Below are 56,598 nucleotides of genomic sequence, written 5' to 3'. Positions count from 1 at the left end.
CCACGGCGCCGAGCAGGATCGCGTCTTGCTGCCGGAGCTCCCCTAGGACCGATTCGGGAAGCAGTTCTCCCGTCGAGTGCCAACGCGCGGCTCCGAGGTCGTATCGAGTGATCTCGGAATCCGGTACGACTTCACCCAGGACCTTGAGTGCCTCGGCAATCACTTCCGGCCCGATCCCGTCACCGGGGATCACAGCGAGCCGCATCTACACACCTCCCGAGAACCACCCCGAACTGCGGGGCTCGAACTGTTGAGCCGAAGGCTACCGGCACGAACATGGCCAGCGGCATGCCGGGCCCACCAAGTGGATGAACCTTCCCGAACCGTGGGACACCCGAAAGAGTGAAACGATCTTGGGTTCCTGGTACGACGCTGAGAACTCCCACAACGCGGAACGCCCCCACGTCCCCCAACCGTGCAGTAACAGCCAGAACCGCACGCCGCCCAACGCAGACGTGGGGTGCGCCGGAACCGGCACACCCCACGTCTGGAACTGCAACGACTTACTCGAACGTCACCGCGCGGACGATGCGGGCGCCGACTGCGGCACCGATCGGCTCCAGGACACCCGCCTCGACCGGACGGTCCACGCGCAGCAGCATGACCGCGTCGGAGCGCTCGGTGGTCTGGCTGACGGTGGCAGCCTCGATGTTCACGCTGACCTCGCCGAGCAGCGTGCCGACCTTGCCCATCACACCCGGGCGGTCCGGGTACTCCAGCAGCAGCACGTTGCCCTCGGCCCGCAGGTCGAAGTGGCGGCCGTTGACCTCCACCAGCTTCTCGACCAGGTTCGAGCCCGACAGCGCACCCGAAACGCGCGCAGTGCGGCCGTCGGCGAGCCCGGCGCGCACGGTCACCACGCTGCGGTGGTTCGGGCTCTCCGGCGAGGTCACGACCTCGACCTGCACGCCCAGGTCCTCGGCCAGCTGCGGGGCGTTGACGAAGGTGACCTGGTTCTCCACCGCACCGGCGAACACGCCGCGCAGCGCCGCGAGCTGCAGCACCGAGACGTCCTCGTCGGCGAGCTCACCGCGCGCCTCGATGGTCACCGAGCTCGGCGTGGTGCCCAGCAGCGCGGACAGCAGCTGGCCGAGCTTCTGGGTCAGCGACAGGTACGGGCGGACCTCTTCGCCGACCGCACCGCCCTGCACGTTGACCGCGTCCGGCACGAAGTCGCCGCGCAGCGCCAGCCGCACCGAGCGGGCCACGTCGGTGCCCGCGCGGTCCTGCGCTTCTGCGGTGGAGGCGCCCAGGTGCGGGGTGACGACCACGTTGTCCAGCTCGAACAGCGGGCTCTCGGTGGTCGGCTCGGTCTTGAACACGTCGATGCCGGCGCCGCCGATCTGGCCGCTGCGCAGCGCGTCGACCAGCGCGTCCTCGTCGATCAGGCCACCGCGGGCGGCGTTGACGACCAGCAGCCCGGGCTTGGCCTTCTTCAGCTCCTCGGCGCCGATCAGCCCCAGCGTCTCAGCGGTCTTGGGCAGGTGGATGGAGAGCGCGTCAGCGCGGGACAGCAGCTCTTCCAGCGAGACCAGCTCGATGCCCAGCTGGGCGGCGCGAGCGGCCGAGACGTAGGGGTCGTAGGCGATCAGCTTGGTGCCGAATGCGGCCACCCGCTGCGCGAACAGCTGGCCGATCTTGCCCAGGCCCACCACGCCGACGGTCTTGCCGTTGAGCTCGACACCGGTGTAGGAGCTGCGCTTCCACGCGCCGCCCTTGAGGCTCGCATCGGCCTGCGGGACGTTGCGGGCCAGCGACAGCAGCAGCGCCATCGCGTGCTCGGCGGCCGAGACGATGTTGGAGGTGGGGGCGTTGACCACCATGACGCCGCGCTCGGTGGCGGCCGGTACCTCGACGTTGTCGAGGCCGACGCCGGCGCGGGCGACGACCTTGAGCTTCTGCGCCGCGGACAGCACCTCGGCGTCGACCTTGGTGGCGGAACGGACCAGCAGCGCGTCGGCCTCGGCGATGGCGTCGAGCAGCGCGGGCCGGTCGGTACCGTCCACGTTGCGGATCTCGACACCGTCTCCCAGCGCGTCGATCACGGACGGAGCCAGCTTCTCGGCGATCAGGACGACAGGACGGCTTGCGTTGGTCACGGGCGAACTCCAGTTGGAAGATCACGGTCGGCACGACGATGTGCCCGGACGAATGGCGAGTTTAACGGGAGATTGAGAAAGAGTTCACAAGGGTGTAGCCCGGATCACCGGTTCTCCAACCACCCATCCGAAAACCCGCCTGACCAGCATTGTCGCAGATCAACCCGGGTGCGAAAAAAGGAGGGCGCGCGTCGGCCGGGGCTAATTGCCACCAAATCGGACCAGTGGTTCTGGAAGCGACGTCTCGCTGCGTTCGCACTCGAGTGCAGTGCGCAACGATGGCGGAGTTACTGCGGGTTCTCAGACGTCTTCCCGAGACGAGAAGGCGTCTGAGGCTTCCGCGGATCGTTCACGGCTCGTCGAACTCGCCGTCCTTGGCGCCGGCGACGAAGGCGTCCCACTCCTCCGGCGTGAAGACCAGGACCGGCCCTTCCGGGTCCGCACCGTTGCGCATGCCGATGTAGCCGTCGACGAACGCGATCTCCACGCCGGGTTCGTCGGGGTCGTCGGTGCTGGTGATCCACTCGGCGGTGGAGAAGTCCAGGTCCTCGCGGATGTGCGCCTTGTCGTCGACGATCTCGTTCTCACTCACGATCCGCACTGTATCCCTCACCCATAGCTGCCAAACGCCCCCCAGCAGAGGGAATTTCCGCAGGTCCGGAACAGCGCGAGGCCCGGTGTCCCTTGTGGGGCGCACCGGGCCGCACACATCGGCAGAACACGCGGATGAGCGCACTGCCGAAGCATTCGTCCGCCAGCCGCTCATGAGAACGGGTTCCCGCAGCCAGGCGGCGTCTGAGGTTCCGCTACCCGCCCCGCAAAGCAGGACGAGTCTGGAACTTACTTAGAGGTCCACGACATCAGGGCGCGGAGCTTCTTGCCGACCTCTTCGATCTGGTGGGCGTTGCCCTCGTCCTGCAGCTTCGTGAAGTTCGGGCGGCCGGCCTCGTCCTCGGCCACCCACTCCCGCGCGAAGGTGCCGTCCTGGATCTCGCCCAGGACCTTGCGCATCGAGTCCTTGACGTGGGCGTCGATGACGCGCGGGCCGCGGGTCAGGTCGCCGTACTCCGCGGTGTCGCTGCAGGAGTAGCGCTGGCCGGCGATGCCGCCCTCCCACATCAGGTCGACGATCAGCTTGAGTTCGTGCAGCACCTCGAAGTAGGCGATCTCCGGCTGGTAGCCCGCCTCGACCAGGGTCTCGAAACCGGCCTGGACCAGCGCGGAAGCACCACCGCAGAGGACGGCCTGCTCACCGAACAGGTCGGTCTCGGTCTCCTCCTTGAAGGTGGTCTTGATGACGCCGGCGCGGGCACCACCGATGGCCGCGGCGTAGGACAGCGCCAGCGCCTGGGCGTTGCCGGAGGCGTCCTGCTCGACGGCGATCAGGCACGGAACGCCCTTGCCGTCGACGAACTGGCGGCGGACCAGGTGGCCTGGGCCCTTCGGGGCGACCATGGCGACGTCCACGTCCGCCGGCGGCTGGATCAGGCCGTAGCGGATGTTGAAGCCGTGGCCGAAGAACAGCGCGTCGCCCTGCTTGAGGTTCGGCGCGATGTCGTTGGCGTAGATCTCGCGCTGCTTGGTGTCGGGTGCCAGGATCATGATCAGGTCGGCCTCGGCGGCGGCCTCGGCCGGGGTGGCGACCTTCAGGCCCTCTTCCTCGGCCTTGGCGCGGGACTTGGAGCCCTCCGGCAGACCGATCCGCACGTCGACGCCCGAGTCCCGCAGGCTCAGCGCGTGGGCGTGGCCCTGGCTGCCGTAGCCGATGACGGCGACCTTGCGCCCCTGCACGATGCCCAGGTCGGCGTCCGCGTCGTAGAAGATTTCAACTGCCATGGGAATTCAGCGTTTCCTTTCGAACTTCTTCGGTTCTCGGCCCGTGGCGGGGTTAGCGCACTGCTGTGGCCGTGATGGAGCGCGGGCCACGTCCTATCGCGATCGTTCCCGACTGCACCATCTCGCGGACGCCGTACGGTTCCAGCATTCGCAGCAATGCGTCGAGCTTATCGGCGGTCCCCGTCGCTTCGATGGTCAGCGCCTCAGGCGAGACATCAACCACCTTCGCGCGGAACAGCTGCACCGTCTCCAGGACCTGGCTGCGCACCGACGCGTCGCCTCGGACCTTGACCAGCAGCAGTTCCCGCTGCACCGCCACTTCCGGTTCCAGCTCCACGACCTTGATCACGTTGACCAGCTTGTTGAGCTGCTTGGTGACCTGTTCCAGCGGCTGCTCGTTGACCGCGACCACGATCGTCATCCGGGAGATCTCCGGGTGCTCGGTCGGGCCGACGGCGAGAGACTCGATGTTGAAGCTGCGGCGGGAGAACAGCCCGGCCACGCGCGCCAAGGCGCCCGGAACGTTCTCCACCAGCACGCTGAGCGTGTGTCGACTCATCGCCCGCTCACTCCTCGTCCTCGAAATGCGGGCGGCTGTCGCGCGCCGCCATGATCTCGTCGTTGCTGGTCCCGGCGGCCACCATCGGCCAGACCTGGGCGTCCGCGCCCACCACGAAGTCGATCACGACGGGGCGGTCATTGATCTCCATCGCCCGCTGGATGACGCTGTCGACGTCCTCTTTGGACTCGCAGCGCAGGCCGACGCAGCCGTAGGCCTCGGCGAGCAGCTTGAAGTCCGGGATGCGGTGCTTGTGGGTGCCGAGGTCGCTGTGCGAGTAGCGCTCGGCGTAGAACAGGTTCTGCCACTGGCGGACCATGCCGAGGTTGCCGTTGTTGATGATGGCGACCTTGATCGGCAGATCTTCGATGGCGCAGGTGGCCAGTTCCTGGTTGGTCATCTGGAAGCAGCCGTCGCCGTCGATGGCCCACACGACCTTGTCCGGCTCGCCGGCTTTGGCGCCCATCGCGGCCGGAACCGCGTAGCCCATGGTGCCCAGACCACCGGAGTTCAGCCAGGTGCGCGGGTTCTCGTAGCTGACGAACTGCGCGGCCCACATCTGGTGCTGGCCGACGCCGGCCGTGTAGACGGCCTCCGGCCCGGCGATCTTGCCCAGCCGCTCGATGACGTACTCCGGCGACAGGCTGCCGTTGCTGGGCCACTCGTAGCCCAGCGGGAACCGGGCGGTCCAGTCGTTGAGCTGTTCCCACCAGGTGGTCAGGTCCGCCGTGCCGTGCTCGGTGGTGGCGGTGGCGACCGCGTCGATCAGCTCGGTGAGCACGTCCTTGCAGTCGCCGACGATCGGCACGTCCGCGTGGCGGTTCTTGGAGATCTCCGCCGGGTCGATGTCGGCGTGCACGACCTTCGCTTCCGGCGCGAACGACGACAGCTGGCCGGTGACCCGGTCGTCGAAGCGGGTGCCCATCGCGATCAGCAGGTCGGCGCGCTGCATCGCGGTGACCGCGGCGACCGTGCCGTGCATGCCGGGCATGCCCAGGTGCTGGGGATGCGAGTCGGGGAACGCGCCGCGCGCCATCAGCGTGGTGACGACCGGAATCCCGGTGCGCTCGGCCAGTTCGCGCAGCTCGGCGTGCGCGTCGGCCTTGATCACGCCACCGCCGACGTAGAGCACCGGGCGCTCCGCCTCGATGATCATCTTGGCTGCCTCGCGGACCTGCTTGCTGTGCGGCTTGCTGGTCGGTTTGTAGCCGGGGAGCTTCATCTCCGGCGGCCAGGAGAACGAGGTGACGGCCTGCTGGACGTCCTTGGGGATGTCGACCAGCACCGGGCCCGGGCGACCGCTGGAGGCGATGTAGAACGCCTCGGCGATGGTGCGCGGGATGTCCTCGGCGTTGGTGACCAGGAAGTTGTGCTTGGTGATCGGCAGCGTGATGCCGCAGATGTCGGCTTCCTGGAAGGCGTCGGTGCCGATCATCGTGGTGCTCTGCTGACCGGTGATGGCCACGACCGGAACCGAGTCCATGTGCGCGTCGGCCAGCGGGGTGACGAGGTTGGTCGCACCGGGGCCGGAGGTGGCCATGCAGACCCCGACCTTGCCGGTGGCCTGGGCGTATCCGGTCGCCGCGTGCCCCGCGCCCTGCTCGTGGCGGACCAGCACGTGCCGGACCTTCTGCGAGTCGAGCAGCGGGTCGTAGGCCGGGAGGATGGTGCCGCCCGGAATGCCGAAAACGATCTCGCAGCCCACGGATTCCAGGGAACGCACCAGTGCCTGCGCACCGGTGACCTTCACTGGGGCACCGCTGGGCGGTGCGGGCTTCGGGCGGCGTCCAGGCGGGGGCGCCGGGACCGGATTCTGCCTGGTGTTGGCGCTGGTCATCGGGTCTGCCTCAAGGTCGGTAGGTTGGGCTGGACACGAAAAAACCCCCGCGGACCACAAATGGCCCCACGAGGGTTGGCGCGTCGACGCTGCGAACTTCCTAGGCGTCGACGCGCCGGGGAAGTACGAGAATGTCGTGCAGTCGCAGCATGGCTTGGACGTTAATGGGCGTGACCCGTTCCGTCAAACAATGCGAGACAGATTTCCCGCATGCTGGACGCCCAAATTCTGCCCGGAACGCCATAACCGCAGATCAGAAGCGCTTTAGCTGCCAGCAGTGTGACACACAACGCGCCCGGTCGGGGTACAACCCGTCCACCGCGCAGGACCTTGGCGGGGCTTGGACCGCAGGTGAGACCATCAACGACGTGAGCGAGACCCCCCAGCAGCAGCCCGAACAGCCCGAGGACGACCAGGTCGCCGAGACTCCGGCGAGCTCCGAGCAGCCGAAGCAGCCCGAGCTCCCGAAGTCGCTAACCTTCCGGATCACCCCGGTGTCGCAGCTCGCCGTGCTCTCCATCCTCGTCTGCGCCACCCCGCTGGCCTGGGCGGCGTACCCGTGGGGCCTGCTGGTCTACCTGATCCCGCTCGGCCTGTCCTGGTGGATCGCGCGTACCCGCACCACGGTGAGCCCGGAACGAGTCGCGGTGCGCACCGCGTTGAGCGGCACCCGGTTCGACTGGGACGAGGTCGCCTCGCTGCACCTGGACGAGAAGCGCTGGCTCAAGGCGGTCCTGACCTCCGGCAAGGAGATCACCCTTCCCGCGGTGCGGGTGCGCGACCTGCCCCGTTTGTCCGTGATGAGCGGTGGGCGCCTCCCCAACCCGGAATCGCAGGAGTAACCTCGGCAGCACCGCCACTCCCCGTGCCCACAAGGTGCGTCCCTTCGGCGACGGGTGTTTCCAGCGGAAGTCGCTGCGCGCGTTCCCGTTGAGACCGCCGAACACCCGTGCCGGGTGAAATGCGTTGCTCTTCCCGAACGAGAAGGTGGATATGCCTCAGCTGCGCTCTCGTACTACTACCCATGGACGCAATGCCGCGGGCGCCCGATCGCTTTGGCGTGCCACCGGCATGACCGACGACGACTTCGGCAAGCCGATCGTCGCGATCGCCAACTCCTACACCCAGTTCGTGCCCGGGCACGTGCACCTGCGCGACCTCGGCGACGTGGTGGCCGAGACGATCCGCGAAGCGGGCGGCGTGCCCCGGGAGTTCCACACCATCGCGGTGGACGACGGCATCGCCATGGGCCACAGCGGCATGCTCTACTCCTTGCCGTCGCGCGAGCTGATCGCCGACTCGGTGGAGTACATGGTCAACGCGCACCAGGCGGACGCGTTGGTGTGCATCTCCAACTGCGACAAGATCACCCCGGGCATGCTCAACGCCGCGATGCGGCTGAACATCCCGACGGTGTTCGTCTCCGGCGGACCGATGGAGGCGGGCAAGGCCGTCGTGGTCGAAGGTGTCGCGCAGGCGCCGACCGACCTGATCACCACCATCGCCGCGTCGGCGAACTCCGCGGTGGACGAGGACGGGCTCAGCGAGGTGGAGCGCTCCGCCTGCCCGACCTGCGGCTCCTGCTCGGGCATGTTCACCGCGAACTCCATGAACTGCCTGACCGAGGCCCTCGGCCTGGCGCTGCCCGGTAACGGCTCGACGCTGGCCACGCACGCCGCGCGCCGCGAGCTGTTCCAGGAGGCCGGCCGGACCGTCGTGCGCATCTCCAAGCGCTACTACGGCGAGGACGACGAATCGGTGCTGCCGCGGTCGGTCGCGAACAGGAAGGCCTTCGAGAACGCCATGGCGCTGGACATGGCGATGGGCGGCTCGACCAACACGGTGCTGCACACGCTGGCCGCCGCACTCGAGGGCGAGATCGACTTCGACCTGGACGACATCGCCGAGACCAGCCGCCGGGTGCCATGCCTGTCGAAGGTCAGCCCGAACTCCGACTACCACATGGAGGACGTGCACCGGGCCGGCGGAATCTCCGCGATCATGGGCGAGCTGGACCGCGCGGGCCTGCTGCACCGCGACGTCTCCTCGGTGCACAGCTCGAGCCTGACCGAGTGGCTGTCCAAGTGGGACATCCGTGGTGAATCCCCGTCGCCGGAGGCCATCGAGCTGTTCCACGCCGCGCCGGGCGGGGTGCGCACCACGAAGGCGTTCTCCACCGAGAACCGCTGGTCCTCTTTGGACACCGACGCGGCGAACGGCTGCATCCGCGACGTCGAGCACGCCTACACCGCCGACGGCGGACTGGCCGTGCTCAAGGGCAACCTCGCCGAAGAGGGCGCGGTGGTCAAGACCGCGGGTGTCGAGGAGGACCTCTGGCACTTCCAGGGCCCGGCGCGCGTGCTGGAGAGCCAGGAGCAGGCCGTGTCGGCGATCCTGAAGAAGGAGATCCAGCCCGGCGAGGTGCTGGTGATCCGCTACGAAGGCCCCGCGGGCGGCCCGGGCATGCAGGAGATGCTGCACCCGACGGCGTTCCTGAAGGGCTCCGGCCTGGGCAAGAAGTGCGCGCTGATCACCGACGGCCGCTTCTCCGGTGGTTCCTCGGGCCTGTCGATCGGCCACATCTCCCCGGAGGCGGCCAGCGGCGGCACGATCGGTCTGGTGGAGGACGGCGACCAGATCCTCATCGACGTCCGCGAGCGCAAGCTGGAACTGCTGGTCTCCGACGAGGTCCTGGCCGAGCGCCGCGCCAAGGTGGAAGCCAGCGAGCGACCGTGGGCCCCGGCCAACCGGGACCGCAAGGTCACGGCGGCCCTCCGCGCCTACGCCCGCCTCGCCACCTCCGCCTCCTACGGCGCAGTCCGAGACGTCAACAAGTGACGAACTTTTCCGTCCGAGTGAGAACGGGTCCGGCTGGTGCCGGGCCCGTTTTCGTTTTCCGGACCGTTCAACAAGACGAAACATCGGACTGCGGCGGCGAATTGGCGTCAGCGAAAACGAAGCGGGGGCGTGCACTTCGCGTGCGCGCCCCCGCTTCGGAAAGCCGATCAGGCGTGGTGGAACAGGAGCAGCACCGCTGCCGCCGCTCCGCCGGCGATGATCAGGCTGATGAAGCCGAACGCCAGCGGACGGCGGAACCACACCCGCCCGTAGTCCAGCGCCACCCGGCCCGGGCCGGTGAACATCAGGCCCACGCCCAGCACGCCGAGCGTCGCCTCGAACTCGAAACCACCGGTGGCGGCGAAGAATCCGCTGCCGAGCTTGAGGAAGACGACGTTGGCCATCACGCCGACCACACCGGCCGCGGCCAGCGGGGTGAACAGGCCCAGCACCAGCAGCGCGCCAGCGCCCAGCTCGGTACCTCCGGTGACCAGCGCCAGCACACTGCTGTTCTGGAAACCCATGTCGGCCAACATCCTGGCCGTGCCTTCCGGCCCGGGTCCGCCGAGCACGCCGAACAGCTTCTGCGCGCCGTGCACGAGGAAGATGCCGCCCAGCGCAAGCCGCAGGATCAGCAGACCGAGGTCGGTGCTGCCGCTCCAGGCGAACGGCTTGCGGCCGTCGCGGACGTCGTCGTAGTACAGGTCGTCGTCACGCCCGCTGGTGTCGACCAACGACGTGGCTTCAGCGTCGCTGTAGCCGTCGTCATCGTCGTAGTAGTCGTGTTTCTGCGCACCGAGGCGCTGCGTGCTCCGTGCACCTGGCGCACCCGCACCTGGCTGCTGGGCGTGCGCGCCGTAGTTGCGGTCGTCGGGGGAGCCGCCCGCACCGCCGGGGCGATCGTCGTGAGTGCTCACGCCGGACGAGGCTAGGGCATGTTCACCCCAACGTGCGACCCCCTCAGGTAAAACGTTCCGACACATGACTGCCTCGAGACCGCCCGCGCGCAGCTGCGGCAGAATGGTCCGATGACGCGCCAGGTGTTCCGTGACTACGATGTTTCCGCAGGTCACAGCATGTGATTCCGGGAGTGGGCGGAGGCCGGTGCGGCCGCCCGGCCGATGGTGTTGCGATGCCCGGAACCCGAACTGCTGCGGGTCGATTCCGCCGCCCGGCCGCTCACCTGGACGCCTCGACGCAGTCGTACGGCCACACCGCGTGATCATGCGGAGGACGCGATCGCCGCCCGACTACCGCGGCTGAGGACCACAGACCGGTCGCTCGCCTCCGCAATGCGTCGAATGCTGCACCACGACTGGTGCTGGCACGCCGAACTGACCCTCGCGTGGAGCGCCGCAGCCTGTCGCCGCGTCTCCGGACTGTACGACCGACGGACTGAGGGGGTGTTCCGAGTGCTTACCTGGGGTTCACCCGTGGACCGATAGGCTCGGGGGTCGTGGCAGCCCCGAAACGCATGCGTCGCATCCTGCTGAGCACGACCGCCGTGCTCTGCACAGTGCTGGCGGGCTGCGCGCAGTTCCCGGACGAGCACACCAGGCCGTGGGGCGATCCGCCGTCGCTGGAGCCGCAGGCCGGCCCGCAACCGTCCTTCGAGAGCGAAGCACCACCGCCGCAGACCGGCACCGAACCGGACAAGCCCGCCCAGCCGGTGGGCTGCGAGGATCCCGACCCGGCCGTGGTGGCGACCTGCCTGGATCCGGTCGGCGCGATCGCGGTGCTGCCGGACGGCAGCGCGGCGCTGGTCGGCGAACGCGCCACCGGACGCGTGCTGCGCGTGGCGCGCGATGCGAAACCCGTTGAGCTGGCGAGAATTCCGGTCGACGCGAGCAGCGGCGGCGGCCTCACCGGACTGGCGCTGTCCCCGACGTACCACGAGGACGAGCTGTTCTACGCCTACGTCACGACCGGCAGCGACAACCAGATCGTGCGGGTGGCGGCGGGCGACCGGCCGAAACCGGTCCTGACCGGCATCCCCAAGGGCCCGCGCGGGAACTCCGGTGCACTGCTCAACGACGGCCAGGGCGCGCTGCTGGTCGCGACCGGCAACGCGGGCAACCCCGGCAACGCCGCCAATCCGCAGTCGCTGGCCGGAAAGCTGCTGCGCATCGACGGCTTCGGCAAGCCCGCGCAGGGAAACCCGGACCCGAAGTCACCGGTCGTGGTCTCCGGCCTGACCGACCCGGCCGGGCTCTGCGGCACGCCCGGCCTTGGCATGTACTGGGTGACCGATCGCCTGGCCGACAGGGACGCCCTGTTCCGCCTGAAGCTCGGCCAGCCGCTGGGCGCCCCGGCGTGGACGTGGACGGACCGCCCCGGCGTCGCGGGCTGCGCCGCCGACCCGGCGAACGTGGTGGTGGCACTGCGCGACGCCGCCGCCCTCTACACCCTCAGCCCATCCCCGGACGGCACGATCACCGGCCAACCGGCGAAGGTAATGGAGAAGACCTACGGCCGCTTCTCCGCAGCAGCCCTCGCCCCCGACGGCCTGATCTGGCTCGGCACCTCCAACAAGGACGGCGGCGCCCCGATCTCCAGCGACGACCGAGTCCTCCGCCTCGAACCCCCATCAGGCGGCACCGCGGGCAAGGACTGACCCTCAGCTCCCGTTCACGCCGCGGTCGGTCAGGTCGGTCAGCAGGTCGATCGCCTCGTCGTCGGTGAGGTCGCCGACCGCCGGGTGCTGCTGGACCAGCTTGGCGTGGGCGAACTGATGCCACAGCGCCGAGATCGCCAAAGCGGTGGCTGCAGGACGGTCCGAGACCCCAGCGAAGTGGTCGGCGAGGTGCCGCAAGTCCGGTTCCAGCAGCATCGCGAGACGGTCAGCGAACCGCTGGTCCACCAGGGCCGCCTGGTCCAGCGCGAGGATCACCGTGCGGTTGGCCCGGAAGAAGCGCCAGTACTTCGCGACGTGCGACCGGATCGCGTCGCGCTTGGCGAAGTCCGAGTCGTGCGCGGAATCGGCCTCGACCTCCCGGTCGCTGGCTTCGATCATGTCCGCCAGCAGCGATTCCAGCAGGTCATCCTTGCTGCCGAAGTGGTTGTAGAACGACCCGGCGGCCCGCCCGGCCTCGGCGGTGATGTCGGTGATCTTGGCGTTGAGGTAGCCGACCCGGTCGAAGACCCGCTGCGCCGCGACCTTCAACGCGGCTTCGGTCTCCGCCGCCTTGACCTTGCGGCTGTCCGCCATCGCACCTCCCGTTCCTTGACAAGCACGCTAGCAATCCTCATCCTGAATCAGAATTCACTGAATCAAAATTCATCAAGGAGCGAGCATGGACACCCGAGTGCTGATCGCCGGCGCAGGCCCGACCGGTTTGACGCTGGGCATCGAACTCGCCCGGCGCGGCGTCGACTTCCGGATCATCGACGCGGCCACCTCGCCGTTCGCGGGCTCGCGCGGCGACAGCCTGCAACCCCGCACGCTGGAGGTCTTCGACGATCTCGGAGTGCTCGACGAAGTCCTCAGCAGCGGCGCACCGCCCGCCCCGATCCGAGCCCACGTGGGCGGCCAATACGTGGGCGAGCGCCGGATCGTTGACCCCGTCGATCCCACCCCCGACGTCCCGCACCCGAACCCGTGGGTGCTGCCCCAGTGGCGCACCGAGGAGATCCTGCGCGACCGGCTGGCCGAGCTCGGCGTGCGCGTCGAGATGGGCGTGGAACTCCTCGACTTCCAACAGGATTCAGATGGCGTGACCGCAACCCTCAGCACCGGAACGGTTCGCACGGCGTTCCTTGTCGGCGCGGACGGTGGGCGCAGCAGGGTGCGCAAGACCCTGGGCGTCGAATTCGCCGGCGAGACGTACGAAAGCATCCGCATGCTGCTCGCCGACGTGCGGGCGACCGGCCTGGATCACAGCCGCGGCCACTGGTTCGGCGCCGCCGACGACCCAACCCGAAGCATCGCGCTGACCCCGCTGCCTGGCACCGATGCGTTCCAGTGCGGCGCCCCGCTCCCCGCCGACCTGGAACCCTCCGCAACTCTGGCCACTCTGCAAGCACTGCTCGACGAGCACGCGGGCCACTTCGGCCTCCAGCTGCACGGCCTGACCTGGTCCACGGTGTGGCGACCGAACATCCGAATGGCACGGCGATTCCACCAGGGCCGCGTCTTCCTCGCCGGGGATGCCGCGCACGTTCACCCACCGACTGGCGGCCAAGGCCTGAACACCGGCGTGCAGGACGCCTACAACCTGGGCTGGAAGCTCGCCGAAGACAGCGCCGACGTCCTCGACAGCTACGAACTGGAGCGCCTACCGGTCGCAGCGTCCACCCTGGGCCTCAGCACGGAACTACTCCAGCGCCACGTCGAAGGACACGCGGACGCACACCGCCGCGGAACCGAAACACACCAGCTGGACATCGCCTACCGAAACAGCCCGCTGTCTCAGGACGAACGCCCGAATCCGGGCCGAGTCCGCGCGGGTGACCGAGCCCCGGACTCACCACTGCAAGACGAGAACGGCAAGGAGATCCGCCTCTTCGATCTCTTCCGAGGCCCCCACTGGACACTCCTAGCCTTCGCCACCGAACTACCAGCGACCGCCCCGGACGTGCAAGCCCACCGCATCGCCCCCACTCCCACCAGCTCATCCCTTGTGGACACCGACGGAACCGCCCGAGCCATCTACGACGTCACCGCCGGCACCCACGTCCTCATCCGCCCAGACGGCTACATCGCTCGCATCACACCCCCCCGCCGATCGAGGCGGTGAAGAGTGCGGGGCACCCGTGCCCAACTAATTTTGGACATGGGTGCCTCTCGCCTCATACCAATCGGGCGATGAGCTCCCGGTCCGCGTCGGCGACCGCGTCGCGAAGCAACGCGAAGCCACGTCGAGTGCAGCTGAGCACCAGCTCGTCGCTGCCCTGGAAGATCAGGTTCAGATGCCAGCAGAAGAGATCGAGAAGCTCCTCTCGTTTCGCATCGATCAGCAACGTCGTGTCATGGAAGCCGATCCGCCGAAAGACCTGGCGTTCGTGCTGACCGAAACAGCCCTCGATCAGGAAGTGGGCAGTGGAGCTGTGCTGCGAAGCCAGCTTCTGCACCTTCTCCAGCTCGGCGAACGCCCCAACACGATCGTCCAAGTCATCCGCCGCGATACGCCGAACAGCCCTCTGCTCGGCGGCGGGCTCATCACGCTCGACTTCGCCGACGCAGCACCGAGAATCGCGTTTGCCGCCTCACACGGACCAGCGACCTACCACGATCAAGAAGCAGACACTGGTCCCATGTTCCGCGCCTTCGAACGGACGCAGGAGCTGGCACTGACGCCGAAGGAGTCGACTGATCTCCTTCTGACGAAGCTGAAGGGCATGCCGTGATGAGGTACGACACCGGTTGGTTCAAGAGCACGCGGAGCTCGGGGTCCAGCAACGCTTGCGTCGAAGTCCGATTAACCGACGGCGCCGTCGCGGTGCGGGACTCGAAGGCACCCGGGGACGGGCAGATCCAGGTCAGCCACACGGCGTGGCGGGACTTCCTGGCCAGCCTCCGCTGACAGCGCGCGTTCGTCCGTCCAGCCCGCTGTTCTTGCAGCACGAAGGGCACCTCCCCGCTGGAGATCCAGCAGGAAGGTGCCCTTCGCGTTGTGCTTACTGGCCGCAGGCCGCCAGGACCAGCTCGCGGACTCGCTTGGCGTCCGCCTGGCCCTTGGTGGCCTTCATGACCGCTCCGACGATCGCTCCCGCCGCCTGGACCTTGCCGCCGCGGATCTTGTCCGCCACGTCCGGCTGGGACGCCAGGGCCTCGTCGATCGCCTTCTGCAGGGCCGAGTCGTCGGAGACGACCTCCAGGCCGCGGGCCGCCACGACCTCGTCCGGCTCACCTTCGCCGGCCAGCACGCCGTCGACCACCTGGCGGGCCAGCTTGTTGGTCAGCTTGCCCTCCGCGACCAGGGCGATCACCCGGGCCACCTGCTTCGGCGTGATGTCCAGGTCCGCCAGCTCCACGCCGCGGGTGTTGGCCTGCTGCGCGAGGTAGGCGACCCACCAGGAACGGGCGTCGCCCGGCTGCGCTCCCGCCTCCACCGTCTCGGCGATCAGCTCCAGCGCACCGGCGTTGACCAGGTCGCGCAGCTCCTCGTCGGACAGGCCCCACTGCTCCTTGGCGCGCTTGCGGCGCTCCCACGGCAGCTCCGGCAGGGTCTTGGACAGCTCCTCGACCCACTCGCGGGACGGCGCGATCGGCACCAGGTCCGGCTCCGGGAAGTAGCGGTAGTCCTCGGAGGTCTCCTTGCGGCGGCCCGCCGACGTGGAGCCGGTGGACTCGTCGAAGTGCCGGGTCTCCTGCAGGATCGAGCCGCCGGAGGTCAGCACCGCGGCGTGCCGCTGCATCTCGAACCGGACCGCGCGCTCGACGCTGCGCAGCGAGTTGACGTTCTTCGTCTCGGTGCGGGTGCCGAACTCCGTCGAGCCCTTCGGCATCAGCGACACGTTCGCGTCGCAGCGCAGCGAGCCCTGGTCCATCCGCACGTCGGAGACGTCCAGCGCGCGCAGCAGATCCCGCAGCGCCGCGACGTAGGCGCGGGCGACCTCGGGGGCGCGCTCACCGGCACCGGTGATCGGCTTGGTGACGATCTCGATCAGCGGCACGCCCGCCCGGTTGTAGTCCAGCAGCGAGTGGTCCGCGCCGTGGATTCGACCGGTGGCGCCGCCCACGTGCAGCGACTTGCCGGTGTCCTCCTCCATGTGCGCGCGCTCGATGTCGACCCGGAACGTCTCGCCGTCGTCCAGCACCACGTCCAGGTAGCCGTCGTGCACGATCGGCTCGTCGTACTGCGAGGTCTGGAAGTTCTTCGGCATGTCCGGGTAGAAGTAGTTCTTCCGGGCGAACCGGCACCACTCCGCGACCTCGCAGTTGAGCGCGAGACCGATCCGGATCGCGGCCTCCACGGCCTTGCCGTTGAGCACCGGCAGCGCACCCGGCAGGCCCAGGCACACCGGGCACACCTGGGTGTTCGGCTCGGCGCCGAAGGCGTTGGTGCAGCCGCAGAACATCTTCGTGTTCGTCGACAGCTCGACGTGCACCTCGAGGCCCAGCACCGGGTCGAACCGGGCCAGGACCTCGTCGTAGTCCATGATCTCGGCGACAGCGGTCACTTGTCGTCCTCCCCCTTGCGCAGCGCGCGCACGGCCAGCGCGGTGCCGGTGACCAGCCCGGCGGCGGTGATGATCGCGTCCGCCAGCTCGAGCTTGTCCTTGTTCTCCCGCGCCGCGCGGATGCTCGCCCGCAGCCCGAACGCCGCGGAGAGCACCGACGCGAGCTGGAACGCCGCCTTCATCTTCGGGTTCATACCGCCACCTCCAGCTCGGGCACGCGGAGCGCACCGCGCGCGGTCTCGTACGCAGCACCGACCCGGTAGAGCCGGTCGTCGGCCATCGCCGGGGCCATGATCTGCAGACCCACCGGCAGACCGTCCTCATCGGACAGTCCGCAGGGGACGCTCATGGCGGCGTTGCCGGCCAGGTTCGACGGGATCGTGCACAGGTCGGCGAGGTACATCGCCATCGGGTCGTCGACCCGCTCGCCGATCTCGAACGCGGTGGTCGGGGTGGTCGGCGAGACCAGCACGTCGACCTGCGCGAACGCGGTGTCGAAGTCGCGGGTGATCAGCGTCCGCACCTTCTGCGCCTGCCCGTAGTAGGCGTCGTAGTAGCCCGAGGACAGCGCGTAGGTGCCGAGCATGATGCGCCGCTTGACCTCCGGGCCGAAACCGGCCTCGCGGGTCAGCGACATGACCTCCTCGGCGCTGCGCTCGCCGTCGTCGCCGACGCGCAAGCCATAGCGCATCGCGTCGAAGCGGGCCAGGTTCGAGGAGCACTCGCTCGGCGCGATCAGGTAGTACGCCGACAGCGCGTAGTTGAAGTTCGGGCAGGAGACCTCGACGACCTCCGCACCCAGCGCGGACAGCTGCTGCACCGCGGCGTCGAACGCCCGCTGCACGCCCGGCTGGTAGCCGTCACCGGAGAACTCGCGGACCACGCCGACGCGCACGCCCTTGAGGTCGCCGGAGGCGCCTTCCTTGGCTGCGGCCACGACCTGCGGCACCGGCTGCGCGATCGAGGTGGAGTCCATCGGGTCGTGCCCGGCGATCACCTCGTGCAGCAGCGCGGCGTCGAGCACCGTGCGGGCGCACGGACCCGGCTGGTCCAGCGACGAGGAGAACGCGACCAGGCCGTAGCGGGAAACCCCGCCGTAGGTGGGCTTCACGCCGACCGTGCCGGTCACCGCGCCCGGCTGGCGGATGGAGCCGCCGGTGTCGGTGCCGATGGCCAGCGGCGCCTCGAACGCGGCCAGCGCCGCCGAGGAACCGCCACCGGATCCACCCGGGATCCGGTTGAGGTCCCACGGGTTGCGGGTCGGGCCGTAGGCCGAGTTCTCCGTCGACGAGCCCATCGCGAACTCGTCCATGTTGGTCTTGCCGAGGATGACCACGCCGGCCTCGCGCAGGCGCTTGGTCACCGTGGCGTCGTACGGCGGAACCCAGCCCTCCAGCATCTTGGAGCCGCAGGTGGTGGGCATGTCGGTCGTGGTGAAGACGTCCTTGAGCGCGAGCGGCACACCGGCCAGCGGCGAAGCCGCCTTGCCCGCGGCGCGGTCCTCGTCGGCGCTGCGCGCAGCGGCGAGCGCACCGTCGTTGTCCACGTGCAGGAAAGCGTGCACCGCGGAGTCGACGGCAGAGATCCGGTCCAAGTGCGCCTGAGTCACCTCGACCGACGAGACCTCACCCGCCTCCAGCTTCGCGGCGAGCTCGGACGCGGTCAGCCCGGTCAGGCTGCCGCCAGATGCGGTCGTCATCAGGCCTCCTCGGTGAGAATCCGCGGCACGCGGAACCGGTCCTCTTCAGCGGCGGGCGCGGCAGCGAGCGCCTGCTCGCGCGTCAAGCCCGGCCGCACTTCGTCCTCGCGGAAGACGTTGGTCACCGGCACGGCGTGGGAAGTCGGCGGGATGTCGTCCGCAGCGACCTCGCCCACCTTCGCCACCGAATCGAGGATCTGGTCCAGCTGGCCGGCGAAGGTGTCGAGCTCGGCCTCGGTGACGGCCAGCCGCGCCAGGCCGGCGAGGTGCGCGACCTCGTCGCGGGAGATCTTGGACACTGCGAAGCTCCCTGGTCATGTCCGGTTTCACGGGTACTGCCCAGTCTATTGACCGGCTACCGGGCGTGTTCCGCGGGGAGTGGGCGACGGACTCGTGAGCGGCGATGGTCGCGCTCACCACCGTTGCTGCTCGCGACTCCGGTTTCACTGCGTGGACGGCGGTATCACCAGGAGCGACCGGCGTCTGCCACAATTTCAGGGGCCAGTTCCTCGTGCGAGGAGCCGCTGGAGCGCGGCTTCGTGCGCCTTGGAGCAGCGCGACCGGCGAGGTGTCGCGCATGAAACTGGAGGCGTTGAGTCCGGTGTCCTTCCTCATCCGGGTGCAGATTCCGGACCGGCCGGGCAACCTCGGTTCAGTGGCGACCGCGCTCGGCGAGATCGGGGCCGACATCCTCAGCGTCGACGTCGTCGAGCGGGTGGGCGGTGTGGCGGTCGACGACCTGGTGGTGGAGCTGCCCTCCGGGCGCCTGCCGGACGTGCTGATCACCGCGGCCGAATCCGTCGAAGGCGTCAGCGTCGACGCGGTCCGCCCCTACGCGGGCGTGCTGGACACCCACCGCGAGCTCGAGCTGGTCGAGGAGATCGCCGCCGAGCCCGATCGCGGCCTGCAGATCTTCGCCGAAGGCGTCCCCAAGATCATCCGATCGGGTTGGGCGATCGTCTTCGGGCACCGCTCCGGCGGCGCGGAGCAGCTGGCGGCGAGCACCTCGGCCCCCCAGGAGGGCTACCTGGAGCTGCCGTGGCTACCGCTGCCGCGCGCGGCCATCCTCGACGGCGACGACACCTGGGTCCCGGAGACCTGGCAAGAACTGGGCACCGAACTGGCCGCCACGCCGATCGGCAAGCCGGACCGAGTCCTGCTGGCCGGCCGCCCCGGCGGCCCGATGTTCCGCGCCGCGGAACTGGCCCGCCTCGCCCACCTCGCAGGCATCGTCTCCGTCGTCCTCGACGGCTGACGCACCCCAACAAGAGGCGAGGGCGGGCTGGATGCCCACCCTCACCTCTTGGAACACAACGAACACGGATCGCGGTTCACCGATCTTGCCGACGCGCGGGGATTCGTCCCTGTGGTTTGCGCGGGTCAGAGGTTCAGGGCGTAGGCGAGGAGGTTGACGGTCGGGGCCGGGGTCCAGTCCCGGTCCGGGCAGCGTTCGAAGCCGAAGCTCTCGTAGAGGCGCCGGGCCGGTTTCGAAGTGTCCTTCACGCAGAGCACCACGCGCTTCGAGTCGTGCTCGCGGGCTCGGTCGATCACCGCCTGCACCAGGGCTCGGCCGACGCCGTTGCCCATCGCCTCCGGCACCACCGCCAGCATGCGGAACTCCAGCTCACCGGACTGGGAGATCTCGGCGTAGGCGGTGCCGGGTTGGACCACGGTGACCGTGCCGAGCGGCTGGTCACCGTCCAGGGCGATCAGCAGCTCGGCACGCTCCGCGCGGTCTGCCGCATCGCGTAGCACCGAGGCGTAGTCAACGTCCTTCGGCAGACTGCCCGCCTCGGTGTAAGCGCGGACGGCGATCTCGCCGATCGCCTCGTAGTCGGCAGGCCGGGCCACTCGGATCGTCGTCATGCCACCGATCCTGCCAACTCGCACCGACAGCGCACGTTCATTCCTCGGCGGGCAGCGCGACCTCCGCCGCGGCCTCCGGGCCGTCGTCGAGCAGCACGCGGAACCCGTCCTCGTTCAGCACCGGCACCTTGAGCTGCATCGCCTTGTCGTACTTCGAGCCCGGCGCGTCACCGACGACCACGAACGCGGTCTTCTTCGATACCGATCCGGCCGCGCGACCACCGCGCGCCATGATCAGCTCCTTCGCCTCGTCCCGGGAGAAGGTCTGCAGGGTACCGGTGACCACGATCGACATTCCCTCTAGGGTGCGCGGGATCGACTCGTCGCGCTCGTCGGCCATCCGCACCCCGGCGGCCCGCCACTTGCGCACGATCTCCTGGTGCCAGTCCACCGCGAACCACTCGCGCACCGCGGTGGCGATGGTCGGGCCGACCCCGTCGGCGGCCGCCAGCTCCTCCTCGGAAGCCTCCTCGATCCGCTCCAGCGAACCGAACTCGCGGGCCAGCGCCTGCCCCGCGGTCGGGCCGACGTGCCGGATGGACAGCCCCACCAGCACCCGCCACAGCGGCTTCTCCTTGGCCACCTCGAGGTTGGCCAGCAGCTTGGCGCCGTTGGCCGAGAGGTTGCCCTCCTTGGTGGTGAACAGCTGAGTCTTGAGCAGCTTCGGCGCATCGAGGTCGAACAGGTCGCCCTCGTCCTCGATCACCCCGGCGGTCAGCAGCGCGCCCGCCGCCTCGAAGCCGAGCGCGTCGATGTCCAGCACCTTGCGGCTGGCCAGGTAGAACAGCCGCTCGCGCTGCTGCCCGGGGCAGCCCTGGGCGTTCGGGCAGCGCAGGTCGACGTCGCCCTCCTTCTGCTGCGCCAGCGGCCAGCCGCACTCCGGGCAGGTCGCGGGCATGACGAACTCGTGCTCCGCGCCGGTACGCACGTCGACTACCGGGCCGAGCACCTCGGGGATCACGTCGCCGGCCTTGCGGATGACCACCCGGTCACCGATCAGCACGCCCTTGCGGCGCACCTCATCGGCGTTGTGCAGGGTCGCCATCGACACCGTGGACCCGGCGACCTTCACCGGCTCCATCACCGCGAACGGCGTGACCCGGCCGGTGCGACCGACGTTGACCTGGATGTCCAGCAGCTTCGTGGTGGCCTGCTCGGGCGGGTACTTGTAGGCGATGGCCCAGCGCGGGGCGCGCGAGGTGGTGCCGAGGCGGCGCTGCAGCGGCACCTCGTCGACCTTGATCACCATGCCGTCGATCTCGTGCTCGGCGGCGTCGCGGTGCTTGCCCCAGTACTCGATGTGCTTGATCAGTTCATCCACAGTGGACAGCACGACGGTGTGGCGGGACACCGGCAGACCCCACGCCTTGAGCGCCGCGTAGGACTCCGACTGCCGCTCCGGTTCGAAGCCGTCGCGCTTGCCCAGCCCGTGGCAGATCAACCGCAGCGGCCGGGTCCGGGTGATCCGCGGGTCCTTCTGCCGCAGCGAACCGGCAGCGGCGTTGCGCGGGTTGGCGAACGGCGGCTTGCCCGCCTCCACCAAACCGGCGTTGAGCTCGGCGAACTCGTCGACGCGGAAAAACACCTCGCCGCGCACCTCGACCAGCCCGGGCACGGGGTACTCATCGGTGCCGGTCAGCTGCTCGGGCACGTCGGCCATGGTGCGCACGTTGAGCGTGACGTCCTCGCCGGTGCGGCCGTCACCGCGAGTCAGCGCCCGCTCCAGCCGGCCGTCCCGGTACAGCAGGTTGATCGCCAGGCCGTCGATCTTCAGCTCGCACAGGTACTGCGCGCCGCTGCCGACCTCGCGCTCCACGCGGTCGACCCAGGCCTGCAGCTCTTCGGTGCTGAACGCGTTGTCCAGGCTCAGCATCCGCTCGAGGTGCGCGACCGGGGTGAACTCGGTGGAGAAGGTGCCGCCGACGACCTGCGTCGGCGAGTCGGGTGCCTGCAAGGCCGGGTGCTCGGCCTCGAGCCGCTGCAGCTGCCCGAACAGCTCGTCGAACTCGCCGTCGGAGATGGTCGGCGCGTCGAGCACGTAGTAGCGGAACTGGTGGCCGCGGACTTCCTCGGCGAGTTCCGCGTAGTGCTCGCGCACGTCTGCGGGCACGTCCTCGACGCCCTCGGCCGCGCGATCGGCGGCGGGGTCGGTCGGCACGTTCTCCTCGGCGCCGTTGTCCGGGTTGCGGTCGTCCACGTCCTTGCTGGTCACGCACCGAGACTAACGAGCGCCCCCGACAACGGCACGCAGCGGCTCGCCGACCGCACCGACCGCCCATCCCGGCCCCGGAGGTGGTCAATTTCGCGAGAAATGGACGTTCACCCGGGTAACGCGAAATTGACCGCCCTGAGGGTGACCTCAGGCCTCCGAGGCGGTGCGATCGAGGTCTCGGACGAGCTCTCGGAGTTCCAGGAGGCTGATCGTGCCTTCCGGCTCGTTCTCGGCGGTCTCCACCCGGCCGAGCCGGTCGGCGGCCAGCCGCTCGCCGAGGGTGGCGTCCAGCGGCAGGAAGGTCAGCGCCTTCCGCTTCTTGTCCTCCATGGCCTGGAAGCCGGGGTGGTAGACGGCCACGTCGACCACGCCTTCGGCTTCGTCGACCTGCGCGACGACCCGCACGTCGGCCAGCGGGTACTTCTCCTCGCCCAGGTTGACCGTGACCTCGGTCGGGTCCGGCACCGGGGGCACCGAGTCGTGGTACTCCCACAGCGTGTCCGCCGCCGGGGCGGCCGCGATCCAGGCGTCGGTGTAGGGCCGCAGATCCTGGTCGGCCTGGCCGCTGACGACCAGCGCGTACACCGCCGTCTCACCGTGCTCGATGGCGAAGGTCAGATTCGGGTGCACCGCGGCCACCATGTCGGCGACCAGGTTCTCGACGCGCAGCGGCTCGCCGTCGCCGAGCGCGGCGGCGAGCTCGGGCAGCAGGTCGTCCCACTGCTGCCAGAACACCTCAGCGCGGGCAGCTGCTTCGGCGGGCACGTCGACCGGTTCGGCGGCGTCTTCAGCGGCACGGCGGCGGCGGAACCTGAACATGCGCCCCATTGTGCCGGTCGGCCTGCCCCGCGCGGGGCCGAACGGGTGGACTCACCCCGCCAGTTCGGCTGTGACGATGCCCGCCAGCTCGACGATCTCCACCCCGCGCACCTGCCGCGCCGCACCGAGTGCGCCGGTCAGCGCGGTCAGCGGATCGTCGTGGGTGGCTTGCCGCACGGCCTCCGCAGCCCGCCGGTGCGCGCGGACTTTGCTGCACGGACGGCTGCGGATGCTCTGCCAGGACAGCTCCCGCACTGCCTCCACGAGCGCATCGTGGTCGACCGGAGAACCGGTGCTCAACGAGCACGCGGTGCGGCGCAGCACAGGGTGGTCCACGCAGTCGGCGGCGACGATGACGTGCCGGGCAACAGCCGCCGCAGCAGCCCGCAACGGCTGGCCATCGGCTTCCCGCAGCGTCAGGAGCAGCTCCGCTGGGTAGCCGACGACGTGCTCCATCGGGTCGGCGACCGCGACCAGGTCGTCCGGCCACGGCGCTACGGGGAAGGTGCGGAGCCGCCCGCCCAGCCAGCCCGGGGTCGGCGGCAGACCAGTGAGCCGCCCGGCCAAGGCCAGCATCAACGCCACCGGATCCGCTTGCGACCAGGGCAGATCGGCCCGCAGCTCCTCCAACTCGTCGGGCGCGGTGCCCTCCCGGATTTCCGGCAGCACCGCTTCGAACGAGGTGCGCAGCTCACCGCCGACAGCGTGCGAGAAGCGGGTCAGTCCGCTGCCGTCCCAGAACACCGAGACCGCGGCGATTTCAGCAACCCGGCGCAGGACTTCGGGACGCCGCCCCTGCTCGCCACCGTCTTCGATCACCAGCACCCAGTCACCGAGCTGCTTGAGCGCGATCATCGGGTGCCGTTCCTGGTTGGCGAACGCCTCCTCGCAGAACTCGTCGACGTCGAGCTCCCGCCCGAGCTCGGCGACCCCTCCGAACGCCGCGGCGACCTGCTCGAGGTCACCGCCTCTCACGAAGGTCAGGCACGCCGCTTCCTGGATGATGCTGCGCCGAACCCACTCGGCGCGCTCGATCTCGCTGACGCAGTAGCTGCCCACGGCCTACTTCCTACCAGCGTACGAAGGCCCTCACCGCCAAATCCGGAAAAGACCTACCAACAGAACTGCCCCGCAACCACCGATCGTACCCCGAAGTCCACAAAGGACTCTGCTGCCAGCGAGCGCTGCTCCACTTGGATCAGCAGTCCACGCGGGAAACCGGACTACTTCGCGGCTTCGTCGGCGAAGAGTTTGGCGAGGTCGTTGGTGAGACTGATGGCTCGGCGGGTCCAGGCCGGGGTTGCTCCGGCGAGGCCGCAGGTGGGGGTGGGGACGCTTCGCTCGGCGAGGGCTTTCCGGGCGAAACCGAGGCGGGAGGCCAGGTCGAACGCCGGTTTCGCGAGGGCGCGCAGGTCGGAACTCGCCGGTTCGGTGCTGGGCACCAGGCCGAGGAACAGGGTGGTGCCTTCTTCCCACGCCTCGCCGAGTTCGTCGGCCAGTTCGCCGGAAACGTCGCCAAGTCCGGAGGCGTCCAGCGCGATCGCGCCTGCGCCTGCGCGGCGCAGCATTGCAACCGGCGGACGTGGGGCGCAGCAGTGCACGATCACCGGAGAATCCGTTACGGCGGCGAGCTTCTCGATGACCTCACCGAGCAGGCGCTGCGCTTCGGGCTCCGGGACGGCGGGAACCTTGCCGTAGCCGGACGGGGTGGGCAGGGCGCCCTTGAGCACTGCCGGCAACGTCGGCTCGTCGAGCTGAACAACGACGCGGGAGCCGGTGCGGTTCGCGACCTGCGTCACGTGCTGGCGCAGTCCCTCGGTCAGCGACTCGGCGAAGTCGCGCAGCGCGCCGTGGTCGGTGAGCACGCGGTGTCCTCGGTGCAGTTCGATGCCCGCTGCGAGCGTCCACGGGCCCGCCGCCTGCACCTTCACCGTGCGCGGCGCGCCCTTCTCGGCGACCGCTTGCTCCACCGCGTCCACGTCCCAGCGCAGCAGGTCGATGGCGCGCTGCTGGTCGCGGCCGGGGCGGCCGGCGACTCGGTAGCCGGAGGGCACGACCTCGACGGCCAGGTCCACCAACAATCCCGCCGTCCGGCCAAGGATGTCGGCGCCGACGCCGCGTCCCGGCAGCTCCGGGAACGGCATCAGGTCGGGCAACTCCCCGGCCACGGTGCGCGCGGCCTCCACCGGATCCGTCCCGGGCATCGAGCCGATGGCGGTGGCGATCCCCGGACCCCAAGCTGCGTCAGTCACCCCGCCATTATCGACGGCCCGCGCCCGCGCAGCTCACGGGCCGTGAGTCCTCTGGGTCGCTGTAGCAGCCCAAAGGACTCACGCGACCTGACCAGCCAAAACGGATCCGTCAGCCGGTGAACTGGTCGCGGAGGACTCGTTTGAGTAGCTTTCCTGAGCTGTTGCGCGGCAGGTCGTCGAGGAAGTGGATCTCCTTGGGCACCTTGAACCCGGCCAGCTGCCCGTGGACGTGCTCGATCAGCTCCACCTCGGTCACCTCGCCCTTGGGCACCACGACGGCCGCGATCCGCTCGATCCACTTCGGATCGGGCACCGCGATCACCGCCACCTCGCCCACCGCCGGGTGGGTGTAGAGCGCGTCCTCCACCTCGCGGGAGGCGACGAGCACCCCACCGGTGTTGATCACGTCCTTGATCCGGTCCACCACGAAGACATAACCGGCCTCGTCGCGGCGCACCAGGTCGCCGGAGTGGAACCAGCCGTCCCGGAACGCCTCCGCGGTCTCCTCGGGCTTGTTCCAGTACCCGGTGCACAGCTGCGGCGACCGGTAGACGATCTCACCCGACTCCCCCGGCGCGACCTCCTCGCCCAGCTCGTCGACGACCTTCGCCTCCACGAACAGCACTGGCCGCCCGGCCGAGTCCGGTCGATCGGCGTGCTCTTCCGGCCGCAGCACGGCGGCCAGCGGCGCGATCTCGGACTGCCCGAAGCAGTTGTAGAAACCGAGTTCCGGCAGCTGATCCCGCAACCGCCGCAACACCGGACCGGGCATGATCGAGGCGCCGTAGTAGGCCTTGCGCAACGACTTCAGGTCCCGCTCGGCGAAGTCGGGGTGGTTGGCCAACGCGACCCAGACCGTCGGCGCGGCGAAGAACGAACCGATCCGCTCGGCTTCGATGCGCCGCAGGATGTCGCCCGGTTCCGGCACCTCCACGAGCCGGTTGGTGGCGCCGATCATCAGGTTCGGCAGCAGGAACACGTGCATCTGCGCGGAGTGGTACAGCGGCATCACGTGCAGCGGCTGATCGTCCTCGGCGAGGTCCAGCGCGGCCAAGCAGGACAGATATTCGTGTAGCAGCGCGCGGTGCGTCATCATCGCGCCCTTGGGCGACGAGGTCGTGCCCGAGGTGTAGAGCAGCTGCACCAGGTCGTCGTCGGAGACGTCCACGTCCAGCTCGGGCAGCGCCCCTTCAGCGCACTGCGCCAGCAGCGAATCCGCGTCGCCGCGCAGCGGGATCACGCGCTCCAACGAGGTTTCTCCGCGGACCTCGTCGAGCTTCCCGGCCAGCGCCGGATCGACCAGCGCGATGCTGCTCTCCGACTGCGCCAGCAGGTAGGTGAGCTCGCCGGAGGTCAGGTTGTAGTTGATCGGCACGTGCACCAGCCCGGCCCGCGCGCAGGCGAGGAAACCGATCACGTAAGCGTCGGAGTTCTTGCCGTAGGCCGCGATCCGGTCGCCCTTGCTCGCGCCCGCAGCCAGCAGCAACCCCGCTGCGCGGGTGACCGCGTCGTCGAGCCCGGCGTAGGTCCACTCCGCCTCCTGCCCGGTGCTGTCGACGAACCGCAGGGCGACTCGATCCGGAACCCGTGCGGCGCTGCGACGCAGGACATCGGCAACGGTGCTGGCACGAAGATCGGACATCGGACCTCCATTTCGCGGGTGATCCAAGACACTAACCGCGGAACGCGCCCGCTTTCCAGAGCTCGCGCAGCGCTGCGTTGACGACATCGGGACGTTGGCTGTGCGGCCAGTGCGAAGCCTCGGCGACCCGTAGCAGGTCGGCGCCGATGCGCTCAGCGGTGACCCGGGCGCACTCCATGATCGGCTCGCCGCCGTGCTCCCGGTACGCCAGCGGCGCGTTCTCCCAAGTACCGGTGACCACCAGCTTCGGGAAGGCGGCCTCGGCGAGGACGTCGGCCGGGATCTGCGCTTCCCAGGTCGGGAACTCGTTCAGCGCGGTCCGCGTGGCGCGCGCCAGTTCCGGCGTCGGCTCCGGCGCTTCGAAACCGACCGACTCGAAGTTGAGCCGCACCAGATCGGCGTCGGAGAGATCCGGCGGCACCGACGCGACAGCCGCCCGGTTGCGCTCCAGAGCCGCGGCGACCAGCGGAGCATCGGCAGCGACCTGAAAGCACGCCGGTTCGATCAGCGTCAGCGACCCCACCGAACCGGGATCCCGCGTCGCGGCCAGCATCGCGACCACGCCGCCTGACGAGTGCCCGACCAGGTGCGCACCGCCGTCGAGCAGCGCCGCGATGTCTTCGGCATCCTGCGCGTAATCGCTGCGCTCTACGTCCGGGCTGCCCCCGTAACCACGCCGATCCGGCAGCACGATCCGGAATTCCTCGGCCAGCGGCAGCTGCGCGCCGAAGCCGAACGCATCGTGCGTCGCCCAAGAACCCGAGCCGTGGACGAACACCACGCGCTCGCCGTCTCCCCGCTCGACCACGTGAAGAGAACTCATGAAGCCGATGATGACGCGAAACGCGGCGAGGTCAACTCTGCAGCGCGGCGATCGCCGCTCCCAGCGCCGCGTCGCGGAAGTCCTCCACAGAACCTTCGGTGAGCGCGCAGTCCTGCAAGCCGCCGATCGCGACAGTCGCCTTGGCGATCTGCGCGGGCATGGCGTCCTCCCCGACCAACAGGCGGTAGGTCCGCTCGCGCCAGCCGAGCATCTGCTCCATCAGGTCGAGCTGCGCCAACGCCCCGACATCCCGGATGACCAGCTCGAACACTTGCCGGTGACGCAGCACCACGTCGAAGTAGTCGGCCAGGAAACCCTGCGGGTCACCCTCCCCGGCCTCCGCCAGCAGCGCCTCGACGTCGTCGAGCAGCGGCTGCACGATGCCGCGCACGAGGTCCACTTTGGACGGGAAGTGGTAGTACAGCGCGGCTTTGGTGATGCCGAGCTGCTCGGCGACCTCGCGCAGGCTGGTCTTCTCGAACCCCTGGCGGGCGAACAGCTCGGTGGCGACCGCGCGAATCTCCGCACTGGTGTCGACTCGTGTCCTCGGCATCAGCACCCTCCTCTCCCCCGATCCTAGTGCTTGCCGACCGGTAAGTTACTTGCCGACCGGTAAGTAACCGCCTAGCGTGCATGCCATGACCAAGACGATCCTGATCTCCGGAGCCAGCATCGCCGGACCGGCACTGGCGTTCTGGCTGCGCGAACACGGCTTCCACCCGACGGTCGTGGAGCGGGCACCCGCGATCCGCGACGGCGGCTACGCGATCGACGTGCGCGGCGCGGCAGTCACCGTCGCCGAGCGGATGGGCATCCTGACCGAACTGCGCGAAGCCCGCACCGGCATGCGGGGCATGACCATCGTCGATGGCGGAAACCGGGAGCTGGCCTCGGTGCGCATGGACGAACTGGTCAACGGTGACGGCGACGTCGAGCTCATGCGCGGCACGTTGAGCCGGATCCTGCACGAGCGCACCGACGGCGTCGAGTACCTCTTCGGCGACTCCATCGCGGCGATCGAGCAGGACTCCGGAACCATCCGCGTGGCGTTCGAGCGGACCGAGCCCCGCGAGTTCGACCTCGTGATCGGCGCGGACGGACTGCACTCCAACGTCCGGCACCTGGTGTTCGGCCCCGAGTCGAACTTCGCCCACCACCTGGGCTTCCACGTCTCGATCTTCAGCACGGAGAACTTCCTCGACCTGGACCGCTGGACCGCACTGCACAACACGCCCGGCAGGCTCGCCGGGCTGTACCGGGCGAAATCCGACCACGGCGCGAAGGCGATCCTCAGCTTCGCGTCACCGCGCCTGCGCTTCGACCACCGCGATCCGGACACCCAGTTCCCACTGCTGGACAAGGCGTTCCGCGACGAGCGCTGGATCGTGCCCCAACTGCTCGAAGCCGCCCGCAACGCCCCGGACTTCTACTTCGACTCGATCACTCAGATCCGGATGGACAGCTGGACCCGCGGTCGCGTGGCGCTGGTCGGCGACGCGGGCTACGGTCCGTCCCCGCTGTCCGGCCAGGGCTCCAGCCTGGCGTTGGTCGGCGCCTACGTCCTGGCCCGAGAACTGCACGCGGCCAACGGCGACCACCTCGCGGCGTTCCGCGGCTACGAGCGCGAAATGCGGAACTTCGTGGCGCTGAACCAGAAGATCGCCACGGACGGCGCGAAGATGCTCATCCCCAAGACCGGAGCCGGCCTGTGGCTGCGAAACCAGATGTTCCGCCTGCTCCCGTACCTGCCGAAAACCGCGACCCTGTCCAAGAACATCGAACGAGCAGCCAACGCGATCGACCTCCCCGACCACAACCGGATCTCGCGGTGAAGGACACCCGATCGCATCGCCGACCTCATCGCGGCCGATGCAGGGGCTCCCAATTTTAGGGAAATTCGCCAACCACCTGAACCCCGCGCATGACAAAGCCGCAGGTGGGCAGGGCTGTGATGGCTCCAGTTAGGTGGAGGGTTCAGCGGGTTTCGGCGATGATGCCGCTGCCCAGAACCAGGTCGCCTTCGGCTTCCTGGCCGTACAGGACGATCGCCTGGCCCGGGGCCACGCCGCGCAGCGGCTGGCGGAGCTGGACGCGGATGCCTTCGCCGTCGGCTTCGGCGACCGCTTCCGCGGTGCCGCCGTGCGCGCGGACCTGGATCACGCATTCCGTCGGCCCGGACAGCGGCTCCTCGGACGGCCAGATCGGACGCTTGGCGTCGATCTCGGTCACCGACAGGCGTTCCGCCGCGCCGACCTTGACCGTGCCGGACACCGGCTCCAGCGACAGCACGTAGCGCGGTCGGCCATCCGCCGCCGGGGCGTCGATGCCCAGGCCCTTGCGCTGGCCGATGGTGAACCCGTGCACCCCGGTGTGCTCGCCGAGCACCGCGCCGGTCTCGTCGTCGACCAGCTTGCCCGGCGCCTGACCGAGCTTGTTCTCCAGGAACTTCTTGGTGTCGCCGTCCGGGATGAAGCAGATGTCGTGGCTGTCCGGCTTCTTGGCCACCGCCAGGTCGCGCTCGGCCGCCTCCACCCGCACCTCGGACTTCAGCGAGTCGCCGAGCGGGAACATCGAGTGCCGCAGCTGCTCGGCGGTCAGCGAGGCCAGCACGTAGGACTGGTCCTTGCCCTCGTCGCGGCTGCGCCGCAGCTCCGGCACACCGTCCACGATGGACAGCCGGGCGTAGTGGCCGGTGCAGACCGCGTCGAAGCCCAGCGCCATCGCCTTGTCCAGCAGCGCCTCGAACTTGATCTTCTCGTTGCAGGTCAGGCACGGGTTCGGGGTGCGGCCCGCGGCGTACTCGCCGACGAAGGTCTCGATGACCTCCTCGGTGAACCGCTCCGCGAAGTCCCACACGTAGAACGGGATGCCCAGCAGGTCTGCGGCGCGCCGCGCGTCGCGGGAGTCCTCGATGGTGCAGCACCCGCGGGCCCCGGTGCGCAGCGTGCCGGGCTTGGCCGACAGCGCCAGGTGCACCCCGACGACGTCGTGCCCGGCGTCCACCGCTCGCGCCGCCGCGACCGCGGAGTCCACCCCGCCGCTCATGGCTGCCAGTACTCGCACGCCTCACACCTCCGTGGCGGTGGCCGTCGACCCCGCCGAAGATCGGCGCAACCCGGCCAGACCGGCGCTACGCGCTCGTTGCACCACCGGCCCGATGGCCTCGGTGAGTGCCTGTACATCGGCCGCCGTCGAGGTGTGCCCCAGCGAGAAGCGAAGCGACCCCCGCGCGGCTTTGGGGTCGGCCCCCATCGCCAGCAGTACGTGGCTGGGCTCGGAAACCCCGGCGGTGCAGGCCGAACCCGTGGAGCACTCGATGCCCTTGGCGTCCAGCAGCATCAGCAGGCTGTCGCCCTCGCAGCCGGGGAAGGTCAAGTGCGCGTTTCCGGGCAGCCGCGACGGACCGCCACCGACGATGTCGGCGCCGGGGTCGCCGTTGAGCACGACGTCCGGAACCTCGCTGCGAACGCCGCTGATCAAGTCGTCGCGCAGCTTCGCCAGCTGCGGCGCGTGCGCCTCGCGGGCGTCGACTGCCTCGCGCACCGCAGCCGCCAGCCCCAGCACACCCGGGGTGTCCAGCGTGCCGGAGCGCACCTCGCGCTCCTGGCCGCCGCCGTGCAGCACCGGCGTGCACTTCACGTCGCGCCCCAGCAGCAGCACGCCCACTCCGTACGGACCACCGACCTTGTGCCCGGTCATGGTCAGCGCGGAAGCTCCCGAGGCGGCGAAGTCCACCGGCAAGGTCTCGACTGCCTGCACCGCGTCGGTGTGCAGCGGCACCCCGTAGCGGTCGGCGATCGCGGCCAGCTCCGAGACCGGATTGACCGTGCCCACCTCGTTGTTGGCCCACATGACCGTGGCCAGCGCCACGTCGTCCGGGTTCTCCGCCAGCGCCGCCTCGAACACCTCCGGGCGCACCCGTCCGTAGGCGTCCGCGCTCAGCCAGGTGATCTCGGCGCCCTCGTGCTCAGCGAGCCACTCGACGGCGTCGAGCACCGCGTGGTGCTCCACCATCGAAGCCAGGATGCGGCGACGCGCGGGGTCCGCGGCCCGGCGGGCCCAGAAGATCCCCTTGACCGCCAGGTTGTCGCTCTCGGTCCCACCTGCGGTGAACAGCACCTCGGAGGGCCGGGCGCCCAGAGCGTCGGCGATGTCCTCCCGCGATTCCTCGACCGCGCGCCGTGCCCGCCGTCCCGAGGTGTGCAACGACGAGGCGTTGCCGATCCGGGTCAACGCCTTGCTGAGCACAGCGACCGCCCCTGGTCGCATGGGTGTGGTGGCAGCGTGGTCGAGGTAAGTCATCGCTCATTCAGGGTAATGCAGGCCGACCGAGCGGAAGCCGCTGGTCAGGACGCTCGGCCGCGAGTCGCGCGCACCAGCGGCAATGCGGCCAGCACCGCGCCCACCAGCAGCACGAGGTCCAGCGACAGGACACCCCTGGTCGGACTCGTCGGGGTGGCGAGCGCGGCGACCACCACGCCACCCAACCCGACCAGCGTGGCCTGGCCGAGCATGTCCGAGATCTGCAGCGCGGACGAGTTGAACCCACGCTCGGCCTCCGCCGACAGCGCCAGCACCCGCACCGAAGTGCTGGTCACCCCGATGCCCATCCCGCAGCCGGCGACGAACCAGCACGCGTAGACCAGCCACGGCAGGCCCCACTCGGGCAAGCTCAGCGACAGCCCGGCGACACCGAATCCGACCAGCGAGAACCCGACCGCGACCACGCGCTCGCGGCGGAGTTCCCGCTGTCGGCCCTGCCACAGCGAGCCCGTGGCCCAGCCGATCGAGGCCACCGTCAGCGGCACGCCCGCAGCCGTCGGCGAGTAGTGGTGCACCACGGTCAGCGACAGCGGCACGAACGCCTGCGCGGTGAAGAACAACCCGGCGAGCAAGCCGCGTGAGAGCACCATCAGCGGAATTCCCGGCTGGGCGCGCAAGGTGCCCTTGGGCAGCAGCAGGCGCAGTGACGGCACCAGCGCCACAACTCCGACCAGGCCGACGAGCAGCGAAATCAGCGTCGGGTCCTGCGCGGCCCAGTTCAGCGCCACGACACCACCAGCCGCTCCGACCGCGGCCAGCGGCAACCCGGGCCGCGGCTCCGGAGGATCCTCGGAACGTGCGCCGAACCGCCGCGCCGTGGGCACCAGCATCGCCGTGCCGAGGCACACCAACGGGGCCAAACCGAGAAAGACCCACCGCCAACTCGCCTGCTCGGTCAGCACGCCCGACACCACCGGCCCGACCAGCGCGGGCACCACCCACGCCGACGACAGCGCACCGAACGCGGCCGGCCGGTGCTCCTCCGGATAGACGCGGGCGATCATCACGTACAGCGCGACGATCAGCACGCCACCGGCCAGCCCCTGCAGCACCCGGGCCACCAGCAGGACGAACATGCTGTGCGCGAACCCCGCGACCACCAGCCCGACCGCGAACGTGGGCAGCGCCATCAGCAGCGGCAGCGCCGGGCCGCGCCGGTCGGACTGTCGACCGCCGACCACCGTCCCGATCGCGCTCGCGGCGAGGAAGACGGTGAACGGCCAGGAGTACCAGTGCTGCGCGTCGAGCTCGGCGACGATCGTGGGCAACGCGGTGCCAAGCCCCATCGCCTCGAAAGCGACGAGGGTGATGACCAGGATCAGACCCGCGGTGAAGGTGCGACGTTGCGGATTCCACAGAGCGCTTCGAGACATCTCGGCAGTGGCCACCCGGTCAGCCTGCAACCTCCACCGCACTGCAAGTCCAGTGGTTGCGGGAAAATCTCCCCTTCAGAACCTGTTTTTGAACTCGTTTTGCGTAGCGGTGCGGGTAGCGGAACCTCAGCGGTGCAAGCTGCGAGGGTGGGCTATGCGCCTGGCGGCGCGTCAAAGGCAAAGGATCAAAACAGGCCCTCAGACCAGCATCAGGCGGCCAGGCTGTGGCCGGACTGCTCGACGCGATGCCCGTGCGCCGCTCCGCTGGCCAGCGCGATCTCCTCCTGCGCGCGCCTGGCCAACTCCCGGCGATCGGTGCCGTGCAGTTCGGGGAGCACGACCAGCTCTACCACTAGGCCGCGCGCGCGGGCAACGGTCAACAGCGAGCTGACCAACGTCGTCTCCCCTAAGAAAGCCGCCGCAGTGGTGAACTGCCCTGTCCCATCGCGGAACCGCAGCGCCACCGGCTGCATCCGCGCCCCGGCGTCGACCGCGGCCTGGAAGACCGCGGGCCGGAACGTCCCGATCGCCCGGCCGCACCAGGTGGTGCCCTCCGGGAAAGCACCGATCACCGCCCCGGCGCGCAGCTCGTCAGCGATGGTGCGCACCGAGGTCGGCAGCGCCGACAGCCGCTCGCGGTCGATGTAGACCGTGCCGATCCGCCCAGCCAGCGGGCCCAGCAGCGGCCACGACCCGACCTCCACCTTGGCCAGCATCCGCATCGGGGACAGCACCTGCAGCGCGACGATGTCCAGCCACGACACGTGGTTGCAGACCACCAGCGCACCCCCGGCCGGCAATCCACCGTCGAGTACGAGACGAATCCCCAAGGCTCGCAGCAGAACCCGGAACCACGCCACCAACGCCCGGTGCCGCGCCGGGCCCAGCACCGGCAGCACCAAGACCAGAACGCATCCGCCGAGTAGCAGCACGACGACCCCGCTCAGGCGCAGGACCAGGTGCAGCAGACCGACCTCGGCAACGCGATCACGCGGCGGCATGCACTGATCGCCGCACGGCGAAACCGGCATCCACGGGTGGTTCATGCCGCATCGCCCAGGAAGAACCGCAGGTAGCGCTGGTCCGCGCGGTCGAGGTCCAGCAGCACGAAGAAGTCGGCGACGTTGAAGTCCGGGTCGTGCGCCGGTCGCCCGCACACCTGAGCACCCAGCCGCAGGTACCCCCTGAGCAGCGGCGGCAGCGCAGTGCGGCCGGTGACGGCGAACGGCTCCCAAGGCCGGTGCGGGTGCACTCGGTACTCCTCGGGCGCGTAGTGCTTCTCCGACACTGCGTTCCACACGTGCGAAGCCAGCACGCCGCCGTCGTCGAGCGGCACGGACGCGCAACCCGCGAGCATCCGGTGCCCGTGCAGCAGCATGTACCGCGCGATTCCCGTCCACACCAAGCCGATCACGGCGCCGTTGCGGTGGTCCGGGTGCACGCACGAACGCCCGGTCTCCACCAGCGAGGAGCGCAGCGGAGCCAGCGCGGACATGTCGAACTCGGTTTCCGAATAGAGCATCCCGGCTTCCGCGGCCCGGTCCGGCGGAAGCATCCGGTAGGTCCCCACGACCGCCCCCGAGTTGTCTTCTCGGACGACGAGGTGGTCGCAGTAGTCGTCGAAGGAGTCGCGGTCGAGGCCGAATTCCCGACCGCTGACCGTGGCTCCCATTTCCTCGGCGAACACCTGGTACCGCAGGCGTTGCGCGGCGTGCACTTCGTCGGAGTCTCGGGCGACTAGCAGCGAGTAGTGGGCGTCGGCCGCCGCGTTCGGTGCGGCGCTGGCCAGCAGCTGCGTCTCGGACATGCCGCAGGTGTATCGCCGCGTGGCGAACGCCCAACACACCGGGCGAGGGCACGGAGCAGGAACTTTCGGTGAACCCCTGGTGCGGGCCGAAAGCACTGGCCCGAACGGCCTACCGGCGGAAGGCGAAAAGGGCCCGCTCCAGCACCGAAGCCGGGCTCGGCTGAGTCGCCATCTCCTCGCTCACCTCGCGCGCCGCATCGCTGAACGCGGGCTCGTCGAGCAGCTTGCGAACCGAAGCCCGCACCATCTCGACGTCCATTGTGGTCGGATCGTGCGAGAGACCGACGCCGCGGTCCACGACCCGCGCGGCCGACATCGGGTTGTCCGCGAAAGCGGGCAGCACCAGCTGCGGCACGCCGTAGTGCAGCGCGGCCGCCGTGGTCCCGGACCCGCCGTGGTGGATCAGCAGCGAACTGGTCGGCAGGAACGCCGACAGCGGCAGGAAACCCACCGTCCGCACGTTGTCCGGCAGCGACCCGACATCGGTGAGATCGGTCTCCTTCGCCGCCAGGACCACGTCCACGTCGAACTCGCTGAGCGCCTCGTCCACGACGGACAGGCTGCTCGTGCCGGACATGATCGGCGCCACGGTGCCGAGCGTGACACCGATGCGTGGTCGTTCCGGCCGCTGCAGCGCCCATTCCGGCACGGCCGAGCCGCCGTTGAACGGCACGAACCGCATCGGCCACCACGGCAAGCCGTCCACGTGGTCCACATCGTCCTCGATCAGCCCGCCCATGCTCGGCGGCCGCGGATCGATCCGCGCGATCACCTCCGGCACCCCGTCCGGGATGCCCAGGTGGGCCCGCAGCGCCGCGGTCAGGTCGTCCTCGTCGTAGAAGTTCCGCCCGGTGCGGAAGCTCCCGTCGCGCGACGACCAGGACACCCGGTTGCCGACCTCCAGCACCGGAACCCCGAGCGCGACCGCGGTCAACCGGCCGGTCGCGTGGTCGGTGGTGTGCACGACGAGGTCCGCGCCGAACGCCCGCCCCGCCTCGATGCTGCCCTCGGCCATCGTCAGGGTGAACAACGAGAACGGGCCGCCGGACCGGGGCATCTTCTCGAACGCCTCGGTCAGTCCCCTCGCCTCGAGGTACTTCTCGAACTCCGGCGAGCTGTCCTCCGAGGTGACCGCCCGCATCAGCTCGGCCCACACGTCGTGCTCCGGGAACACGTCCACCACCGGCAACCCAGCCCGCGCACCGGCGTCGACCATCTCGCCGGTCGTGGCCACCAGCACCTCGTGCCCGGCGGCCCGGGCAGCCCAGACCATCGGCACGATCGGGAACATCAGCCCGTAGCCGGGCGCAGCAGTGAACAGGATCCGCACAGCAACACAGCATGCCACCGCCCGATCACTCCGCGCAGCTGATTTTCCGGCGAGCAGGGTCTTCGGCCCGATCCGGCAGAAGCTAGATTCCGGGACATGCAGCAAACGACCGAGCGCGTCGACCTCTACACCGACGGCGCATGCAGTGGGAACCCCGGACCCGGCGGCTGGGGCGTCGTGCTGCGCTACGGCAACCACGAGCGCGAGCTCTACGGCAAGGACGCCGCGACGACGAACAACAAGATGGAGCTCATGGCGGTGATCGAAGGCCTCGCCGCCCTGACCCGCCCGATGCCCTCGGTGCGCATCTACACCGACAGCACCTACGTGCTCAAAGGCATCACCGAGTGGATGCGCGGCTGGAAGCGCAACGGCTGGATGACCTCGGCCAAGAAGCCGGTCAAGAACGCCGACCTGTGGCAGCGCCTCGACGCCGAATGCGCGCGCCACAGCGACGTCCAGTGGGAATGGGTGAAGGGCCACGCCGGCCACCCCGAGAACGAACGAGCCGACCGACTCGCCTGCCAAGGCCGAGACGAAGCCCGCGAAGGCTGAATACACGTCTGCCGAGCGCCTCCGGCGCTTCAGAGACAAAGACCAAACCCAGGTCCAAAGACGAGCTCTGACAAACGAAGAGGCGGGCCGCACCGAGGTGCGGCCCGCCTTTTCTGGCTTGAAAATCAGCCCTTGCGCTTGGAGACTTCCTCCGTGAGCTGCGGGGCGACCTTGAACAGGTCACCCACGACGCCGTAGTCGGCGATCTCGAAGATCGGCGCCTCGGGGTCCTTGTTGACCGCGACGATCGTCTTCGAGGTCTGCATGCCGGCCCGGTGCTGGATCGCGCCGGAAATGCCCAGCGCGATGTACAGCTGCGGGGAGACGGTCTTACCGGTCTGCCCGACCTGGAACTGGTGCGGGTAGTAACCGGAGTCCACCGCCGCACGGGAAGCACCGACCGCAGCACCCAGGCTGTCGGCGAGCTTCTCGACGACCTCGAACGACTCCGCCGAGCCCACGCCGCGGCCACCGGAGACCACGATGTTGGCCTCGGTCAGCTCGGGGCGGTCGCCCGCCTCGGCCGGCTGGCGGCCGGTGATCTTCGCACCGGAAGCGGCCGGAACCTCGACCTGCTCCACCGCCGCGGCACCCGCGGACTCCTCGGCCTCGATCGAGCCCGGCAGGACCGTGATCACCGGAACGCCCTTGGTGACCTTGGCCTTCGCGTCGTAGGTTCCGCCGAACAGCGACAGCGAACCCACGCCCTCACCGTCGAGGTCCACAACCTCCGACAGCAGACCCGAACCGATCCGAACCGCCAGGCGGCCGGCGATCTCCTTGCCGTCGATCGACGCCGGTACCAGCACCGCCGCCGGGCTCGCGCTGCCGACCAGAGCGGCCAGCACGTCCACCTGCGGCGTCACCAGGTACTGGCTCGCCTCCGCCGACTCCGCGGCGTACACCTTCGCGGCACCGTGGGCCGCCAGACCCTCGGAGAGCTTGCCCGCGGTGCCCGGCTCGCCGACCACCACCGCCGACGGCTCGCCCAGCCGGCGCGCCGCGGTCAGCAGCTCGTACGTGACCTTCTTGACCTCGCCGTCCACGTGGTCGACGAGGACCAGAACCTCAGCCATGAAACCTATGCCTCCTCGAAAACCCGTGAACGACTCAGAGCAGCTTCTCGCCGGCCAGGAACTCGGCCAGCTGCACGCCGCCCTCGCCCTCGTCGGTGACCTTCACGCCACCGGACTTCGGCGGGGTCGGCGCGGACTCGACCACCTGCGACGCGGCGTTGGCCAGGCCGACCTCGGCGGCGTCGATGCCGGCGTCAGCCAGCGACAGCACGCTGACCGGCTTCTTCTTCGCAGCCATGATGCCCTTGAAGGACGGGTACCGCGGCTCGTTGATCTTCTCCGTCACGCTGACCACCGCGGGCAGCGCGGCCTCGATGCTGTCGACGCCCGCGTCGGTCTCGCGCTCGATCTTCACGCTGGAACCGTCGGTCTCGACCTTGCGCGCGTAGGTCAGCTGCGGCCAGCCGAGAACCTCGGCCACCATCGCCGGAACCGCGCCCGCGCGGCCGTCGGTGGCCTCGTTGCCGGCGATCACCAGCTCGGCGCCTTCAACGGTGCCGATCGCCTTCGCCAGCGCGCGAGCGGTAGCCGGGGCGTCGGTGCCGTGCAGCGCCTCGTCGGACAGGTGCACCGCCTTGTCGGCACCCATCGACAGCGCCTTGCGGATCGCGTCGGTGGCGCGGTCCGGACCCATGCACAGAACGGTCACCTCGCCGCCCTGCGCCTCCTTGATCAGCAGCGCTTCCTCGACGGCGCGCTCGTTGATCTCATCCAAAACCGCATCGGCCGATTCGCGGTCCAAAGTGTGATCCGCATCCGTGAGCTTCCGCTCGGAATACGTGTCGGGCACCTGCTTGACCAGGACGACGATGTTCATGGGCCCTCTTCGACCTCCTGCGGACTGACGACGCTCGCTGGCCCTCCAGCGGCTTTGCTTGCGGACCCGGCGCTGTGAGGTCCGGGTAGGTTGACCTTGCCATGCCCCTGGTTGAAAAGCACAGTGATGCCAACCACCGGTAATGTTACTCATCGGTAGCACGGCTGCAAACCAGGCCCCGCACGTGACAGTACTCACCTTTCCCGCTGCGGATGGAAGCAGAGTGGTGCGAACGTCTCCACGGGGCAGATATGAAGAATGTTTACCTCTTAGTAGCCTGGCCGCATGAGGCAACGCGTCGCCATCGTGACCGACTCGACGGCTTCCATCCCGCTCGACGTCGCCGATCAGCTCGGCATCTCGGTCGTCCAGCTGGAGTTGAAGGTCGGCGAGGAGCAGAACGACGAGCGCCGCGTGCCGCACTCCCAGCTGGCCCAGGCGATGGCCGCGGGCACCCCGGTGGCCACCGGCGAACCGCCGCCGCCCGCCTTCTACTGGAACTACAGCGACGCCGCGGCCTCCGGCGCCGAAGCGATCATCTCAGTGCACATCTCCGAAGGCCTGTCCCGCACCTGCGAATCTGCCCGCACCGCGGCGGCCGAAATCGGCATCCCGGTCTACGTGGTCGATTCCCGACTGGTCGGCCTCAGCCTCGGGTACTCGGTGATCGCCGCAGCCGAGGCCGCGGCCGCCGGCGCGACGCCGCAGGGCGTGATGGGCGTGCTGGACCGGCGCCTGCGCAGCACGATGCAGTTGCTCTACGTGGACACGCTGGAATACCTGCAGCGTGGCGGCCGAATCGGCCGGGCGCAGGCGTGGCTCGGCCAGACGCTGTCGATCAAGCCGGTGCTGGCCCTCAAGGAGGGCATCATCGACCAGCACGCCAAGGGAATCGGCACCGATCGCGCGCTGAAGAAGGCGGTGACCGCCGCCGTCGAGCGAGCGGGCAACAACCCGATCGACGTCGGCGTCGAGCACTTCGAGTTCGCCGACCGCGCCAGCCAGGTGCTCGACGAGCTGCGCTCGAAGCTGCCCCAGATCCGCCGCGCCACCGTGGCGGAGACCAGCGCGATCCTCGGCGCCCACGTCGGACCGGGGGCGCTCGGCGTGACCGTCTCCCCCGTCTGAGAACTCCTTCTTCGCCGCGACCGCGAAGTTCGGGACGCCCGAACTCCGAAGCTGCGGCGATTCTTCTTTGCCAGACGCGAAAACCGTTCTGACTGCATGCCAAACCAGCCTGCAGCGCGCAGAATCCGTTAATTCCGAACAGTTTTCAGTAAACCAATACCCAGCTTCCACTCCGTCGAGTGATGCAAACGGCTGTTCGACTCCGGATACTCGATTTCGGGGCAGCGCGAAACGCACGAATTCCACTCCCGTGCCGCGCTGCGACCTCTCACCCGCAACCGATTCCGGAGGCACCGTCATGTCTTGGAACCGGTACAGGGCCGGGAAGATCGAGGGCGCTTACACCGACGAGCACGGCTTCATCCACGTGCCCGGAGGCAGCCACGTTGACCTGAGCAAAGCAGCCATCTACGCACGGGTGTCAGACCCGCGTAAACGAAAAGACCAGCTGCTCACGCAGGAACAGCCCAGGGCCGTCGGATCATCGTCGTGAATGAGGCCGCCGAAGGAACCGACGACCTTATTCACGACCTGGTAGCGATCATCTATTCGTTTTCCGCGCGCCTGTACGGTCAGCGGCGTTCGCGGCGTGCTCAGGAGCTGTCCCGCTTGGCCCGTGAACCGATGGATGTTGAGGAAATGGATGACGACGGGACCGAGTCGTCATGAGCGGGAAGGCATCGCGTGCGTTCCGTCTGCGCAGCAGCTCGCACCGGATCAAGGATGAGCGGGTAGCCGAGATCCTGCCGGTGTGGCAGGCCAGTCTTGGCCGCATGCAGGCTGAGGTTGCTCGCCTCATCTTCACCACCGGAGAGCTCCCTCAGTGGGTGGACGCCAAGGGCTGGGATGGTGGCCTGTCGCAACGCCAGTGGGACTCGGTTCGAGCTCAGTCTATTGCCCAGCACAAATCCTGGTTGGGCAACTGCGAACGCGTCTTCCGTCAGACCGTCGCTGCGTCCGCAATCACCGGTCAGGTGCGTAAGGACTTGTTCTATGTCAACAAGTCCCGCGCCTGGTACCTGCCGGTTGAGGGCGACGGCGTGGCGATCACCAGCAAACGCAGCATCCCCGCTGAGACCATGTGGCTCGCTCGCCGCATCATGAAGCACGTCCGCACCCAGGTTGGTCAGCCGGACATGCGTCGGCTGCGGACGATGGTGATGGATGGCAAGGTCGCCAAGGTCGAAACACCCAACGGTCATCACGGCGACTACTGGGTCCGCATCGCCACCCTCATCACCGGTAAGCCCGTTGTGATCCCGTTGCACGCGCACCGCGCGTTCCTTGACCGGCTCGCGCAGCCGGGCGCGAAGCTGGCCAACCACTGCCAGGTGCATGTCAACACTGATGGCACGGTGGACTACCGGCTCGTCATCCACACACCCAAAAATCCAGCCCGTACCGGTGGACGTGAGATAGGTATCGACTGGGGCATGTCCACCCTGTTCGCCACTAGCGACGGGCGCCTACACGGACGCGGATTCCTCGACCGGCTCCGCGCCTACGACGCGCGCCTGCAACCACTCATGGCCGCGTTGCAGCGCAACGGAATCAAACTCCGTGACTCGCGGCGCTATCGGGCGCTGGTGCAGGACGTTCGCGGGTTCATCACCAACGAAGTCAACCGCTGCCTTAACCGCATCATCGCAGACGACTCGATCGACACGCTCGTAGTCGAAAAGCTGAATTTCCAGGGCATCGCCCGCGAAGGCCGCTTGTCCAAGCGCATGCGGCGCCTGCTGTCCAACACCGGACGCGGCGCCGTCAACACCGAGCTTGCGTCCCTTGAGGAAGACCAAGGGGTCGCCACTGTTGAGGTCAACCCCGCGCACACCAGCCGGGAATGCACCGGCTGCGGCTACACCAGCAAGACTAACCGCACAACCCAAACCAAGTTTCGGTGCGGGTTCTGTGGTAAGACCGTTCACGCCGACATCGGTGGTGCCCGCACGGTACTGGGACGTTCCCAGAACAACAGGCATTGGACCGACCGGAACCGTGGACAAATCCTGACCATGCTCGACGAGGATTTCCGGTCCCGGTGGGGCTTGGGGTTCGCCGACGTGGATCAGCGACGCAACACCAGGGGGTCACGAGTCGCCCCCACGTCGGCTACCGCAGCGACGCAAGCAAACGCGTTTCCACGCTAAGCATGACTCTTCCAGCACCGTGCTGTTCCCGCTGGTCGGATCAGCGCTCCAGCTTGTCCATCGCGCGGTGGATGCGCTTCACCGACACCGGGAACGCCGTGCCGAGCGACTGCGCGAACAAGCTGACCCGCAGCTCCTCGACCATCCAACCGACGTGCAGCAGGGCTTCGCTCGGATAGCGACCCTGCGGCACCCCGGCCAGCAGATCCCGATAGCGCTGCTCGACCTCGTCCACCTGGTACATCCAGTCCCGGTCGCGCTGCGGGTGGTACTGGAGCTTGTCCAGCCGCTGCTCGATCGCGTGCAGGTATCGCACCAGGTCGGACAGCCGCGTGTACCCGGTCGTGGTCACGAAACCGGGCCGCAGCAGCGCGTCCAGCTGGTCCCGGATGTCGGCGTAGGACTCGCCGGGCAGCACCTTCGCCCGGTCCGCGAGCGCGGACTCGACCCGCTGCGCGGTGACCAGCACCTGCTCCACTTTGGACATCGCGTCGACGGTGACCGCACCCAGCTGCGCCCGAACCTTGTCCTGCAGCGCGCTGAACGCCGTCTCGTCCCAGACCGGGCCGCCGTTGTCCGCCATCAGCTTGTCGATGGCGCAACGCACGCAGTCGTCCAGCACGGTGTTCAGGTCGCCGTGCTGGCTGCCGCCGAGCACCAGGCGGGTGGTGCCGCTCATGCCGCGCTGGATGGACTTCACCGGCGAGGGGATGTTCAGCAGCAAGAGCCGGCGGGTGCCGTCCCACAGCGCCCGGCGCTGCTCCTCCTCGGTGTCGAACATCCGCACTGCGACGCTGTCGCCGTCGTCGACGAGCGCCGGGTAGGCCTTCACCGCGTGGCCGGAGCGCTGCTGCTCGAAGGTGCGCGGCAGCTGGCCGAAGCTCCAGGAGCGCAGTCCGCGCTGCTCGATGTCGTCGGCGGCAGCGGCGATCTCCGCGCGCAGCTTGGGCTTCAGCTTCCGCTTCAGCGCCTCCAGATCCTTGGACTCGGCGAGCTTGCGGCCCTTGCCGTCCACCACGCGGAAGGTCATCTTCAGGTGGTCCGGCACCTTGTCCGGGTCCCACTCGGTGCCGGGCACCGCGACCCCGGTCATCTGCTTGAGGCCTTGCTGCAGGCTCTCCAGCAGTGGAGCGGCGAAGGGCTCGATCCGGGACAGCACCGCCTTGGCGAAGTCGGGGGCTGGCACGAAGTTCCGGCGCAGGGTCTTCGGCAACGACTTCAGCAGCGCGGTGACGAGTTCTTCGCGCAGTCCCGGGATCTGCCAGTCGAACCCGCTCGGGTCGACCTGGTTGAGCACCGGGAGCGGGATGTGCGCGGTCACGCCGTCCGCATCGGCACCCGGCTCGAACTGGTAGGACAACGCCAACCGGAGTCCGCCCTGCGGCCAGAGGTCCGGGTAGTCCTGGCCGCTGACCGCCGCCGACTGCTGGTTGATCAGCATCGACTTCTCGAAGTTGAGCAAGTCGGGCTGCTCACGGCGCGTCTTCTTCCACCACGAGTCGAAGTGCCGTCCGGAGACAACTTCTTCGCCGACGCGCTGGTCGTAGAACTCGAACAGGGTCTCGTCGTCGACCAGGATGTCGCGCCGTCGCGCACGCTCCTCCAGGTCCTCGACCTCGTCCAGCAGCGCCCGGTTCTCGTGGAAGAACTCGTGCCGGGTGTCCCAGTCGCCTTCGACCAGCGCGTGCCGGATGAACAGCTCGCGGCTGAGCTCCGGATCGATGCGCCCGTAGTTGACCTTGCGCCCGACCACCAGCGGAACGCCGTAGAGAGTGACCCGCTCGGCGGCGACCACGGCTGCCCGGTCCTTCTCCCAGTGCGGTTCGCTGTAGGTGCGCTTGACCAGGTGCTGCGCGAGCTGCTCCACCCAGTCCGGTTCGACCTTCGCCACGATGCGTGCCCACAGCCTGGAGGTCTCCACCAGCTCGGCCGCCATCACCCAGCGCGGTGGCTTCTTGAACAGCGAGGATCCGGGGAACACCGCAAACTTGGCGTTGCGGGCGCCCTGGTACTCGTTGCCGCCGCGTCCCGGCGGGCCGGACTTCTTGTCCTGCCCGGACTTCTTGTCAACGTCCTTGAGACCGATGTGCGAGAGCAGGCCGGCGAGCACCGACTGGTGGATCCGCGCCGGGTCGGCTTCCTGGTCGTTGAGCGTCAGGCCCATCGACCGGACCATCTGGCGCAGCTGGCCGAAGAGGTCCTGCCACTCGCGCACGCGCAGGTAGTTGAGGAAGTCCGTGCGGCACAACTTGCGGAACTGGTTGGACGACAGCTCCTTCTGCTGCGTCCTCAGATACCGCCACATGCCGAGGTAGGTGAGGAAGTCGGACTCGGCGTCCTTGTCCACGAAGCGCGCGTGCTTCTGGTCGGCCGCCTGCTGCTTGTCCGTGGGCCGCTCGCGCGGGTCCTGAATGGACAGTGCCGCGGCGATGACCAGCACCTCGCGCAGGCATCCGTTGCGATCGGCTTCGACGACCATCCGGGCCAGCCGCGGGTCGATCGGCAGCTGCGCGAGCTTGCGGCCAACCGGCGTGAGCCGCTTGGCCAGCTCGGACTTCGAGTTGTCCAGCGCGCCCAGTTCCAGCAGGAGGTTGATCCCGTCGGTGATCTGCCTGCGGTCCGGCGGCTCCACAAATGGGAAGGACTCGATCTCACCGAGCCCCAGCGAGGTCATCTGCAGGATGACCGAGGCCAGGTGGGTGCGCAGGATCTCCGGGTCGGTGAACTCGGGACGGGACAGGAAGTCCGCCTCGGAGTAGAGCCGGACGCAGATGCCCTCGGAGACTCGGCCGCAGCGACCCTTGCGCTGGTTAGCCGAGGCCTGCGAGACCGGTTCGATGGGCAGCCGCTGCACCTTGGTGCGGAAGCTGTACCGGGAGATGCGCGCGGTGCCCGGGTCGATGACGTACTTGATGCCCGGCACCGTCAGCGACGTCTCGGCCACGTTGGTGGACAGCACGATCCGGCGCCCGGAATGCGGCTGGAACACGCGGTGCTGCTCGGCGGCCGACAGCCGCGCGTACAGCGGGACGATCTCGGTGCCGCGCAGCTTCTGCTGCTTCAGCGCGTCCTCGGCGTCCCGGATCTCCCGCTCACCGCTGAGGAAGACCAGGATGTCGCCGGGTCCCTCGGCGCAGAGCTCGTCCACCGCCTCGCAGATCGCCTGGGTCTGGTCGCGCACCACGTCCTCGGACTCGTCCGAGTCGTCCACCAGCGGCCGGTAGCGGACCTCGACCGGGTAGGTGCGGCCGGAGACCTCGACCACCGGCGCGTCCTCGAAGTGCCGCGAGAAGCGCTCCGGGTCGATGGTGGCCGAGGTGATGATCACCTTCAGGTCGGGGCGGCGCGGCAGCAGCTGCTTGAGGTAGCCGAGGATGAAGTCGATGTTCAGGCTGCGCTCGTGCGCCTCGTCGATGATCAGCGTGTCGTAGCGCCGCAGCAGCCGGTCGTGCTGGATCTCGGCGAGCAGGATGCCGTCGGTCATCAGCTTGACCAGCGTGTCCTCGCTCGCGCGTTCGGTGAACCGCACCTGGTAGCCGATGGCATCGCCGAGCTCGGTGTCGAGTTCCTCGGCCACCCGCTCGGCGACGGTCCGCGCCGCGAGCCGACGGGGCTGGGTGTGCCCGATCATTCCCTGCACGCCGCGGCCGAGCTCCAGGCACATCTTGGGCAGCTGGGTCGTCTTGCCGGAGCCCGTCTCACCAGCGACGATGACGACCTGGTGATCGCGGATCGCGGCGATCAGGTCGTCCCGGCGCTGGCTGACCGGCAGATTCTCCGGGTAGCGGACCTCGGGCACGTTGGCGCGCCGGTTCTCGAGGCGCAGCTCCGCGGCCTCGACGTCAGCGGTGATCTCGTCGACCACCGACTGCAGGGCCTGCGGGTCGCGGATCTTGCGCGCCCCCTCGATGCGGCGGCGCAGCCGACGCTGGTCGTGCAGCATCAGCTCGGGCAAGCGGTCCCGCAGACCAGCGAGCGGAGATTTCACAGACGTACCCATACTCCGGACAAGCATAGAGAAGGCACCGTCGGCCCTGCCTCTGGTTTTCGCCACCCTCACACCGCACGGCGAACACGTCACCAGGTGCGATCAGATGCACCCCGCGCAACGCGGGGCTGGAGCGCTCGGCGGCGGCATCTCGTTCCGCCGCCGAGCGCGGGAAAACCGCTCGGCTCAGTTGCCGGTGAACTTCGCCTTGCCCGGACCGTTCTCGATGAACGAGCGCATGCCGATCTTCTGGTCCTCCGTGGCGAACGTCCCCGCGAACAGGTGCGTCTCCAGCTTCAGACCGTTGTCCAGGTCCAGGTCCAGCCCGCCGTCGACTGCGGCCTTGGCTGCGGCCAGGGCGCGGGCGGCGCCGTTGGCGAACTGCTCGGCCCAGCGCCGCGCCGCCGCGTACACCTCGGCGGCCGGCACCAGCTCGTCGACCATGCCCAGCGACAGCGCTTCCTGCGCGTCGACGAACCGGCCGGTGTAGATGATGTCCTTGGCCTTGCTCGGCCCGATCAGCCGCGCCAGCCGCTGCGTGCCACCGGCACCGGGGATCACGCCCAGCAGGATCTCCGGCTGACCGACCTTGACGTCGTCCGCGGCGATGCGTCGATCGCAGCTCAGCGCCAGCTCGAAACCGCCACCGAGGGCGTACCCGGTGAGCGCGGCAACGGTCGGCTTCGGGATCGCAGCGACCTGGCTCATCGCGTCCGACAGGCCGCGCTGCTCCTTGCGGGCCATGTCCGCGTAGGACATGTCGGCCATTTCCTTGATGTCCGCGCCCGCGGCGAAGACCTTCTCCCCGCCGTAGACGATCACGGCGCGGATGTCGTCGCGCTCGGCAGCCTCGATCGCGACTTCCCGCAGCTCGACCTCGATCTGCCGGTTCAACGCGTTCATCTTGGGCCGATCCAACCGGATCGTCCCGATCGCGCCGTCCACCTCAAGCCTGACGAACTCGCCCACGCGGCAACCTCCTCGTCGAACCGCCACCTCGACGCGCAGGCTATCGCGCGCACAACGGGAACCGCTGTGTCACGGATCTCAAAGGACGCCCGGGATCTCACCTACACGGAAGGCCCGCACCCCAGCAGCCGCGCCACGAGGAAGCCCCAGCCGAGTTCGAGTGCAGCCCCTCAGCAACCATATTTGATCTTGGTCTTTGAAACGCCGAAGGCGTTTAGCCCACCCTCGCAACCGGCACCGCCGCGGGTTCTCAGACATCGCCTGGCGAGGACAGCCCGTTCGCCGTGTATTGGCGGCCATACACGGCGAACGGGATCCTGCAGCCAGGCGGCGTCTGAGGTTCCGCCACCCGCACCGCCACGCAAGGCGAGGGGGACAGGCTTTCAGCTGCGGCGGCGGGCGAAGTAGCGGTCACCGCTGCGCTGCAGCTCGAGGTCCTGGTCGAAGGTCTTCGACAGGTTGTCCTCGGTGAGCACGTCCTCGAGCAGCCCCTGCGCGACGATGCGGCCGTCGCGCAGCAGCAGGCCGTGGGTGAACCCGGGCGGGATCTCCTCGACGTGGTGGGTGACCAACACCGACGCGGGGGCGTCGGGGTCCATGGCCAGCGCGGACAACCGCGCGACCAGGTCCTCGCGGCCACCCAGGTCGAGACCGGCGGCGGGCTCGTCGAGCAGCAGCATCTCGGGGTCGGTCATCAGGGCGCGAGCGATCGTGGCGCGCTTGCGTTCCCCTTCGGACAGCGTGCCGAACTCGCGGTCGGCCAGGTGCGCGACGCCGAGCAGTTCGAGCAGCTCCGCGGCGCGGTCGGTGTCCATGGCGTCGTACTCCTCGCGCCACCGGCCGAGGACCGCGTAACCGGCGCTGACCACGACATCGCGGACCAGCTCGTCACCGGGGACGCGGGCCGCCAGCGCCGCCGAGCACAGCCCGATGCGGGGGCGCAGGTCGAAGACGTTGGTCTTGCCCAGCCGCTCGCCGAGCACGTCCACAGTGCCCTCGCTCGGGTACATCTCGGTGCTGGCCATCTTCAGCAGGGTCGTCTTGCCCGCGCCGTTGGGCCCAAGCACCACCCAGCGCTCGTCGAGTTCCACCGACCAGTTCACGTCGGCCAACAGCGTGGTCTCTCCCCGCCGAACACCGACGCCATCCATCCGGATGACCAGGTCGTCCACGTCTACCTCCCCGCTGTGACTGACCGCAGCGCCTGGGCGTGGCGCCCTCGGTTCGTCTTCGATCCAGGACCGCCGCAGGCCTTCGGCGGGTCCGCTCCGCGCCCCATTGTTCCGGTCCGGGCCGGAGCGCCTGCGGGCGGGAGCACTCAGCGCTCGCTCAGCCGGGTGACACCCGTCCAGGGCTCGGCAAACGTCGCCGCTCAGCATTCGGGAAGGTTGCGTTCGTGCTGGCACAACACGCCGTCGTCGTGCCACGATCGCCGGCGTGTCGATTCGTTGCTCACCCGCGATCGCGTGACCGACCTGTTCCGGGGCGTCACCTCCGCCTGTTGCTGAAGCGGTCAACCGCTTTCCAGGTCCGTTCGCGCGGCTCGACGAATCACTCCACTTCGAAGCCATCCCGCTCGCCGACACGAACTGGAGACACGCCATGAGCGCTGTACAGCAGCCCCGACGCGATCAGCGAACCGCCCAGCTGTCCGAGTACACCCCGACTGAACCGGTGCCGGAATCAGACCGCAATCCGACCGACTCACCGAGGGCGAGATCCCCGGCGCGCTGACGGTCGAGCGCATCGTCCTGGAGTGGCGCCTGGACCCGGCGGGAGGTCACCGCCTCGACGGCCTGCACCCGGACCGCCCGGTGGTCCTGGTCTGCAACGAGGGCTGCACCTCCAGCCTCGCCGCAGCCCAGGCGAAGGGCCTCGGCCTGCGCCGAGCAACGGACCTCACCGGCGGCTTCCGAGCCTGGAAGGCCGCCGGACTCCCGGTCACGACCACCGCCTGATCCCGCAGACTTCCGCGATTTCAATGGAAATCAGACGTCCAACGTCCATTGAAATCGCGGAAGTCGTCCAGGAACCGTCGAGGCCACCGGGTGTGGTCCTCGCCGAAAGCGGATATGGGCGACTGCTGCGTCCCGTACGCTTTCGTCCTTGTGCAAGCGCAGAGTCTGATGTTCCGCCCGTGGGTCGTTGCCGGGTTCGTGGGAGCCGTCGCCGTTGCCGCGGTGGAGGCGTACGCGGGCACCGATGTCGCCGGGACCGCCGCGGCGTGGGCCGGTGCTCTCGTCGGGGTGATGCTGCTTCCGATGGCGACGCAGCTCGGGTTGATCGTCGGAGCCGTCGTCTTCGGTTTGCGCGTGCGGCACGTGATTTTCGGCGCCATGCGCGAGGTCGCGTCCTGGACTCCCAAGCGCGTGAAGTTCACCTTGCGCGCGCTGCCGATCACGCTGCGGGCCCAGATCGGCCCGTGGAAGTCGCCGGTGATCCTGCGCTGCTGGCTGGCCGGGTTGCTGTCCGCAGTGGTCGGTGTCGCGGTGGTCGCGGGCAGCTGGCTGCTGACCGACTCCGCGTTCTGGCGCGGGTTCGCCATCGCCGCCACCCCGCTGATGCTCTACAAGCTGTGGCCGCAACGAGTTCCGCTGACCACCTCGACCGGCTGGTTGCTCTTCTCGCTGCCGCGCCTCGAAGGAACCGAACGCGACGAGTTCGTGGCCGCGCCACTGGCCGCTCGCGCTTACGAAGCGCTGCGCGTCGGCAAGATCGACCAGGCGCAGTCCTACGCCGACGAGCTCACCGAGAACTACCCCGGGCTGAACGCCACGATGTCGTGCCAGGTTTCGGTCATGGAGGCACGCGGCGAGTACGCGCCGGGCGTTCTGACGCTGCTGAAGCACATCTCGGAGAACGACGACATCCCGCAGCGCAAGATGTCCTACCTGCTCGCCGGGTTGGCGGGTCTCGGCTTCAAGGCGGTCGAAGCGGGCCAGCTGCCCGCGGAATCCCTGCTGCCGACTGCGAAGAAGGCGCTGGAGGACGCCGTCAAGCTCGGCTACCCGGAGTTCGAGCTCAACGGCACCAGCGGACTGCTGGCCCTGATCGAAGGCGACCCGGAAACAGCGGTCCGCCTCGCCCAGGCGGGAGCGGACTACAACCACACCCCGCTCTCCCTCGCGGACGACCTGGTCACGCTGGCCCGAGCCCACATGGCCTGCCACGACAACGCAGCAGCCCGAGAAGCCCTGGCCCAGGCCGAAGAACTGGCGCCGTGGTCTCCCCGCGTCACCGAAACCCGCCAACGGCTCGCCGTCGCCTGACTCAGCGCACGGTCAGCACGAGTTTCCCGGTGGTGCGGCCGGTTTCACCCAGCTCGTGCGCCTTGGCCGCGTCTGCCAGCGGGAACGTTGCAGCGATCTCGGCGCGCAGCTGACCCGACTCGACGAGGTCGGCGATGGCTCTCATGCCTGCCTGGTCAGCTTCGACGAGCATCACCTCGGCGCGCACCCCAAGCTCCCCGGCTTCGGCCACCAGCTGCTCCTGGCCGTACGGGAGGATGGAGACCAGCACGCCGCCGCGCCGGAGGGTGCGCAGCGACCTGCTGCGGTAGTCGCCGCCGATGGTGTCCAGCACCACGTCGACGTCGCTGACCACGTCGGCGAAGTCGGTCTCCCGGTAGTCGATCAGCTCGTCGGCGCCCAAGCCGCGCAGGAACTCGTGCTTGCCCGCGCTCGCCGTGCCGATCACGTGCGCGCCACGCGCCTTGGCGATCTGCACGGCCGCGTGCCCGACACCACCGGCGGCGGCGTGGATCAGCACCCGCTGCCCGGCCTGCAGGTGCGCGGTGTCCACCAGCGCTTGCCAGGCGGTCAGGGCCACGAGCGGAATCGCACCCGCCTGCACGTGGTCCACTTCGGACGGTTTGGGGACGAACGCGCGAGCCGGTCCGGTGACGTACTCGGCGTGCGAGCCGGCGCCGTGCGGGTAGGGCAGCATGCCGAACACCTCATCGCCCGGCTTGTGCAGGGTGACTCCGGTACCGACGGCCACCACCACGCCGGAGACGTCCCAGCCGAGCACGTACGGCGGGTTCCCCAGGAACCGCTGCTGGGCGCGGTGCTTCCAGTCCGTCGGGTTGACCCCGGCCGCGTGCACCTGGACGAGCACCTGGCTCGGACCGGGTTCGGGGCGCGGCAGTTCGACTTCGCGCAGCACGTCCGGGCCGCCGAACTCGTCCTGGCTAATCGCGCGCATCGTTTCGTTCATGCCCCGAGGCTGCCGCATCCGAGCCACCAGCGAAATGGCAAGAATGCCAACATTCGATAGGATCGTGCCATGCATCGGGTCGTGGCGCTCGCGCTCGACGGGGTCTACCCGTTCGAGCTCGGCATTCCCAATCGGGTCTTCGGCAGCACCGACGGTCACTACGAGGTGCTGACCTGCACCGTCGACGGTCGGCCGGTGCGCAGCGACGCGGATTTCCTGATCACCGCGGAGCACGGCCCCGAGCTGCTGAGCACCGCGGACACCGTCGTGATCCCGCCTTACGACATGACCCAGCTCGCTGCGGAGCTGCCGCAGCCGGTGGCCGACGCGCTCGCGCTGATCCGGCCGGGCACCCGCATCGTGTCGATCTGCACGGCGGCATTCGCCCTCGCCGCGACCGGGATGCTCGACGGTCGCCCGGCCACCACCCACTGGTTCTACACCAACCTTTTCCGGCGGTTGTTCCCCGCCGTCCAGCTGGACCCGGACGTGCTGTACGTCGACGACGGTGACGTGCTGACCTCCGCGGGCGCCGCCTCCGGCGTCGACGTGTGCCTGCACCTCGTGCGCAAGGACCACGGCAGCGAGGTGGCGAACCGAGTTGCGCGCAGGTGCGTGGTGCCGCCCTGGCGGAATGGCGGCCAGGCCCAGTACATCGAGCGCCCAATGCCCGACCCGACGGCTTCCAGCACGGCAGCGACCCGAGCTTGGGCGACCGCGAACCTGAACTTGCCGCTGGCGCTGGCCGATCTCGCCGAGCACGCACGGATGAGCGGCCGCACGTTCGCCCGCCGGTTCCGCGAGGAGGCGGGCGTCAGCCCCGGCCGGTGGCTCACCCAGCAGCGCGTGGCCAGGGCCCGCCACCTGCTGGAGTCCAGCGACCTGCCGATCGACGAGATCGCCGAGCAGGTCGGCTTCGCCACGGCCGCATCGCTGCGCCAACACCTCAACGCCGAGATCGGCGTCGCTCCCCTCGCCTACCGCCGCACCTTCCGCGCCGGCGTCTAGCCGCGCTTTTCAGCGGTCGCGCAGCCTTTCAGCAAGTTTTCCACCACATCCAGGAGTGCTGAGCGGTCCGGCTGAACCCGAGCGAGCACGCGCAGGCCGTAGTACGTGCTCAGCACCTGGCGGGCCAAGCTGTCCGCACTGCGGGCTTGGTCGATCTCGCCGGAGCGCTGGCCTTCAGCGAGGGCTTCGCGCAGCGCCTCCTCCACCGCCGCGAAGTTCTGCCGCACCTGCTCCCGGGCATCGGGGTCGACTGCGGCTCGCTCGATCGCTGCGTTGATGGCGAAGCAGCCCGGTCGGTCGGTGTCGGAGAGATCGGTGTCGATCGCCGTGGCCAGAAGGTTGCGCAGCCGGTCCTCGACCGGACCGGACGCTCGGAGCATCTCGACCTGCTCGGCCGTGGCCGTCTCCTGGTACTGGCGCAGGCTGCGCAGGTAGAGCTGGTGCTTGTCGCCGAAGGCGTTGTAGAGGCTGGAAGGACCGAGTTCGGTGCGCTCGCTGAGGTCTCGGGTCGAGGTCGCCTCGTACCCGCGACGCCAGAAGGTGTCCATCGCCGCGTCGATGACGCGGGCTTCGTCGAACTTCCGCGGCCTGGCCATACCGCCACCCTAACCGTTTTGGAGCAGACGGACGAAAACCTCACATTTTTGAATCGATCGATTCAAAACACTGCTAGCGTCGGAGCACACAGCGGGCGCATCCCACAACGACTCGCGCGCAACCGTGATCGATGACGTACCCACCCGCCCAGCGGCGGCAATGGGAGCACGACAATAGCCTGGGCAGGAAAACCCCGCCGTACCACGGAAAATGGCGTGAACACTTCGGACAGCAAAGTGTGGTAAGCGTCGACTGCTCCCCATTTGCTCCCCACAACATCAGATGGCCTGCCCGCGAAGATCGCGTGCAGGCCATCTGACCAGAAAAAACACTGTGGGCGATACTGGGATCGAACCAGTGAGCGCTTCGGTGCGAAAGATGCGATCAAGCGCCGACCTGGGGTTTTGCTGTGACGTCTAGTGCTGCTGAGTTTGGCCGACGTGCCGTTTCGTGCTGATCAATGCCAGGTGCGACCGCTGCTCGTGCTGACTTTCTGCTGACTGGTCGGCTGCCCTCCACTCACAAGGGAGGGCCTCTGTCCTCACCCCGTCGACCTGTCGGAGACCGATCAGGTCGTGTCAAGGGGGCAACCGCCGAGCCTGGCGGTACACCTCTGCGAGAGCTTGCCCCCTTGACACGGCCTGATAGCCCTGTGGGAGGTCGATGGGGTGAGGACAGAGCAGCCACGACCGAACCGCAGCGTTCGATCTTGAACCCTCACCCTGGAGACCTGCCGTCCGGCGAGGACATCCTTTTGCGGTTCAGCGTGGCCCTCTGGTGGCGCGGGGCCGCCTGCCTTCCCGTCAGCCCGGGACGCGGGGCGCTGGGGTGCCGGAGGCGGGGCCCCTGCGGTCCCGCTGGCCCGGGCAGGGAAACCGCAGGCAGGCGGCCCCGCAGGGGCCGCCCTTGATGAAGAAAAGAAACTCTGAACACCGAAGCATGGCCGGATGCGGTCCCTGATCGCCCCGTAGGACGACGACGCCCTGAATGGGCCATGGCAGGTGTCAGCGGTGTGAGTACGGTCGAGCTCATGACATTGGTCGAGTGGGCTTACGGAGTCTCCGAAGGGAAGTTGGCTGAATCGCTGCCCAGGAGGTGGGCCCACGTTCAGGGAGTTGCCAGGCGGGCCCGGGAAGTTGCAGGTGCAGCCCGCGAAGATTCAGACCTGCTAGAGGCCGCAGCCGTTCTCCATGATGTCGGCTACGCGCCAGATATCGCAGAGACCGGCTTTCACCCGCTGGACGGTGCCCGGTTCCTGGAGGCGCTCAACGCTCCTCGACGTCTGGTGCACCTCGTTGCTCACCACTCGTTCGCTGCCTTGGAGGCGGACCTGCGCGGTCTTGCCGATCAGCTTGCTGTCTACGAAGACGAAGCGACCGCCACTCGTGACGCGCTGTGGTGCTGCGACCTCACCACGACGCCCGACGGCGACCCTGTTGACGCCCGAGAACGGATCGCTGAGATCAAGCACCGGTACGGCCCTGGCCATCTCGTAACCGAGTTCATCACGAAGGCCAGCCAGGAACTGCTGGGGGCAGTTGATCGCACCTGGGAGCGAGTCAGTACCGCTAGCTGAGGAACGGCACTTCGCGCGGCTCCAAGGCATGCTCAATCCGCAGCCGGACGGCCGGATGGATGGTGAGGTCTCCGATGCGCTCCCGCGGCACCCATTCCACGCGTCGCGATTCTGAGCTGGTTCGGAGCTCCCCGGACTCAGGCTTCGCACGAAAGGCGATGGAGAACTCCTGCCTGACCTCGCCGTCGTCGTAGGCGATCACGTGTCGCGGGTCGGAGTAGATGCCGACGATTCCGGTCACCTCGATCGTGATCCCGGTTTCCTCCTCGACCTCGCGGATGACTGCCTCGCGGGTCGTCTCCCCCAAGTCTTGTGCGCCTCCCGGGACGGTCCAGAGGCCATTGTCCGTGCGTTCGATCATCAGCACATCGCCATCGTCGTTCCGCACAATGGCGACGACAGCTACAACAAGGCTGTTCGGCGCGGGGGCGCACGGATCGTCGTAGTAGTCCTTCTTGGGCATCGATTCGCGACCTACCAGGTGTACGGAGTTGCGGACTCCCAGATTGCATCAAGGCTGTCCAGGTACGTGGTGAACATATTCCCGGCGGAGAGCTGCCGCAGGTGCAGCGCTGGCGCGTGTGAGGCGACCTTGCCGTAGACGTGAGGATTCACGATCATGTCGTCATCGAACCGGAAGATCGAGTTGTAGAGGACGGTCCCATGCGTCCGGACCTCAACACCATCGATGCTGGCCATCGGCTCAAAGTACGCGAGCGCATGATCGATCTTCGCGGAGATCGTGTTCCTGCCGATCCTCTCATCCAGACTCCGCTGGATGACGGCCTCGCTGTCGCGGTCACCGAAGAGCAGGCGAACTTGGGCCCCTGCCCCTGCCTTCTCCTTCAGCGTGGCGAGCAGGTTCGGCTTCTCGGTCAGGAACATCCCGACGTACACCAGGATGTCGACATGCGTCGTGGCCGCAGCCAGAAGGCGGTCCCAAAGGTCCGCCGGAACCGCGCTTCGGTGCGGGAACACCTTAATGATCTCCGACTCGCTGGCTTGATTCCGCTGCGCGTCGGTTGCAGCCTCCGGCCAGAGGTAGTGCTCGCGCTCCCCCAGCACCGCCGCAGTTGCCCGCCGGTATCGCGGATATGGCGTTCGCCCCGTCGTGATCCAGCGCTCGACAGTCTTGGGGTCCGTTCCCAGTTCTTCGGCAAGCCGGTCAGGCGTGATCCCCTTGGCCGCGATCGCGTCGCGGAGTCGATCGTTTGGCATCGAGCCCCTTCCGGTGGGACGTCTCAGGACGCGCGGACACGGCAAGGACGTCCCAAGTCGTCCCGCTGTGTGGTGATCGCGTCCCTGCTGATCCTGGATTCTTGAGGCATGACGGTGAGACGTTCAGTGAAGCGCTACGGACGACGTTCGAGCTCTTCGACTCGCTTGGCCAGCCCAGCGACTTCCGCCTTGAGTTCGGCCAAGGCCTTCACCACGTCAGCATCGTCTTGTTCGGACGGCTGTTGGTCGCTGACGAACACCCCAACCGAGGGTGTCGCGGTAATCCAGCCCTCGTCCTGGAGAACTCGAAGGGCTTTCTGGGCAGTGCCCAACGCGACTTCGTACTTCTCCGCAAGCCCGCGGTTGCCTGGCAGGCGATCACCTGGAGAGAGCGATCCTGCTCGGATCTCATGCTTGATCGCCTCGACAACGCGCTGGTAGGCAGCCAGCCCCGGGCTTGATTGCTCCATATCGGAAGTCTATCCGACCGACTCAATCTGACATAGATCACTCGGACGGAGTAGTGCACAACCGACATACATCGATCTATATTGGTATGTGTCAGCAGGAACCCAGAAGCCTAGATCCACGGAGGCAAGCGATGGCTCTGAAGAACATCCCGGTCAACATGCAGGGCTACAAGCTGATGATCACGGAGGCCCCGGCGATCAAGATGAAGGAAGACGAGGACACCGGCGAGATGAAGCCGATCACCGACCGCGCGACGGGCGCGAACCAGTTCGTGGTGTCGCTGTTCGCGAAGAAGCGTCCGCAGGAGGGCCAGTTCGCCGAGAAGGGTGAGGAGATCAAGGTGACCCTGACCGTTGACCCCGGCGAGGGCTTCGAGGAGGGCACCTACGTCCA

53 protein-coding genes and 1 pseudogene (1 of these 54 only partly in view) are annotated in these 56,598 nt (G+C 68.6%); 17 read left to right on the top strand and 37 right to left on the bottom strand.

Going from position 1 to position 56,598, the window contains the following annotated elements:
- The 6 genes from ACWCO2_RS04475 to ACWCO2_RS04450 form a co-directional block, all read right to left on the bottom strand.
- On the bottom strand, positions 1–205 hold the 5' portion of the coding sequence (locus ACWCO2_RS04475; protein WP_450126301.1) for a 3-isopropylmalate dehydrogenase. 839 nt of this gene lie to the left of the window's left edge; the window shows 205 of its 1,044 coding nt (coding positions 1–205); its start codon is at positions 203–205; its stop codon lies off the left edge, out of view.
- A gap of 298 nt (positions 206–503) precedes the next feature.
- A complete protein-coding gene (gene serA / locus ACWCO2_RS04470; RefSeq protein WP_450126300.1) occupies positions 504–2,099 on the bottom strand; it encodes a phosphoglycerate dehydrogenase in 1,596 nt (531 codons plus the stop codon).
- Positions 2,100–2,448: 349 nt separating this feature from the next.
- Positions 2,449–2,694: a DUF397 domain-containing protein gene (locus tag ACWCO2_RS04465; protein ID WP_450126449.1), complete on the bottom strand. Its 246-nt coding sequence runs from the start codon at positions 2,692–2,694 to the stop codon at positions 2,449–2,451.
- A gap of 245 nt (positions 2,695–2,939) precedes the next feature.
- Positions 2,940–3,935 carry a ketol-acid reductoisomerase gene (gene ilvC / locus ACWCO2_RS04460; RefSeq protein WP_450126299.1) on the bottom strand — a complete coding sequence of 332 codons (996 nt, stop codon included), beginning with the start codon at positions 3,933–3,935 and terminating at the stop codon, positions 2,940–2,942.
- 52 nt (positions 3,936–3,987) lie between these two features.
- On the bottom strand, positions 3,988–4,494 hold the full coding sequence (ilvN, locus tag ACWCO2_RS04455) for an acetolactate synthase small subunit (RefSeq protein WP_450126298.1): 507 nt from the start codon (positions 4,492–4,494) through the stop codon (positions 3,988–3,990).
- Between the two features lie 7 nt (positions 4,495–4,501).
- A complete protein-coding gene (locus ACWCO2_RS04450) occupies positions 4,502–6,331 on the bottom strand; it encodes an acetolactate synthase large subunit (protein ID WP_450126297.1) in 1,830 nt (609 codons plus the stop codon).
- Between the two features lie 368 nt (positions 6,332–6,699).
- On the opposite strand from ACWCO2_RS04450, the gene ACWCO2_RS04445 reads away from it, so the two are divergent.
- On the top strand, positions 6,700–7,173 hold the full coding sequence (locus tag ACWCO2_RS04445) for a PH domain-containing protein (RefSeq protein ID WP_450126296.1): 474 nt from the start codon (positions 6,700–6,702) through the stop codon (positions 7,171–7,173).
- Positions 7,174–7,324: 151 nt separating this feature from the next.
- Positions 7,325–9,169, top strand: a complete 1,845-nt coding sequence (gene ilvD / locus ACWCO2_RS04440; protein WP_450126295.1) for a dihydroxy-acid dehydratase — start codon at positions 7,325–7,327, stop codon at positions 9,167–9,169.
- 167 nt (positions 9,170–9,336) lie between these two features.
- On the opposite strand, the gene ACWCO2_RS04435 is transcribed toward ilvD, so the two are convergent.
- The gene (locus ACWCO2_RS04435; RefSeq protein WP_450126294.1) at positions 9,337–10,086 is read right to left on the bottom strand and encodes a DoxX family protein; all 750 of its coding nucleotides are present in this window, start codon (positions 10,084–10,086) and stop codon (positions 9,337–9,339) included.
- A 539-nt stretch (positions 10,087–10,625) separates the two neighbouring features.
- On the opposite strand from ACWCO2_RS04435, the gene ACWCO2_RS04430 reads away from it, so the two are divergent.
- Positions 10,626–11,783, top strand: a complete 1,158-nt coding sequence (locus ACWCO2_RS04430; protein ID WP_450126293.1) for a PQQ-dependent sugar dehydrogenase — start codon at positions 10,626–10,628, stop codon at positions 11,781–11,783.
- Between the two features lie 3 nt (positions 11,784–11,786).
- Here the strand turns inward: ACWCO2_RS04430 and ACWCO2_RS04425 are convergent, their stop codons facing one another.
- Positions 11,787–12,377, bottom strand: a complete 591-nt coding sequence (locus tag ACWCO2_RS04425; protein ID WP_450126292.1) for a TetR/AcrR family transcriptional regulator — start codon at positions 12,375–12,377, stop codon at positions 11,787–11,789.
- A gap of 85 nt (positions 12,378–12,462) precedes the next feature.
- On the opposite strand from ACWCO2_RS04425, the gene ACWCO2_RS04420 reads away from it, so the two are divergent.
- Entirely contained in the window at positions 12,463–13,905 is a 1,443-nt protein-coding gene (locus ACWCO2_RS04420; protein WP_450126291.1) for an FAD-dependent monooxygenase, read from the top strand.
- Positions 13,906–13,957: 52 nt separating this feature from the next.
- Here ACWCO2_RS04420 and ACWCO2_RS04415 read toward each other — a convergent pair whose 3' ends face one another.
- A complete protein-coding gene (locus tag ACWCO2_RS04415) occupies positions 13,958–14,128 on the bottom strand; it encodes a hypothetical protein (protein ID WP_450126457.1) in 171 nt (56 codons plus the stop codon).
- On the opposite strand from ACWCO2_RS04415, the gene ACWCO2_RS04410 reads away from it, so the two are divergent.
- Together ACWCO2_RS04410 and ACWCO2_RS04405 are read left to right on the top strand one after the other, a co-directional pair.
- The gene (locus ACWCO2_RS04410; RefSeq protein WP_450126448.1) at positions 14,078–14,515 is read left to right on the top strand and encodes a DUF5753 domain-containing protein; all 438 of its coding nucleotides are present in this window, start codon (positions 14,078–14,080) and stop codon (positions 14,513–14,515) included. The two genes, ACWCO2_RS04415 and ACWCO2_RS04410, sit on opposite strands and share 51 nt — an antisense overlap.
- Entirely contained in the window at positions 14,515–14,691 is a 177-nt protein-coding gene (locus ACWCO2_RS04405) for a DUF397 domain-containing protein (protein ID WP_450126290.1), read from the top strand. Before ACWCO2_RS04410 ends, ACWCO2_RS04405 begins: the two co-directional genes overlap by 1 nt.
- A gap of 94 nt (positions 14,692–14,785) precedes the next feature.
- On the opposite strand, the gene gatB is transcribed toward ACWCO2_RS04405, so the two are convergent.
- The 4 genes from gatB to gatC are packed head-to-tail and all read right to left on the bottom strand — an operon-like array spanning position 14,786 to position 18,289.
- On the bottom strand, positions 14,786–16,291 hold the full coding sequence (gene gatB, locus ACWCO2_RS04400; RefSeq protein WP_450126289.1) for an Asp-tRNA(Asn)/Glu-tRNA(Gln) amidotransferase subunit GatB: 1,506 nt from the start codon (positions 16,289–16,291) through the stop codon (positions 14,786–14,788).
- Positions 16,288–16,485 carry a hypothetical protein gene (locus ACWCO2_RS04395; protein ID WP_270951096.1) on the bottom strand — a complete coding sequence of 66 codons (198 nt, stop codon included), beginning with the start codon at positions 16,483–16,485 and terminating at the stop codon, positions 16,288–16,290. Before ACWCO2_RS04395 ends, gatB begins: the two co-directional genes overlap by 4 nt.
- Positions 16,482–17,990: an Asp-tRNA(Asn)/Glu-tRNA(Gln) amidotransferase subunit GatA gene (gene gatA, locus ACWCO2_RS04390; protein ID WP_450126288.1), complete on the bottom strand. Its 1,509-nt coding sequence runs from the start codon at positions 17,988–17,990 to the stop codon at positions 16,482–16,484. Before gatA ends, ACWCO2_RS04395 begins: the two co-directional genes overlap by 4 nt.
- On the bottom strand, positions 17,990–18,289 hold the full coding sequence (gene gatC / locus ACWCO2_RS04385) for an Asp-tRNA(Asn)/Glu-tRNA(Gln) amidotransferase subunit GatC (protein WP_270951093.1): 300 nt from the start codon (positions 18,287–18,289) through the stop codon (positions 17,990–17,992). Before gatC ends, gatA begins: the two co-directional genes overlap by 1 nt.
- Positions 18,290–18,591: 302 nt before the next feature.
- Here gatC and ACWCO2_RS04380 point away from each other — a divergent pair, with 302 nt between their 5' ends.
- A complete protein-coding gene (locus ACWCO2_RS04380) occupies positions 18,592–19,245 on the top strand; it encodes an amino acid-binding protein (RefSeq protein ID WP_450126447.1) in 654 nt (217 codons plus the stop codon).
- Between the two features lie 125 nt (positions 19,246–19,370).
- Here the strand turns inward: ACWCO2_RS04380 and ACWCO2_RS04375 are convergent, their stop codons facing one another.
- The 8 genes from ACWCO2_RS04375 to ACWCO2_RS04340 form a co-directional block, all read right to left on the bottom strand.
- Complete coding sequence (locus tag ACWCO2_RS04375) at positions 19,371–19,856, bottom strand: GNAT family N-acetyltransferase (RefSeq protein ID WP_450126287.1); 486 nt, start codon at positions 19,854–19,856, stop codon at positions 19,371–19,373.
- 37 nt (positions 19,857–19,893) lie between these two features.
- Positions 19,894–22,014: an NAD-dependent DNA ligase LigA gene (ligA, locus tag ACWCO2_RS04370; RefSeq protein ID WP_450126446.1), complete on the bottom strand. Its 2,121-nt coding sequence runs from the start codon at positions 22,012–22,014 to the stop codon at positions 19,894–19,896.
- 201 nt (positions 22,015–22,215) lie between these two features.
- Complete coding sequence (locus tag ACWCO2_RS04365; RefSeq protein ID WP_450126286.1) at positions 22,216–22,887, bottom strand: hypothetical protein; 672 nt, start codon at positions 22,885–22,887, stop codon at positions 22,216–22,218.
- A gap of 51 nt (positions 22,888–22,938) precedes the next feature.
- The gene (locus tag ACWCO2_RS04360; protein ID WP_450126285.1) at positions 22,939–23,946 is read right to left on the bottom strand and encodes a DUF6461 domain-containing protein; all 1,008 of its coding nucleotides are present in this window, start codon (positions 23,944–23,946) and stop codon (positions 22,939–22,941) included.
- Positions 23,947–24,110: 164 nt separating this feature from the next.
- Positions 24,111–25,139 carry a methionine synthase gene (locus ACWCO2_RS04355; protein ID WP_450126284.1) on the bottom strand — a complete coding sequence of 343 codons (1,029 nt, stop codon included), beginning with the start codon at positions 25,137–25,139 and terminating at the stop codon, positions 24,111–24,113.
- Between the two features lie 109 nt (positions 25,140–25,248).
- Positions 25,249–26,781 (bottom strand): fatty acyl-CoA synthetase, encoded by a 1,533-nt coding sequence (locus ACWCO2_RS04350; RefSeq protein ID WP_450126283.1) that lies wholly within the window; start codon positions 26,779–26,781, stop codon positions 25,249–25,251.
- A 31-nt stretch (positions 26,782–26,812) separates the two neighbouring features.
- Positions 26,813–27,604: an alpha/beta fold hydrolase gene (locus ACWCO2_RS04345; RefSeq protein WP_450126282.1), complete on the bottom strand. Its 792-nt coding sequence runs from the start codon at positions 27,602–27,604 to the stop codon at positions 26,813–26,815.
- A gap of 31 nt (positions 27,605–27,635) precedes the next feature.
- On the bottom strand, positions 27,636–28,157 hold the full coding sequence (locus tag ACWCO2_RS04340; RefSeq protein ID WP_450126281.1) for a TetR/AcrR family transcriptional regulator: 522 nt from the start codon (positions 28,155–28,157) through the stop codon (positions 27,636–27,638).
- A gap of 85 nt (positions 28,158–28,242) precedes the next feature.
- Between ACWCO2_RS04340 and ACWCO2_RS04335 the strand changes: the two genes are divergently transcribed.
- Positions 28,243–29,436, top strand: a complete 1,194-nt coding sequence (locus ACWCO2_RS04335) for an FAD-dependent monooxygenase (RefSeq protein ID WP_450126280.1) — start codon at positions 28,243–28,245, stop codon at positions 29,434–29,436.
- Positions 29,437–29,578: 142 nt separating this feature from the next.
- On the opposite strand, the gene mnmA is transcribed toward ACWCO2_RS04335, so the two are convergent.
- The 6 genes from mnmA to ACWCO2_RS04305 all read right to left on the bottom strand — a co-directional run bounded on the left by mnmA (position 29,579) and on the right by ACWCO2_RS04305 (position 36,437).
- Positions 29,579–30,667, bottom strand: a complete 1,089-nt coding sequence (gene mnmA, locus ACWCO2_RS04330) for a tRNA 2-thiouridine(34) synthase MnmA (RefSeq protein ID WP_450126279.1) — start codon at positions 30,665–30,667, stop codon at positions 29,579–29,581.
- 3 nt (positions 30,668–30,670) lie between these two features.
- Complete coding sequence (locus ACWCO2_RS04325) at positions 30,671–31,906, bottom strand: cysteine desulfurase family protein (protein WP_450126278.1); 1,236 nt, start codon at positions 31,904–31,906, stop codon at positions 30,671–30,673.
- Between the two features lie 44 nt (positions 31,907–31,950).
- On the bottom strand, positions 31,951–33,300 hold the full coding sequence (locus tag ACWCO2_RS04320; protein WP_450126277.1) for an MFS transporter: 1,350 nt from the start codon (positions 33,298–33,300) through the stop codon (positions 31,951–31,953).
- Positions 33,301–33,509: 209 nt separating this feature from the next.
- On the bottom strand, positions 33,510–34,301 hold the full coding sequence (locus ACWCO2_RS04315; protein ID WP_450126276.1) for a lysophospholipid acyltransferase family protein: 792 nt from the start codon (positions 34,299–34,301) through the stop codon (positions 33,510–33,512).
- A gap of 41 nt (positions 34,302–34,342) precedes the next feature.
- Positions 34,343–35,107 (bottom strand): GNAT family N-acetyltransferase, encoded by a 765-nt coding sequence (locus tag ACWCO2_RS04310; protein ID WP_450126275.1) that lies wholly within the window; start codon positions 35,105–35,107, stop codon positions 34,343–34,345.
- A gap of 109 nt (positions 35,108–35,216) precedes the next feature.
- A complete protein-coding gene (locus ACWCO2_RS04305) occupies positions 35,217–36,437 on the bottom strand; it encodes a glycosyltransferase (protein ID WP_450126274.1) in 1,221 nt (406 codons plus the stop codon).
- 96 nt (positions 36,438–36,533) lie between these two features.
- Between ACWCO2_RS04305 and rnhA the strand changes: the two genes are divergently transcribed.
- Entirely contained in the window at positions 36,534–36,992 is a 459-nt protein-coding gene (rnhA, locus tag ACWCO2_RS04300) for a ribonuclease HI (protein ID WP_450126273.1), read from the top strand.
- 125 nt (positions 36,993–37,117) lie between these two features.
- On the opposite strand, the gene ACWCO2_RS04295 is transcribed toward rnhA, so the two are convergent.
- Positions 37,118–38,068 carry an electron transfer flavoprotein subunit alpha/FixB family protein gene (locus tag ACWCO2_RS04295; RefSeq protein ID WP_450126272.1) on the bottom strand — a complete coding sequence of 317 codons (951 nt, stop codon included), beginning with the start codon at positions 38,066–38,068 and terminating at the stop codon, positions 37,118–37,120.
- Between the two features lie 34 nt (positions 38,069–38,102).
- Positions 38,103–38,885 carry an electron transfer flavoprotein subunit beta/FixA family protein gene (locus tag ACWCO2_RS04290; RefSeq protein ID WP_450126271.1) on the bottom strand — a complete coding sequence of 261 codons (783 nt, stop codon included), beginning with the start codon at positions 38,883–38,885 and terminating at the stop codon, positions 38,103–38,105.
- Between the two features lie 285 nt (positions 38,886–39,170).
- Between ACWCO2_RS04290 and ACWCO2_RS04285 the strand changes: the two genes are divergently transcribed.
- The 3 genes from ACWCO2_RS04285 to ACWCO2_RS04275 all read left to right on the top strand — a co-directional run bounded on the left by ACWCO2_RS04285 (position 39,171) and on the right by ACWCO2_RS04275 (position 42,163).
- Entirely contained in the window at positions 39,171–40,013 is an 843-nt protein-coding gene (locus ACWCO2_RS04285; RefSeq protein ID WP_450126270.1) for a DegV family protein, read from the top strand.
- A gap of 489 nt (positions 40,014–40,502) precedes the next feature.
- Positions 40,503–40,682 (top strand): hypothetical protein, encoded by a 180-nt coding sequence (locus tag ACWCO2_RS04280; protein ID WP_450126269.1) that lies wholly within the window; start codon positions 40,503–40,505, stop codon positions 40,680–40,682.
- Positions 40,679–42,163 (top strand): zinc ribbon domain-containing protein, encoded by a 1,485-nt coding sequence (locus ACWCO2_RS04275; RefSeq protein WP_450126268.1) that lies wholly within the window; start codon positions 40,679–40,681, stop codon positions 42,161–42,163. The genes ACWCO2_RS04280 and ACWCO2_RS04275 overlap by 4 nt, the downstream gene beginning before the upstream one ends.
- Before the next feature lie 40 nt (positions 42,164–42,203).
- On the opposite strand, the gene hrpA is transcribed toward ACWCO2_RS04275, so the two are convergent.
- The 3 genes from hrpA to ACWCO2_RS04260 form a co-directional block, all read right to left on the bottom strand.
- Complete coding sequence (gene hrpA, locus ACWCO2_RS04270) at positions 42,204–46,163, bottom strand: ATP-dependent RNA helicase HrpA (RefSeq protein ID WP_450126267.1); 3,960 nt, start codon at positions 46,161–46,163, stop codon at positions 42,204–42,206.
- A gap of 174 nt (positions 46,164–46,337) precedes the next feature.
- A complete protein-coding gene (locus ACWCO2_RS04265) occupies positions 46,338–47,120 on the bottom strand; it encodes an enoyl-CoA hydratase/isomerase family protein (RefSeq protein ID WP_450126266.1) in 783 nt (260 codons plus the stop codon).
- Between the two features lie 383 nt (positions 47,121–47,503).
- Positions 47,504–48,271: an ABC transporter ATP-binding protein gene (locus ACWCO2_RS04260; RefSeq protein WP_450126445.1), complete on the bottom strand. Its 768-nt coding sequence runs from the start codon at positions 48,269–48,271 to the stop codon at positions 47,504–47,506.
- Between the two features lie 531 nt (positions 48,272–48,802).
- On the opposite strand from ACWCO2_RS04260, the pseudogene ACWCO2_RS04255 reads away from it, so the two are divergent.
- Positions 48,803–49,078, top strand: a pseudogene (locus ACWCO2_RS04255) (rhodanese-like domain-containing protein); the annotation flags it as partial.
- Between the two features lie 168 nt (positions 49,079–49,246).
- A complete protein-coding gene (locus tag ACWCO2_RS04250; RefSeq protein ID WP_450126265.1) occupies positions 49,247–50,389 on the top strand; it encodes a hypothetical protein in 1,143 nt (380 codons plus the stop codon).
- Position 50,390: 1 nt separating this feature from the next.
- Here the strand turns inward: ACWCO2_RS04250 and ACWCO2_RS04245 are convergent, their stop codons facing one another.
- A complete protein-coding gene (locus tag ACWCO2_RS04245; protein ID WP_450126264.1) occupies positions 50,391–51,335 on the bottom strand; it encodes an NADP-dependent oxidoreductase in 945 nt (314 codons plus the stop codon).
- 69 nt (positions 51,336–51,404) lie between these two features.
- Between ACWCO2_RS04245 and ACWCO2_RS04240 the strand changes: the two genes are divergently transcribed.
- Positions 51,405–52,343, top strand: a complete 939-nt coding sequence (locus tag ACWCO2_RS04240) for a GlxA family transcriptional regulator (RefSeq protein WP_450126263.1) — start codon at positions 51,405–51,407, stop codon at positions 52,341–52,343.
- Here ACWCO2_RS04240 and ACWCO2_RS04235 read toward each other — a convergent pair.
- Positions 52,340–52,939 carry a TetR/AcrR family transcriptional regulator gene (locus tag ACWCO2_RS04235; RefSeq protein WP_450126262.1) on the bottom strand — a complete coding sequence of 200 codons (600 nt, stop codon included), beginning with the start codon at positions 52,937–52,939 and terminating at the stop codon, positions 52,340–52,342. The two genes, ACWCO2_RS04240 and ACWCO2_RS04235, sit on opposite strands and share 4 nt — an antisense overlap.
- A gap of 1,013 nt (positions 52,940–53,952) precedes the next feature.
- On the opposite strand from ACWCO2_RS04235, the gene ACWCO2_RS04230 reads away from it, so the two are divergent.
- The gene (locus ACWCO2_RS04230) at positions 53,953–54,516 is read left to right on the top strand and encodes an HD domain-containing protein (RefSeq protein WP_450126261.1); all 564 of its coding nucleotides are present in this window, start codon (positions 53,953–53,955) and stop codon (positions 54,514–54,516) included.
- Here ACWCO2_RS04230 and ACWCO2_RS04225 read toward each other — a convergent pair.
- From ACWCO2_RS04225 to ACWCO2_RS04215, 3 genes are all read right to left on the bottom strand, one after another.
- Positions 54,509–54,979, bottom strand: a complete 471-nt coding sequence (locus ACWCO2_RS04225; RefSeq protein WP_450126260.1) for an NUDIX hydrolase — start codon at positions 54,977–54,979, stop codon at positions 54,509–54,511. The genes ACWCO2_RS04230 and ACWCO2_RS04225 overlap by 8 nt on opposite strands.
- 11 nt (positions 54,980–54,990) lie before the next feature.
- The gene (locus tag ACWCO2_RS04220) at positions 54,991–55,734 is read right to left on the bottom strand and encodes a helix-turn-helix domain-containing protein (RefSeq protein ID WP_450126259.1); all 744 of its coding nucleotides are present in this window, start codon (positions 55,732–55,734) and stop codon (positions 54,991–54,993) included.
- A gap of 134 nt (positions 55,735–55,868) precedes the next feature.
- Complete coding sequence (locus tag ACWCO2_RS04215; protein WP_450126258.1) at positions 55,869–56,204, bottom strand: GntR family transcriptional regulator; 336 nt, start codon at positions 56,202–56,204, stop codon at positions 55,869–55,871.
- A gap of 131 nt (positions 56,205–56,335) precedes the next feature.
- On the opposite strand from ACWCO2_RS04215, the gene ACWCO2_RS04210 reads away from it, so the two are divergent.
- Positions 56,336–56,598 (top strand): hypothetical protein (locus tag ACWCO2_RS04210; RefSeq protein WP_450126257.1); only part of this gene is annotated, 263 nt, incomplete at its 3' end.

The sequence above is a fragment of the Saccharopolyspora sp. NPDC002376 genome (assembly GCF_053593195.1).
The sequence above is the reverse complement of the archived record's forward strand: the minus strand, read 5'-3'. Positions and strand labels throughout refer to the sequence as shown.

Bases quoted from the DNA above. Each gene is read 5' to 3' on its own strand.
- ACWCO2_RS04240 (WP_450126263.1), top strand. From the start codon at position 51,405: ATGCATCGGGTCGTGGCGCTCGCGCTCGACGGGGTCTACCCGTTCGAG.
- ACWCO2_RS04225 (WP_450126260.1), bottom strand. From the start codon at position 54,979: ATGCCCAAGAAGGACTACTACGACGATCCGTGCGCCCCCGCGCCGAAC.
- ACWCO2_RS04410 (WP_450126448.1), top strand. From the start codon at position 14,078: ATGCCAGCAGAAGAGATCGAGAAGCTCCTCTCGTTTCGCATCGATCAG.
- ACWCO2_RS04340 (WP_450126281.1), bottom strand. From the start codon at position 28,157: ATGCCGAGGACACGAGTCGACACCAGTGCGGAGATTCGCGCGGTCGCC.
- ACWCO2_RS04310 (WP_450126275.1), bottom strand. From the start codon at position 35,107: ATGTCCGAGACGCAGCTGCTGGCCAGCGCCGCACCGAACGCGGCGGCC.
- ACWCO2_RS04425 (WP_450126292.1), bottom strand. From the start codon at position 12,377: ATGGCGGACAGCCGCAAGGTCAAGGCGGCGGAGACCGAAGCCGCGTTG.
- gatA (WP_450126288.1), bottom strand. From the start codon at position 17,990: ATGACGACCGCATCTGGCGGCAGCCTGACCGGGCTGACCGCGTCCGAG.
- ACWCO2_RS04235 (WP_450126262.1), bottom strand. From the start codon at position 52,939: ATGGCCAGGCCGCGGAAGTTCGACGAAGCCCGCGTCATCGACGCGGCG.
- ACWCO2_RS04290 (WP_450126271.1), bottom strand. From the start codon at position 38,885: ATGAACATCGTCGTCCTGGTCAAGCAGGTGCCCGACACGTATTCCGAG.
- ACWCO2_RS04345 (WP_450126282.1), bottom strand. From the start codon at position 27,604: ATGAGTTCTCTTCACGTGGTCGAGCGGGGAGACGGCGAGCGCGTGGTG.
- ACWCO2_RS04275 (WP_450126268.1), top strand. From the start codon at position 40,679: ATGAGCGGGAAGGCATCGCGTGCGTTCCGTCTGCGCAGCAGCTCGCAC.
- ACWCO2_RS04245 (WP_450126264.1), bottom strand. From the start codon at position 51,335: ATGAACGAAACGATGCGCGCGATTAGCCAGGACGAGTTCGGCGGCCCG.
- ACWCO2_RS04375 (WP_450126287.1), bottom strand. From the start codon at position 19,856: ATGACGACGATCCGAGTGGCCCGGCCTGCCGACTACGAGGCGATCGGC.
- ACWCO2_RS04285 (WP_450126270.1), top strand. From the start codon at position 39,171: ATGAGGCAACGCGTCGCCATCGTGACCGACTCGACGGCTTCCATCCCG.
- ACWCO2_RS04320 (WP_450126277.1), bottom strand. From the start codon at position 33,300: ATGTCTCGAAGCGCTCTGTGGAATCCGCAACGTCGCACCTTCACCGCG.
- ACWCO2_RS04315 (WP_450126276.1), bottom strand. From the start codon at position 34,301: ATGCCGCCGCGTGATCGCGTTGCCGAGGTCGGTCTGCTGCACCTGGTC.
- ACWCO2_RS04405 (WP_450126290.1), top strand. From the start codon at position 14,515: ATGAGGTACGACACCGGTTGGTTCAAGAGCACGCGGAGCTCGGGGTCC.
- ACWCO2_RS04450 (WP_450126297.1), bottom strand. From the start codon at position 6,331: ATGACCAGCGCCAACACCAGGCAGAATCCGGTCCCGGCGCCCCCGCCT.
- ACWCO2_RS04325 (WP_450126278.1), bottom strand. From the start codon at position 31,906: ATGACTTACCTCGACCACGCTGCCACCACACCCATGCGACCAGGGGCG.
- ACWCO2_RS04250 (WP_450126265.1), top strand. From the start codon at position 49,247: ATGTTCCGCCCGTGGGTCGTTGCCGGGTTCGTGGGAGCCGTCGCCGTT.
- ACWCO2_RS04215 (WP_450126258.1), bottom strand. From the start codon at position 56,204: ATGGAGCAATCAAGCCCGGGGCTGGCTGCCTACCAGCGCGTTGTCGAG.
- ilvC (WP_450126299.1), bottom strand. From the start codon at position 3,935: ATGGCAGTTGAAATCTTCTACGACGCGGACGCCGACCTGGGCATCGTG.
- ACWCO2_RS04335 (WP_450126280.1), top strand. From the start codon at position 28,243: ATGACCAAGACGATCCTGATCTCCGGAGCCAGCATCGCCGGACCGGCA.
- ACWCO2_RS04295 (WP_450126272.1), bottom strand. From the start codon at position 38,068: ATGGCTGAGGTTCTGGTCCTCGTCGACCACGTGGACGGCGAGGTCAAG.
- ACWCO2_RS04365 (WP_450126286.1), bottom strand. From the start codon at position 22,887: ATGTTCAGGTTCCGCCGCCGCCGTGCCGCTGAAGACGCCGCCGAACCG.
- hrpA (WP_450126267.1), bottom strand. From the start codon at position 46,163: ATGGGTACGTCTGTGAAATCTCCGCTCGCTGGTCTGCGGGACCGCTTG.
- ilvN (WP_450126298.1), bottom strand. From the start codon at position 4,494: ATGAGTCGACACACGCTCAGCGTGCTGGTGGAGAACGTTCCGGGCGCC.
- ACWCO2_RS04395 (WP_270951096.1), bottom strand. From the start codon at position 16,485: ATGAACCCGAAGATGAAGGCGGCGTTCCAGCTCGCGTCGGTGCTCTCC.
- ACWCO2_RS04220 (WP_450126259.1), bottom strand. From the start codon at position 55,734: ATGCCAAACGATCGACTCCGCGACGCGATCGCGGCCAAGGGGATCACG.
- rnhA (WP_450126273.1), top strand. From the start codon at position 36,534: ATGCAGCAAACGACCGAGCGCGTCGACCTCTACACCGACGGCGCATGC.
- ACWCO2_RS04260 (WP_450126445.1), bottom strand. From the start codon at position 48,271: ATGGATGGCGTCGGTGTTCGGCGGGGAGAGACCACGCTGTTGGCCGAC.
- ACWCO2_RS04350 (WP_450126283.1), bottom strand. From the start codon at position 26,781: ATGTCCGATCTTCGTGCCAGCACCGTTGCCGATGTCCTGCGTCGCAGC.
- ilvD (WP_450126295.1), top strand. From the start codon at position 7,325: ATGCCTCAGCTGCGCTCTCGTACTACTACCCATGGACGCAATGCCGCG.
- ACWCO2_RS04420 (WP_450126291.1), top strand. From the start codon at position 12,463: ATGGACACCCGAGTGCTGATCGCCGGCGCAGGCCCGACCGGTTTGACG.